We start from the raw sequence: 57,671 nt of genomic DNA, 5'->3' as shown, positions 1-57,671 counted from the left end.
GAAAATAATCACGCCAATTCTTGCAGCCCTTCTCCTCCATCCAAATGGCATAATGCTGGCCTACATGCGCTTCATTTGTATGATTTCGGGCTAACTCCACATGGTCAAAGCCATAGAAAGGCCCCGTAAATTCTCTCCAGATATCCAAATCCTGAAGTAGCGGGTATGCTTCAAGCGAAGGATACTCATCTGTACCGCGCAGGGGTTGAAAGTGAGCCTTACCGATCAAAGCTGTTTGATAACCGTTCTTGTTGAAATCCTCCCCTACGGTATGCCGATCTTCCAGCAGCTTGGTGCCGAGTGTCCATGCCCCGTGTTGACTCGGGTACATGCCTGTAATGATCGACGACCGGGTTGGAGTACAGGTCGGATTCGGACAATATGCTCTCGTAAATGTCGTCCCCTCCCTAACCAATCGGTCCAGATTAGGGGTATGGATTTCCTCGTTAAACGCTCCTATTGTATTCCAATGCTGCTGGTCGCTGGTAATAAGCAAAATGTTGGGCCTATTCACAAAATTCAGCTCCTTTAACTAGTCATTAATTTGACAAATCACCATCTCCTATGCCAGATAGGCCACAGAAGAGGGTGATTTTGCCGTTTATTCCGCCGGATTCGGCGTCACTATGAAATTATCGATTAAGCTTTCACTGTTGAAGCTTCTAACCCCTATTTTACCATGCGTAAAAGCCGTACCGCTTCGATCCGTGTAATCAATTAGGGGTTTTTCCAATTCCCCAACATAAATCTTGATCCTAGTGCCGCTCACCACTACCTTCATATGCTGCCAATTCCCAACCGTGCCTGCTAGCGCCTTTCCGGTCAAGTACTGGAAGTTATAATTGAATTTGCCTAGATGCACGCCGTCTGTGGCCAGGTATGCGATGTACCCCTGAAGGAAATCGTTTCTATTCTGCCCTAATAACGTTCCGTCAGCGGGATTGTTTACACGGAAAATGAGGCCTGTGTTACCTCCCGCTTGCGTATTTCCGCCCAACTTGATATCTGTCTCCACGATATAGTCCGACCAGCTGCTGTCGCCGATAACCGATTTCGGATACCCTTTCGGTTGCGATTTGTATATGCCTTGTTTAGGAACGATCGGGTCATTATGGAAACGGAAGCTGTAAAAGTCGAACTCGCCGGTTACAATTTCCACCTTGATGGTGTGATTGCCTGCAGGAAGGGCAATCCCTTCTTTCTTGACCGTCATCCACTCTTGAAAATTGCCCGTATTGGGAACATCGATGATGCCTGTTAGGTCGGTTGTATCATCAAGCCAAAATCTGACTTGGCTGCCATCCATAGCCGTAGCCACTCGCAAATCCAGCTTGTACTGACCTGATTCGGCGACATCCACATTGTATTTCATCCATTCGCCGGTCTGATTCCAACCCGTCGTGAACCCTTCCGGGAGCAACCGGATATCGACGTCATCGGTACGGTAGAGACCGCGTATGTTGTCCGGCGTGTTGTCGTGGTACGCAACCCCTTCCCCTCCATTCATGTAATCCACGGCAAGAACGGTCCCAGGAAGCGTTTTGGATTCATTTAGCGTATTGAACGAAAGACTTGCGAAATCATACTCGCCTTGCACGATTTCAACCTTGATGGTATGGTCGCCTTCCGGCAGCGTTAAGTTTCCGAGATTGACGTTTCTCCAGTTATTCCAACCTCCGGTATTGGGGATATCCACCACACCGGTCAAATCGGTCGTATCATCAAGCCACAACCGAATTTTCCCGCTGTTAAGCGCCGTTGCGACCCGGACGCTGATGTCATAGGCAGCGGACTTGGCAACGCCCACTTTATATTTCAACCACTCGCCAGTCTGGTTCCAACCGACGTTCCAGCCTCCATTTGGATTGACACGAATGTCAACCGTGTCACTTCGATATTGGCCGCCGATATTCGAAGGCGTATTGTCGTGGTAGCCGACACCTTCGCCACCCGTGTTATAATGAACGGCTTCCACAATGCCCGGAACAGTTTTGGGAACGTCGAACGATACGAATTTCAGCCTCGCGAAATCATACTCGCCTTTAACCGTTTCGAAGGTTATCGCATGCCGGCCCTCCGGCAAATAAACGCCTTCGGACACCGATGTCTGCCAATTGTTCCAGCCCCCTGTACTCGGTATATTGATCGCACCGGTCAGATCCGTATGATCGTCCAGCCATATACGAGCTTGATTATCTTTGAACGTGGTCGCTGCCGTTACTTCGACCCTGTACATTCCGGCGCGCTTCACGTCAATGTTGTATTTGAGCCATTCACCGGCTTGGTTCCAACCGACGTTAAGTCCGTTGAAATTAGCGTTCGTTCGGATATCGACGGAATCGCCTCGATAAGCGCCGCCGATGTTTTCGGGGGTGTTATCATGATAACCTATCCCTTCACCGCCCGTATTGTAGAAAGGTGCTTCTATGATGCCCGGGACCGGCTTGGGAAGGTCAAACGGAGGTGAATCACCAGTATCTACCCGCCATCCCTGTTCGAATTTCTTCCAGTCAAAATCATCGCCGTCGTTGAAATCATCGGATAGGGTAGTCGTTGCAGTGGAGCGACCCAACTTCAGAGAGGCGAAATCGAACGTTCCCTTGTCAATTATCACTTTGAGTTTATGCAGCCCTTGCGGAAGCTTGACATCCCGTATGATCAGATTATCCCATTGATTCGCACCGCCAGTTGAAGGGAGCTGAACAGTCCCCGTCAGTTTCGTCGAATCATCGAGTTCAAGCTTCACTCGCGCATCGGTTCCAGCGGCATATCTGATCACAACATCATAAGTACCCGCTTCAGATACATTTACATTATATTGCAAATTGCCCTTATTGAACGATGCGACATAATAACCCCCATATGTAGCTTCGGAGACACTGATATGTTCGGAATCGGACTTACCATTTCCTTTCGGGTTGAAATGGACGGCTTGGATCTCGCCGGGAATCGGCTTGTAAGCAGCGTTGGCGCTGTTTCCGCCCACCTTGTTGCTAAACGCGACATATCCGAAATCCGCATACGCATCCGTTGTCGCGTAACCGATCTTGCCCTTGCCAAGACGTTCGACAGAACGGGTTTGCTTCAACATACCGTCTACATAGATGCGATAGTCAGAGCCTTCCTTCTCCACATGGATCTGATGCCATTTCGTAAAGTCATAGCCATCCGGAAGGGGGGTAGTTACCCAGTCTGTATCCTTGCCGTCTACGCGGAACATGGTCTCCAAATGATTTTGATTGCGGTTAAGTACGGCAACACCGTAATTTTTATCATTCTTGTAGGAGAATACTGCACCCATCCGCGGATTAGCGCTGGCCCCCTGCTCAACTTGCTTCAGGTTGAACTCCGCCGTGAAATTATCATCTGTCGCTTTCTGGGATAGAAGCTTATGAGATTGTTCCGGTTCACCCATTGCATCTTGATACAACGTGCTGCCGTCCCTGATTCCCCAATTCCCTCCGCCCACAACCTTCCAATCATCGCCCAAGCCATTTCTTTGGAACCGGTCGCTGAACTCAGGCATGGCCGGGTCGGGCTGCTCGGATGTCGTGGGACCCAGCACGAGCATCTTGTCCCCGTTCCATACGATCCGATCCAAGTTCAGATTTCGCCCTGGATTGGCATGGCTGTGGTATACCATATAATCGGAATCCAGATCGGGACCACGTACGATGGAGTTATGCCCAAGCCCGACATGATCTCCTTCCGCATCGAGGAGAATCGGGTTCTGGGAGGCGGCCGGCACAAAGCCCGCAACCGGACTAGAGCTGCTCGCGTAATCCACCCTGTAAGCATCACTCCACACGTGGTTTCCAGTATACGTCATATAGTATTTACCATTGCGTTTGATGACCGTCGGACCCTCGGTCCAACCATTCATCACGGCTCCGGTATTCGATTTCTCTCCGAACGTATAAGGATCGGACATTGGACGAGCGTCGATATTGCCATTGCCCGTGCTGTAGAAGTACCATTGTCCGTCATCGTCAATGAATACGTGTCCGTCAATGCCATTTACCTTGTTGCCCGTTTGGGCCGTGAAGGGACCTGTAGGACTGGAGCTCTTCAACACGCGATGACCGCGCTGCGTGGTACCGTCATCCCGAAGCAGAGCCGTATACATGTAAAAATCGCCGTTCCAGTAAACAACCTCCGGGGCATAAGCCCCTTTCGTCACCGGTTCCGTAGCGCACAGACCGCGATATTCCCAATGCAATAGGTCTTCCGACGACCAAACCTTCACACCTGGCTTATCGTCCACCGTACTGGTGTACAGATAGTAGACTCCGTTAAATTTCAAGATGAACGGATCGCCTTCCCCATAAAAATCCCCATTATCCCAACGCCATGAGTCTGGTACGATTTGTGGATTGCTGTAAGCGAATCCTGATGCCGGAAAAGACATGATCAAGACAAAAGCAAGAAGTCCCGTCAACCATTTTTTCATTTATCATCAGCTCCTATTCCTGTTACCGTTAGCAGTGAGACCTTTACTCCCGTTAGCGAGTGATTTCTAATACATAGACGGATGACGCCCTCAGCTGACAGGTCACTTGAGATTTCATTACTGATAATTCATGAGCTTCGCAGACCACCGCATCCGGATGATTCACGCTGTTGAAACATTCGTAATCATCCGCTGTTACTTCCAACAGACGGGCTGTGCCCGATTCGGCAAATCCATCCAACTGCACATCGGTTAGCGTATCTTCGAGGCTTCGATTCACCATAAAGATCGTCAGTTTATCGCCACTAACACTCGTACAAGCCACGATGTCCAAATTCGGCAGGTTATCAAGCTGGAGCGCAGCAGGCGCAAGGCTGCCCACTTGAAAGTTGCCGCATTCAGTATGGCTCTCCACCACATAGCCCAAGTCTCGGTTAGCATACATTTTCATGACATAATAGCTTGGAGTGCCATATACAGTTAAGGAATTCTCGCTTCTGCCAGCGGACTTACCGCGAAACTGATCCGCATAGAAATCCCCTACTCGGATACATCCGCCAAGCCAGCCGTTGACGAGATCGGAGAAGCTGCCTATTTCAATCAAATCGCTATTTCGAATATATTCATTCAAATTCGCTGCATTTGCAGCCGCAGCTTCTAAGGTGTGTTCATTCGGAAGACCCTTGCGGATGGTATTCGGATAATACATCGTATTGTATTCGGTGATCGCCAATTTCAGGTGAGCATAACGGGCGGATGATCCGAACATCTCCCTTAATTGCCTTACGGACTCCCTCGTCCATTCCGGATAAGAGAGGATGGCCTTATAGCGCTCTTCTTTCGGCGTATGAGCATTCATCCCAAAACGGTTGTATCCGTGATACAAATGCAAAGTTAAGTAATCGATCTGCTCAGCAGCTCGTTCCAGCAAGGTTTTGTTCCAATCCATTTTCTCATTACCGCAAGCGAGCAGCCTAATTCCTGGATCGATTGCTTTCATAGATTGGGCAAATCGCATGTAACGTTCTGCGAATTGCTCGGCACTGCAATGCCCGACCTGCCATCCACCCCATACCTCATTTCCGATCTCCCAGTACTTCACGCCATACGGCTCGGCGTGCCCGTTAGCAGCCCGCAGTTTTCCCATGGGGGTATTCTTATCGCCATTGCAATATTCAACCCACTCGGCGGCTTCCTCCGGAGTACCCGAACCATCGTTTACACAAATCAGAGGCTCCACATTCAGTTCACGGCAAAACCCGATAAACTCATCCGTTCCAAAATACTTATTCGTCCAGCCTCCCCATGCTTCATTGATGACACTAGGGCGCTCATACACAGGGCCAATCGCCTGCTGCCAATGATAGGCACTAATATAATTCCCTGCAAGCCGCATCATGCCGGCGTTTAAGTCCTTGGTCATATCCATAACTTCTTTACGAATATGGCCTACACTGTCAGAAGGGAGTAGCGAAATATGATCTAACCAAAGCATCCCCGTGGATACATGATCCAGCCAGCGTTCATGCTCCGAAGGTACATATAATCGGAACTCCGCATGCTCACAAGACCGACTGACCGTCAGTCGCGATTCATAGTGCATCCAATTATGACTCACCACATCGATTCGCGTGGAACCAAGCACTTCTTCACTCTTCCTATCTACAATCTCTGCTACAACATACTTGATTTCGATAGAAGCTCGTGCATAAAGAGCCAAATAATAGCCGTCCAGATCCTGTTTTACAGCAATTGCTTGGCTTAAACCTGCGTAAGCCTCATCGTCGCTATAGACTCGTACCCGCTGACTTTGTCCGGAATGATGGGCAGCAGCGGGTTCGAGCGTATAAAGAGTACTCTTCCCGTTCGTATAAGGACGCCAGCGTCCGGAAAGCCCCCTGTATGTCACGTCTGCACTTTCAAAATCCATATCCGCAAGCGGATAGGCCAACATCGCATCCATATGATCACGGATATCTTCCACAAAATGTCCGAATATGTAAGGATTAATTCTGTCTTTACGGACTTGATTCGTCTTCACCTGGATCTTAGCTCTTGCTTGCATGAACACAACGCTTCCTTCCATCCATTATCCTTTTAATGAACCAATCATAACGCCCTTAACAAAATGCTTCTGTACAAAAGGATACATCAGCAGTACAGGCAAGCTGGAAATAATAATAACTACATATTTAATACTCTCAGCCAGCAGTATTTTAGATTCCAACCCTGCGTTGCTGTCCACCGCATCCGCCTGACTGACCATCAGCACTTCACGCAGCACAAGTTGTAACGGGTACATATCCTTGCTGCGAATATAGATCAAAGCATTGAAGAATGAATTCCAATGACCAACCGCATAAAACAGGATCATGACAGCCAATATCGGCTTGGATAGCGGCAATATCACATGTGTTAACAGCTTCCAGTTCGAACACCCGTCGATATGGGCTGCTTCCTGAATCTCCCAAGGGATGCTGGATTGAAAATAGGTTCTCATGACAATTAGATTATAGGTGGCAATTGCGCCAGGAATAACTAGCGCCCACATCGTATCCACCATACCTAAATTTTTCACAAGGAGATAAGATGGAATGAGACCCCCGCTGAAAAACATCGTAAGCGTTACAAAAAACATAATAATTCCCCGACCTGGCAGGTCAGGTCTCGACAGCGGATAAGCCGCTAATGTCGTCATTATCAGATTAATGACCGTACCTACTGCCGTATACAGTATGGTATTCCCATACCCATTCCATATTTGATCGTTTTGAAAAACATTCCGATAAGCCTCTAACGTGATCTGTTTAGGCAGCAAAATCACTTCCCCATTCAGCACCAGCGCTGGATCACTGAAGGAGGCACTAACGATAAATATGAGCGGGTACAGCACTACTACGACGATAAGGATAGCCAATGCGTTAACCACGGCATCGAATATTTTTTCATCCGACTTCCTTTTCTTGATCGTTTGCTCCTGCATCGCTTATCCCCTCCTCACCATAAACTTGTCTCCGCCTTTTTACGGGCAAAGCGATTCACGAGTAATAGCAGCGCCAGGTTAATGATGGAGTTAAACAAGCCAATGGCAGCTGTATAGCTGTATTCCCCTTTTAAAATACCTTCCGAGTAGACAAATGTAGAAATGACATCGCTGGATTCCAAATTCAAATTATTTTGCATAAGCAAAATTTTCTCAAAACCGACATTCATGAAATGTCCGACATCGAGAATAAGCAAAATGACGATGACCGGCAGAATGCCTGGAATGGATACGTGCCAAATACGCCGCAACCGGCTCGCGCCGTCCATTTTGGCCGCTTCATACAGCTGCGGATTGACTCCGGCCAGGGCTGCTATATAAATAATCGATTGCCAACCCATATTTTGCCATATGTTGGAACCGATAAAGATCGACTTAAACCAGGCCGCTGATTCGAGAAATCGAACCGGCGCTCCGCCAAATGCCTCAATAATCGAATTCACAGGACCTCCGCGTGGAGATAAAAACAGCATCAGCATCCCTACCATGACGACGATGGAGATAAAATGAGGGGTATACGTAATATTTTGCACAATTTTGCTGAATGTTTTGTTACGGATTTCCGTAATGAGTAAGGCCAGGAGGATAGGAATTGGAAAAGCAAACAATAAAGAGAACAAGTTAATCGAAATGGTGTTCCAAAGCAGCCTCCAGAAATAATAGGATCCTATGAATCGTTGGAAATGGTCTAGCCCCACCCACGCGCTGCCGCTGATTCCCTTGGCCGGACTGAAGTTTTTAAATGCGATTTGCAAACCATACAATGGCCCATAATGGAACACAAGGTACCATACGATAGGAATGAGCAGCATCAGGTAGAGATCGTATCGACTTACGATCGATTTATAAAGACTGGAGCGCCTCGATCGGGATCGAGACGCAACGCCCACAGTATTTACCACACTCTTCATCTGTAGCCCTCCAGCCGGTATGCGGTGCTTAGTTTTGTTTTTTGAGGTTATCATAAGTGGCTTGGTATAGCTGCTGCAGCTCATCAATTTTCATTTTCTTCAAAGTGGCCTGGAACTCGCCCCATTTATCGAAGTTAAGCGCGCCTACAATAAACTTCGTGCTCTGCTCCTCGTAATATTTATCAATATCGTTCCGCAGCATATTGATTTTTTGAGCCGTTTGTTCGTCGAACATAGGTGGTGCGAACTTAACTTTCGGCATGAACGGGTCCAGCTTCTTTTGAGCTTCTTGAACCTGCAGCGGATTGATGTAAGACGCTACCTTCTCGCTGATCAGATGCGGCGCCCCGCCTCCGGCATATGGGGTGATTTTGGATTGATTGCCGGTCGCCAAGAAGGCATCTGTATAATAAGGAATCCCCTCTCGCAATTCATAATTCTCGCCTTTACGACCAAATCGAAGCAAGGTGGATCCTTCGTCGCTGTAGAAATAATCGATCCAACGCATCGTCGCTTCCGGATACTTGTTAACCGGGGTGATGGCAAAAGCTCCAAAATCTCTCGGTACCGGAGCTGCATTACTCTGCATTCTGTCGCCATGCGGTCCCTTGACCGGGGCTATACCCATATATTGATTTGCAACTTTCGTATCCAGCATCGGATTGTTCGTCTGATCAAAGAAGAAACCGGTATTTCCGGACCCTTGCTTGGCCAGATATTGAGCTTCCTTTTGTGTAAACAGCTCTTGATCCAGCAGCTTCTCCGAATACAGCTTGTTTAAATACATCAACAATTCCTTATTCCGATCACTACCCATCCAAATATTAACCTTGTCATTGTCCAAGTTAATGTTATAACCAAACTGAAGATCCAATCCAAAAGATCCGGCCATTTGCGTTACGACAGACAATTTGTCGTTGCGTGCAGTCATCGGAAGCTCGTCTTGTTTGCCGTTGCCGTTAGGATCTTTTTCCCGGAAAGCTTTCAGCACCTCGTACAGTTCATCCGTAGTCTCAGGTTCCTTCAGATTCAGTTTCTTCAGCCATGCTTGATTCATCCATCTTTTATCGGTTCTGGCGGAGTTGACGGTCACAATCCCCGGGATGGCATAAATATGGCCTTCAGGTGTTGTTATGGCGGAACGAATCTCTGGATACGTTTCCATTAACTTCTTAAGGTTTGGAGCGTAAGATTCAATCAGCTTCTCGAGTGGAATTAATTGACCGCCAGCACCGTATTTAATTGCCTCTAATTGTGTAAGACCTGAGCGATACATGGCATCAGGAAGCTCATTCGATGCAAACAACAGATTCTTTTTCTCAGGAAAGCCATCCGTTGGCGCCTCGATAAATTCCACTTGAACATTGCTCATTTTTTCAAAGTCCTTGAACACCGGCATATCCTTAAATGGTCCATTGGTTGGCGCAATTCTTGTGAACATTTTCAGCTTAATCGGCTCTTTCACAATGGGAAATCCCGCTGAAGACACAGTTTTCACATCATCTACTTTAGTTGTGCCCTCTTTCTCTTTACTCGGGGTATCCGAGCTGCAGGCGCTTAGTGTCATACTGGATACTACTAAAGTTGAAAGCAGTACCGTCCCCCAATTTCTTTTCATTCTTTCGTTCCTCCGATCAAGTTGTTTTCACCCTTAAAAGAAAGCGTTTTCTAAGGGTTGATCTAAGTATAGTTAATTAATTCTTTGGGATGATTCAACATTTATGACTTTCCATTCTACTTTTTTGACAGTTTCAGATGATCCATGTACGCCTGAGGTGTCATTCCTGTTATGCTTTTAAACACTTTAAAAAAGTACGTATAACTCAAAAATCCAACCTCACTGCTAATCTGTTTCAACGCATAGGTGCCGGATTCCATGAGCATGCAGCTCGTTTTAATACGAACCCGGTTCAAATACTCTGTGAAGGTCATAGCCGTTTCCTCTTTGAACAATCTGCTTAAATAGGAAGGATTCAGATTAAGGGCACTCGCCGTAATATCCAAGGAAATGTTGGAGGCATAGTTATCGGTGATAAACTGTATGGCTTTCGAGATATGGCGCGAATAGGATCCCCCTGCATGCTCTTTCTTGATGGCCCCAACAATTCGCGCATAGTAGTTAAACAACCATCTCTCTAGCTCAGCAACGCTTCCCATTCGCCCAAGCTCATTCCTTGAGGGGATGAGCCCGTTATCTTCTAAGGATGCATGAGGAAAATGCCGCTTCCATGTCATTTCAACAAGATGAAGCATTTCGCTTACAATGATTTGCACCGTCATTGCGTAGACTGGCTGACTACGCAGTGCAGCAAAAATGGTTGAAATGATTTGATTTATTCTTTCCCCATCCAACTGCTCCAGAAAAAGCAGCAATTGCTTCTGCTCTTCCATAAAAAGAGAATCTTTCAGGATGGATGCGTTCAAGCCTTGATTGAACATGACGTTTATATCCTGGTTTGCTTTGGTATAGCTGGAGCCAACCAACCGCAAATTTCCGCATAGTGGCCCCATGGCATAGACGCATTTTAAGTTAAGGAATTTCTCGAGAGAATGAGCCAGTGAGCTCGTGGCTTGATTGATTTGGGATGTAACCGTATGTTCACTTCGATCTTCCGAAGAAAACAGGACAATAAAGCGTCCCTCCCCCACATAGCCTACCGTCCGCTTCTGAATGTCGCCAATTGCCATTTGCATGACTTCCGTGGCCTGCTGAACAAACCGATTTTTCTGTACATCGGTAAGGGACTCTGTCAACAACAGAAAAGGTACGATTTGTACAGCTGCGGTTCCATAAGTGATGGAACTGGTATACAGATCATTGTCCCGTGCATAAGACTGCAGCACTTCCCCGGCTTCTTGTACATCTCTAGCCAAATTAGCTACATGCTCGCGAAGAATAACCGGACTTAGACGTTCAATCATTTGGGTTTGAGCACTTCGAGCTTCATGCTCCCGTTCTTCACTCTGCAATTCCTGAACCGCTTTATCCAGAAGCGTCAATAGAGCTCCCGCGTTCAAGCGATGCTTGAGCAAATAATCCATTGCCCCGTTCATGAGGCAGGTCCGAACATAATCGTAATCGTCAAAACTGCTCAGCATGATCATTTTAACCTTAGGAAACCGGTCTCTAATCATAAGGCTCAGTTCTACCCCATTCATTAACGGCATGCTCACATCCAAGATCGCGATATGCGGCGTATGCTGTTCCATCATGGAAAGCGCCATAGATCCGTTATGTGCTTCACCGCATATGGTGAATCCATGCTTTTCCCAATCCAACATACTCTTCACATCGTTACGTGCCAACGCCTCATCATCGACCAATAATACCTGAAACATTCCTCATTCCTCCTGCCCTTTTCGCTCCGTACCCGGCACCAATGGAAATCTGATCTGCACAATGGTATAGGTATCTGGCTCACTATAAAGAAACACGCCGTAATGCTCCCCGAACAGTCGAACAATGCGTTCGTGCACATTGCGAACTCCCATACCGCTGAAGCGTGTGTTCGTCTGGACTTTATTCACTTCAAACAACGCATCGATCTGTTCCTTTGACATACCCTTGCCGTTATCTCTCACTTCGATTCTTAGTTCTTTGTTTTCCTCATAGATGCGAATCAACACCAGGCCCTCGTGCTCCGAGGAGGATAGTCCATGAATGATGGCATTTTCCACAAGAGGCTGCAGCATTAACTTCAACACGCTGAACTGTAAAAGCTCTTCATTTTCGACTTCTATCTTCACATGGATGGGCTCCACATATTTGTATTTTTCAATATTGACGTAGCTGCGGACATACTGCAGTTCTTCTTGCAGGGAAAGAAATTCATTCGTATTCCCCAAAACACCGCGCATGAGCTCTATCAAGGATTCCGATACCTCAACAATATTCGGCACCCCGTTAAGTTTGGCCAAATACTTTACCGTATTCAGCGTGTTATACAGAAAATGGGGGCGAATTTGAGCCTGCAAAACAGCCAACTCCGCTTCACGCTTCTCCTTCTCAGTCGTCACGATTCCCTCGAGTAAACGCTTTAATTCCTCTACCATACTTTTGAAAACTTGATAGAGCTGACCTATTTCATCCTTAGAATGAATTTCGACAGCTGGGAGCGTCATATTGCCTTCCATGACATGCATCATCATAGATCTCAGCCTTCGAATATTTCTTGTAATTCTCGAGGAAACCTGTAAAGTACCGATGACGATAATTATAAACACAACAATGGCTACTGTGGCTAATACATTTCGGATCCGCGTCGTTTCAGTTAAGAGAGACTTCATAGGAACGAGTGCCACCGTGGACCATCCCGTATAATCCGATTTCCGTGTGATGACCAGGTAAGATTTCTGTCCGATGACCCTTTCAACCGAACCATCCGAACCGGACATCTTCTGATTGAGCAAAGTGATCACTGCCTTGTCAAAGACGCTTGTTTGGGGTTGATAAATAAATTCGTTGTTCCTATCAACCACATACAACATACTGTCCGATGTAGGTTTAACATCATATATTTTCTTAATGAACTCGTCATTCAGATCGAACATCACCATTCCGATTAAATTACGATTATATCGGAGCTCGCGACCGGTCACAATGGAGTCACTGAAACCGGTTTGATGAAAATAAGCATGCCCTGAGCCATTTTGAAGTAAATAATCCATCATCGGTGTATATAAAATGTTCTTGTCGAGCCATGGGGATCCGACAAAAAACACCTTTTCGTTCAACCCTATGACGGCAACTCGTGAAATATATGGCTTGTAGGCAATCAAAGCGGATAAAAACTCCTCGATCCGCTTTTGCTCCTGGAACCACTCGTAGCTGGGTTCCTCCGTCTTACTAAGCAGTGTATCCAGCACCGTTTTATTGGTAGCTACCACCGTATTTAATCGACTAACTTCCTCCAATCGGAGATTTAAGGATTCGTCCGCCTGACGTATGCTTTCCGTAACGGAAGTAATCGCATTATTCTTCACCGTTTCTCTCATGTACAAATAAACAATACTTGTCACAGCAACGATTCCAATCAGAGTAACCAGACTGAAAGCAACAAAGATTTTCCCCTGGATGCTTACCGTAGGTGAAACCAACTTTTTTACGGAGAAAAACTTCATGGACCGGCAGCTCCTTCCATTTCACGAATAGTAGAAAAAAACATGAATCCAGCCCGATCAGGAGCTTGATTCATGTTTTTATATTACTCACAACTAGGCTCTATGCATAGCCCCTCTCCATCCTCTTCGACCCCCAGCAGAACAATTCCAACACGAGTCTGAAATGGTGCTGTCCGATCATTCCCAAAAAATGTAGACAGGAGTCTGCCGTCATTATCGATAAACATCGTTCCGTGTCCTCCGTGAGGTACCGCCAACCGTCTTGGGGTATAAGGGCCGTACAAATCTTCAGCAACGGCATACATCAAATCATACGTACCGTCCACGCGTTTATCCCCATTCCACTCCGCCGCACCAAGAATGTACTTCCCTTTGTACTTCACGATGAATGCACCCTCATAGCCTACGCGCTGTCCATCCGAGCACAGTAACTTGCAGGGGTCCTCCGCAAAGCCTGTCATATCCTTCTTCATCCTGGCAATTTTACCGTCCTGCCAAACAAAATACACTTGACCATCGTCATCCTGGAACAGGCTGGAGTCAATATCCGTATTCGTCATGCGACCCATATCGATATACGGTCCTTCTGCATGTCCAGATACACTTTTAATCAACCCGGTGCCTCCGCCTTTTAGCGAATAAGTAATCCAGAATGTTCCGTACAAATAGATCATCTCCGGAGCCCAGAGACAAGGATTCTCATAAATGTTGTTCTCCCATGTCCCATTTTCGGATAAATCCCATACTTTGGCCACATGGTTCCATTCCTTCAGGTCATTTGAGCTCCACAAGTGAAGCTGATTGTTTCGGTCCCAAAAATTTCGATGCGGCTTATCTGTTGTCCCCGTCAAATAATACATCCCATCCGGTCCTGTGCTAATATGAGGATCCCGAATCAGGAAGTCCCCTACAGGTTTAAGACTTCCCACTGTTCCCTTCTCCAGCACCTTTCCCTCCATCGGTCTAATGAATCCCGGGCCTGCAATGGACATGGGTACAACAGAAGGGTAATGCTCAACCGGTGAATAACTACCGCAGCCTGTAAAGGAGGCATACAGCTGATTGTCCGGTCCAGCAAATACAGTGACTTGTCCGCCATGAGGAAGCGCCAAATACCGCCGGCTGTAGGGACCATAAATCGATTGGCTTACCGCTACAAAGGTGTCTACAGCATCGCTGCCCATTCTCTCAAACGCATCTGCACAGAACATATAGTAATACCCATCCCGCTTATATAAATAAGCCCCGTATGTTCCTACCTGCAGATTCCGTATGTACGATGGATGATCCTCCCGCCCCGCGACCTTCCAAGGCTGCACTTCTACCATTCGGGGAATTTCCTCAAGACCGGTCATATCCTCATTCATTTTGGCTATTTTGCCATGGCTATAAATCCAATACAGAACTCCGTCTTCATCCTCAAATAAAGAGGCATCCTGCCCGTCATCTGTGATCTTCCCCATATCCTGGTAAGGGCCCACGACAGAGGTGGATAAGCTTTTGAGCAAACCGGTGCCGCCTTGTTTTAACCCGTATGTGATCCAGAACGTTCCTTTTACATAGTGGATTTCCGGTGCACAAATACCAGAGGAGCCCTCGCTCTCCTTTTGCCACGTTCCCTCTTGTTCCCAGCTCCATACGGCGGCTGGCCCCGTCCATGATTTTAGGTCTGCGGATGTCCATACTTGCAAGCTTGAACCATCTGTCGTGCCTGTCAAATAGTATAGATGATCCGGGCCTGTACAAATACTGGCATCTTTTAACGAGACATCCAAAATTCGCCCTATTATTACTGCAGATTCAGAATAGCCTGTACAGGCGGACCATTCCGTTTCAGGATGAGGTGGTTGAGTAATAAAATCACTGTTCATTGTATGTTTCCCTTCATAAAATAATCTGAATTAAGTATATCGAGGTTTGTACAACTTTTTAATAGAATAAGCGGTACGCCGGGTGAGGATTATGGACACCCATTACTGTGCCATAAAACAAAAACATGCCGTGAAGAATCATTCTCAATTCCTGAATAATTCGCGGCATGTTTATTGAATTTTAATAAATTGCTTTCGGAAGGCGCTTGGTCTCACTCCGGTTTTGCTTTGGAACAGGTTCGAAAAATAATGCGGATCGACATATCCAAGCTTATAACCTATATCACTTATGGTCAGATGTGTGTCGAGTAGCATCAGTTTAGCGGATTCTATCTTTTTGGAGATGACATAGTTATAGATGGTAGTTCCGATTTCTCTTTTAAACAAGCGATTTATCTGCTTATTGGAAATGCCCATTTGTGAAGAGAGCTGGGTCGGATCGAAAGGATGAAGGATACTGTTATCCAAAAATTGCTTTATAGCTTGAACCGTTGATGTTAATGCTTCCCCTCTTTTACGTAAGGTTTCGGAGAGGCTGACAATGATTCGTATAAGGATGATCTGCAGCTCACTTTGCATTTCTTCTACTGATTTTTGTTTAGCGCTTTCAATAGCCTCTTTAAACAAGTGTTCCAATCCGCTACTGGACGTCACGACACGGGAAAGCAGTTGGTAGGCTTCAAGCATCTTCAGAATCCAGCTTCCGCTAATGTTTAGCCATATATAGCTCCATTGCTCCATATGGTCTATGTCTGAGGTAACTTCATGGTAATAGCCTGCAGGTAGGATGAACATATCTCCTTGACGAGCCATATAGGCTTGGGGACCGACCTGAACACTGCCTTGCCCTGATAGCACAAAACCGAAAACGGTAATTTGTGCAATTTTTCGAATATTGCGGTAATCTGTATCACAGTAATTAACTCCTAAGAACTGGACGCTCAGAGGAGGAGGCTCTCCTAACGGAGGCAGGTGATATACCGGTCCATGCTTGCCGGGTTTATTTATCATCGTCATTGGACCTCTCTTAACAACTTGGTTCCTAGTTCCCATGACTATATTTTAGCACAATTTCAAGTATGGAGACATGGAGTGAGATGGAAGAAAGAGCATAAGGGTCGGCAAACGGTCTAGTGAAAATTAAACGTCTGATCTTCACCTGTATTGTCGAATTTTTTTGACGATGTGAACACGAAACAACGTAAATTTCTTAAATATTATTATACCAAGATGGGACACTTAGTAGATACTGATGGTACGATCTGAAAAAAGTTAAGTGTGTCTGCCTAATTAGTGGTTATAGAACTCTCGTTCTGCGTTAGTTTCATGAGCCTATAACTTTTTTGTCCTATCCTTTTCTCTCAGAACAAAGATTTCTCTTATGAATGCTCCCAAACCACCTGATACTGCTACAATTGAAATTAAATTAATAATTTTAACAAATACATGAGGTGTGCCAATTATGGTTACACAATTTAAAAATATTATGATCGGGAAGAAAATTAGCCCAACATATAACTGCTTTTTTGTAGAAATAATAATTACCTCCCTTTGATTTATAATGAATACACTTTAATAAACCCCAAAAACTCGTTTGAAATAAAGCTTTCAAACAAAAAGGGAGATGTCAAAGGATTCATTGAGCAAAATGGATATTCCAGTCCTGAAAGTAAATATCTTATTTCAATCGATGATGTTCTAAATCAGTTTGGTTTCAAATTAACCAGTATAATGAACGATGAAAAAACAGTTGTAAATTTCAGCGTCTCAAAACCATAATAAAACTTTGAGAGATAGTATTCGTGAACCTATCTCTAATTTTTATTCTCGATTTTTCTACCTCTGATAAATAAGAAGTAACAACCGCATTGACTGCTCCCGAGTTATGCAATTTTTTGTTCTCCAACTATATCCATGTTATGTTTTTCAAAACTTATGGAGCTCTAGCAATCCTTAAGTGGAATGGAAAATTCAACATAAAAAGGATGATGCTTCTCATTCAAGCAAAGCTCAATTCTTTGCTTAAAATTCCCCCAATTTACCATCTCTAATGCTGTTTCGATTGGAAAAAATCCTACTTCTAAAGACTCAGGGGTAGTTGTTAATTCTCCTCCGACTGGCCTGCCTAAAAATAAAGTGTTACAAATACTAGCACTTACATTTTGAAAAACACCACAAAACTTTGTCACTTCTATATCTATACCGCTCTCTTCCTTTGTTTCCCTTATCGCTGCATCTTTCAATGATTCACCTTCTTCAACCTGCCCTCCTGGCATTTCCCATCCTCGTTTAGGTCCTTTTATCAATAATATTTCGTTACGTTTATTAACTACAATTGTTGCCGCAGAAACTATATGTTTTGGAGCCACTTCATCGTCCTCCCCTTTTTAAATTAACAAAACTAGATTACCACTAATTTCCTATTTATGTATACTGCCCGTCCCTCCATGCCCCTCGTAAGGCACCACAAAAAAATGAAAATTAGATTCTTGCTCGACTATTCAGGGTAGTTTAATCCTGTCACAAGAAATAATATCTACAATTATTAAGTTCTGAAAGCCATATGGATAATGTATAATCTACTTTTTACATATTATTTCTCTTTGCTAAACATCCAATGCCTTGAGTTCTAATCTTACAGGAAAGGTATACCCCATAATTGATCCGAAACGAAAAGTGCCGTTTTTTCGTTATTTCTTTTTTCTTCGGATCATCCATAATGGATGACTTCATCCTTCTCAGTTCCTTTCTTACTTAAGTTGCTTCTTCATGAAATAATTCAACAGGAACGAGTACCTTCCTCGGTATGATCGGAATATCGGATAATGCGAACTGCATCGATACCGACTTGATTTTGCGCCTAAACATCAATCGTTTCGTGATCCCCAACATAAAGAATATCTTTCGGCCCCGCCATATTCAGAGCAAGCTGGAATATCGCCGGATCCGGCTTCTCCAGCCCGACCTCAGTCGAAACGATGATAGGATCGAAATAATGCAAAATCCTTTTCTGCTAAGATCACCTTTAAAGTAGGAGCAAATTACTGACAATACCAAATTCGAAAGCCTTCGGCATGCATTACTACAGGATTTTAATTATCAATGAACGGATTCGGGATAAAATCTTTTACCCGAATATATCCTGTTTGTCCTCCCGCACCAATAATTTGGTATACAGGACCGATCTTTTCTATTTGCGTCTCTTCCTGAATAAAGACCGGATTGATCCACTCTTCTTCTTTAATCTGACCGTGTTCATCATAGATGTGCGAATGCTGCGCAAGCTTACCCTCCTTGGCATTGGCCGGACCGTAAACTTGTAAGGAGGATTTTGGGACCCACATATCTGCACCATATTCTGCATCATACTGTACGATGCCCACAGCCACCCAATCCCCATACGATTTTTCAATATGGACCACCTTGCCAGCCCACAATTCCAAATGCGGTTCTTTTACTTTCTCTCCAGGAGAAGAAGCCACCGGAACTTCCTTCGCAACGATCATTTCATAAGGGGCTCCCGTTTGAATGTTGGCTGCTTCCTTGCTGAAATAGAATACGGGTATCCAACCTCTCAAATCTTGGGATTCGACTTGGACGTACTCGTCTTGTTTCGCTAAGATGCGAAATGCATCACCTCTGTTCACTTCAAACACCGGCCCAGCCCCTGAAATCTCTGACGGATCATACCGAGCGCCAATATCTGCCTGTGCGGTATAGGTTTGGTCGATTTGAAGGCCGTTCTCTTCCTGGATTGAATCCAGAACGGCTTCGAAGGTAGTAACAGCCTTGGAAAGAGTTTTTTCTTGCTGGCAGCCAGAGGCTATGACGATTCCACAAAGGAGCAGCAGAACGGAAAGTGTTCTCATATTTCGATCACCTTTCCCTTTCTTTTACTTTAGTTTAACTGTTCAAAGCAGCACATTTTTGTTGGTTCGGTTGTTTGTTTTGTTGTTTCTTCTTTTTCCACTTTAGAGTTTTTCACACCTCTTACAGCTTCCTTTTATTTATAGACGTTCCAATATGGTAATAGTTTCCTAATTACAGGAAAATGATTAATGACATTTTTAAATATCCCCTAGCAGTGTTATTGCGTTAACTTGCGCGTTACTTGAGTGAACTAAAAAAAGGAGCTTCCGCGAGGCAAGCTCCAATACAAGAATATCTTTTACTAATTCATTGTAAATCCCATCTGCCTTTCCCATCTTGTATCCCCCAATTTTGAATATTTATATTGAGTATGCTTTATAATTTCGAGAGGGATAATGAAGTTTCATTTTCCTTTTTTTGTATTTAATGCTTATGCCAATCGTATATATTCAACAAAAGTTGACCGCGACCATGCATAACTGCCCGTTAGTTTAATACCCTCGCCAGTCTAGTATTTTATAAAAGTCTAATGCTTTATTTTCTTTAGACAAGGATCACAATGCAACACAATTGTTAACGTACGTTTATTGCGTTTTGCTGCCTCTACCCCATTGAGTGAAGGAAACTGATTCTATTATTCCACCAAACATACAACGTGTTAAGTGAACCTCTGTCAAGAAAGTAGACACAATGGGTATGAGAGCTCAACATACAAGAGTTGCTGGCATATTTGGCAGCCACGCTTAAGGAAGCGGGTACGATAGCTCATAGAGAACAGGCTGCCGCAAAATCGGCAGCCTGTTCCGTAATTATAATAGCGAGGTTATGAGCTTCACCTCCGGAAAGCGGCTATCCGGTCCTTTCATTAAGATTCCGCCTTGATTTTTTAGATACATATCGAAGAAATCCAGCATATAAGCATTGATAACGGAGTTCGCTCTTTCGGGCGCAATCTTTCCTGTAATGCCCAGCACTTTGAAAATCGGAGAAATGAACTGTACGTCGGTAAAATTCAAATGCTCCGTATTGTCGATATAGAGGAATTGTCCCCCTGCCGCAACCGTTTCGCGCATCCTTTCAAGCTCTAACTTTTTGTCTTCCGTTACTTGATCCATCCACTCTCTTGTGTTGCCCATACGGTTAAGCTCTGCATCCGTGTAGACCCGGTTATCCATCACCATTTTTAATTTTTCGAATTCGCTTTCCGAGTTCATGAACAAAAACGGCTTTCGCAGAGCCTCTCTGTCACGCAGTCGATAAAGCCCTCCATCTAAGTCTATTCCAACCGCGATTCGCGGATCGTAAGAAGCGTCATAGGCCGTCGCTCCGCCGATGGAATGACCGAACACCCCGACATGGCCGAGATCAATCCTCCCTTTTAGATGACTTGGAATCTGCCCCGATTGGATGAGCTCGAATTGGTCCAGCGCAAACGCCACATCGTCGGTTAACACTTTTCCCAACTTGTCGCGGTTTCCGCTTTCCGTCCTGTAATCATGGTCGGGCGAGAATAAGTCGTTGGTTGTGCTGGTCGCGATTCGACCGTCCGGAAACTCGGTTGCAAATGTATTGTAGGTGTGGTCGATCACTGCCACGATATATCCGTGACTCGCGAGATTTTCGGCTTGCGACGTGTGGAGGAACCTGGAAGATCCGAAGCCGGGATTCGCAAGGATCAGCGGGTATGAAGTCTGTGCCGAAGAGACTTCTGCCCTCGAATAAGCATGACTGGATACGTACTTCAGGTGTTGAAAAGTAAACCCGGGAAGGCCATAGTTCGCCGCCATATAACGTAAAATCCGGGTATCGGGGATAAAGGGAGCGTACTCGCCGGTGCCAGCTTGAGCCGGATACCATACCTGAACCATCAATTCTCTCTTGCCTGTCGCGGTTTTGCCAAATGTCTCCTCCCGGCTCGGATCGACGAAATGAAAGACTTGCGTGCCTACCTTCAACTCGCCGGTTGGCGCCGGAAGGCCGAATACGGGAAACACATAGAGGGAGCACGCTGTTGCGATTAGCCCAATCACGATAAACAGGCGGCCCAGCACCCTACGGATTCGCGAGGCAGTCCGAACGGCTTTCGGCGTTATGAAAACGTCTATAAGCGAAAGCATAAGCATCAGGATCGTAAATCCGTATAAGAATAAAAGCTGAACCCTGTATCCTTCGACAAGCAAATTTATCACTAAAAAAATGGAGCCGGCTCCGCTTGTCAGGAGCAAAGCTGATCTTCGGATACGTTGACTGAAAATGAACAGGATTGCCAACAAACAAGCACTTGAAAAGAATAGCATCAATTCAAAAAGCCTCACGCCAACTCCCCCTAAAAACTAATCCCATCGATGGATAGGATTACTATACAGGAGCAACTAGGTTGATACCATTGATCTAGATAACAATTGCCTTACACTCTTGTAAGGTTGCGCTACGATGGCGCAGAAAACGGCATGTTATGTGCAGGCTCCTGCCTTTCGGCCGGGGTTGTTTGTTTCACAATTGAGAAGACAGCTCAATTCTTTGCGAAATATCATAGACGAACCCTCCTTGCTCGCATAAAAAGTTTCCAGTTAAATGTAAAGCATGATGAGTCGTTCAGGGACGTGGTCAACAGCATCATCGAAGGGAAGATCTTATGCTTTGAAATCGACGGGGCGAAAGCGATTGTCATCGAACGATTCAGCGGGAATTGACCCGAGCCATCTCCACGCCTCAGAGTCACTCTTGCCCCCAAGTAAAAGGCGAGGCAAGCCTGTTTGTGGAAGGATGGAAGCAACGTTCAAGAGCGTTCAACACCAACCTGGACCCGACTGCTGGACTGTGGTTGGCTCCGGAGTACTGTAACTGCTTTCTTCGACTTCTTGTTTGCAAGCTGTTGAACAAGAAACCCCAAAAAGGGCTGCAACAGGTCACTTACTCACCACCTGTCACAGCCCTCCGCCCCGCGTCCGACGTGGCCTTTCAGCTCTTACTCTTCTCCAGTCGCAATCGGATTCCCCTCATACGAAATCCAATCGCTCCAGCTTCCGCAAATAAAGTTTTGAAGTGGTTGTTTGGATCAAAAAGTGTAAATTACAAATAAGTTTTGAAGTGCTCCTGACAATAAATGCAGATGAGCTCATTCAACTAACGTTCTGCGTTAGCTTAACATTCATTCATGCAATATGATAAACTTGGACTGAGGTGATTTAACAAATGCCATCAAACAAATTAATGCTGTCAGGCATTTTTCTCTTTGTACTGATGTATTACGTTCAAAACAATATGCATATAAGATTGCATCTGTTTGAAGTAATAATTCCACTTATTGGAGTTGTCCTATTTATTTTGGGACTAATTACGAGAGACAATAAATAGTCAACTGTTTAACTAATCTGCCCGATAACAGAGTAAAGGGCTGCAACGACGGCAGCCCTTCAGATGTTTAACTATCGTTATCCGTTAGCTGAATAAACCTTGTAAACTCGATTCAATATGGGTTACTAATGTTTTCAATGGATTTCCGATTTTCAAACCCATTTCACACTCTATTTTTTCGGCAGTTTCGACCATAGATAATTGAGCGACAGATACGATCTTGTTTTGATTAGAGATAAGCAAACCCTTAATATAATTGGATAATTCGTTTACATATTGCTCTTTTTTCCCCTGCATTATTAACTCGAATGTATTCTCTATGATTTGTACGTCGATATTAATTGGTTTTGCATGTGTAGTTGCAAATTCATTAAGTCTTTTCATCGTTCCTTCGACTGTTGCTGGATTAGTAAATAGTAGCACTTGTGGCTCTGTTATACTGCAAACATAATGGAAAAACGGTTCGTCAATTTTTATGATAGGAACTGATGTCTTAAGTTTTTCATCGTCGAGAAGAGCAATGTAGTTAGTACATGTAATTAGAATTGCATCAACCTTGGTACTGGCTATCCATTCAATCTGCTCATTTACTTTGTTTTGGGCTTTTGTTAAATCAAAAGTTTCATCTGATGCGATTCTACTCATTAAGCCTGGGTCGACAAAGTGTACTAACTCCAAATCATTTGAAGCAATAGCTTTTTGAATATACTCAATATTAGAGTAGTGGGCATGCAAACAACCAATCTTTCTCTTCATTTAATAACCACCCCACTTAAATTTTCCTTATACTATCAGATTAATCTTTTTTTATCCAGAATTATTTGTTATAGATTTCTGCTCGTTACATCAATGATCATAAGAGGAACCGCGAAGCGATCCCTCCCCTCAACTATCGTTTCCGTTAGCTTAATCATAAATCCCAAAATGAAGTAGGAACTGTTTATTGTTGCAAACAAAAATCAAATCATCCCAATAAATTTCAGCAAAAAAGTTTGGTTCACTATCTACTTTATATATCGTGAAATCACTTTCGAAAAAATTGCTCATTAAATCAATGAAACCATTAATACTAAACTCTTTACAAAATCTAACTGGTTCATCATTTCGATTAAAGGTATAACCAATCTCAAAAAACCATTTATCACAAAGAACTTTTAATTCCTCCTTCCAATCCAAGATGGGAGTTACTTTTGCAATCACTTCTTCGCCTTTGTTTAATTTTAAAGCGTTAATAAAAGAAATAAGAACATCATCGTGATATTCAAGTTCTGTAAATTCAAACGTATAACCAATATTCCTGGTATGTAATAAAGAGAATGCCAATAAATACCCCTCAATTTTTGCTAACTTTATTTTATCCAGTTTCCGCCCCTCCTTTATTAATGCACTGCACTGTATCAAAAAAATGAATTATTATAAAGTTCGATTGAGTCTGAATTTTTCAGGTTAACTCTTCCAAGTTAAACTACCCTTTAGCTTAATGAGGCTGCCGATCGATTTCGTGGCAGCTTCATGAGCGCCAGCTTTATGTTAAGATTGTCTTATCTCAACAGACTGCCAAACATAGGATGGTGAACATATGACTAGAGACAATTTTAGCAAATTGATTGAACGGCGCGAAGAAGGACGAGCCAAGCAAGATTTAGCGATCTTAAGCGAGGTTCGCGAGCACCTATTAGAACTATTGTCCAATTATCCTGATGATGCGGAGATCAACTACCAAACCGGAATCGCGCATGACAATTCTGGCATGGGACGTCAGGCAATTCCATTTTATGTGCGAGCACTTGAATTGGGCCTATCTGGTCCTGATCTAGAAAGATGCCTAATGGGTCTGGGGAGTACATATCGCTACTGGGGGGACTACGAAAAAGCGGTGGAGACTTTGCGCAGAGGCGCTAAGGAATTTCCGGAGAACCGGGCAATTCAAGTGTTTCTCGCCATGGCGCTGTACAATAGCCAAAACTACAAGGAAAGCGTCGAACTGTTGGTCACCAATTTAATGGAAACTACTTCTGACGAAAAGCTTCATTATTTTAAGCGCGGGATATTGGCTTACAACGAAGACCTTGATGAAACTGCCGATTGAACATTACCTTATTACATAGGACGAACGAACATCCATTGACTGACGAATTACTAAAAAGCAGCTTCTTAATAGAGGCTGCTGCTTTTGATTTATTAGGCCCGTTACTTGAACAGGCTGCCGAGTATTCCGGCAGCCTGTATTATTATTGTTCTATCTTGTTCCGTTAGCTGAATCAGGTCAAAGCTTTTTTGACATATCATCCAATCTCGTACGGTCATTTATAAACTTCATAAACGGAACTCACCAACCGCAACTCTATTGTACCGAAATATTTTACGGTCTATTTGGGGAATACCAATTAAAAGGGAACTATGGAAGGTTGCATGTATGGGAGTTATTATGGGCATTATTGTTGGACTAATAGCTATTTTGATTCTGTTTCTCATATTCATGTTGAATTTCGGGATTCTTCATAGAGATATTAAAGATCTATGGGTAGAAATTAAGAGGTCAGGTTTATCCAGAAATAAAAATATAATGATACTTATTGGAATATTGATTGCTTTATTTCTGGTGTGGATACTATACAACTTTTTGTCTGGTAAAATCACCGGCTAACGGTTTTACTGTTGAATCAGAACATAGATGCCCGTCTTCCAGGCACGCGACTTCATCGGGCGTCAGTTTCAAAATTACTCCTCTTCTTAGTACGAAAATACAATCCGAAACGGCATACCAAAATCGTTATATTTACCAGCGATAAAACAACAAGCCATATAATCAGAGATGGCATGGTAGTCCATAGTCCGAACCAAGGTAAAACTCGCCCAGCGCCAATAAATGTAGTTAGTGGTGATAGAAACAAGAGGATCAAGATAGGAAGCAGTCTCCCGACCGATGAAAAAATCAATTTTCCGGTCGTGATTCCTTTTTTGCTCCTATTCATACGAAAGTGTGTATATAAACCCCAAAGAAACGTCGTAATCACCAGTAGAATCATAACCCTCTCCATGTTTCTGCTGTTAACAATAGAAGTTTCGGACTTTTCGCCCTTTATAATCCGTGCGATCCCGTCGACAAAAGCTGAATAATCGATAAATGCGTTTAAACCGGAGTTAAACATCATCGTGATGCCCAGCTGTTGATCCAAATAAATCGTTTCTTCCGCCTTATACGTCCAGAAAATTCCACTATGGGAAATCGTCCGGCCCCCATGTTCATCCTCTTCTGCAAGCCACCCCATTCCATACGGGCTGCTCTGTCCGGCTGTATGGTATTGCTCCATCAGCTCTGGGTCAAGAAGACGGCCATTATATTGGGCAAGCATCCACTTTGTCATGTCTTCTGCAGTTGACATAATACCGGCGGGACCGTCAATAAACCAGAAGGGTTCGGCTTGGTTTACAGGATAGCCAAATAATAGATAGTGTCCCCGCGGAATGGCAGGATTCTCATTGATTTGCTGTGTGGTACTGACGTTGAAGGTATGGCCCATCCCTAAAGGCTTAAATATATTCTTTTCCAGATAAGCAGAGAAGCTCTGTCCGCTTACTTTCTCCACAAGAAGAGCCAAATATTGATAGTTAGGATTGTGGTAGCTAAAGGCTGTTCCAGGATCAATGGCAAGCTTAACCGTGTTCAACGATTGGTTACTCTCTTGCAGCGATTGATATTGTGGGGAATTTGTCATGTCGGGATTCACTTTGTCATTAAGACCGCTTGTCTGATTCAGCAAATTCCGGACCGTAATATCGCGAACACGTTCGTCCTCAGGTGAGAGGTCAGGAAAGTAAGATGTGTATGGCGCATCAAGGTCGATTAGTCCTTTTTCCACCATCTGCAGGACGGCTAGTGCCGTAAAAGATTTACTTAACGAAGCAATGGGAAAGGGGGTACTGCCGGTTATATCGCGACCATCTGAAAATGTACCGTAACCTTGTGCATAGAACAACTCTTCGTTATTTGCTATTGCAAGAGCCGCGCCTTTAATATGATTGACTTTCATGTTTTTTATGACGTAGTCATCAATTTCATGCTGTATTTCAGTTTTGTTTCGGACTTCAATTGCGGAAACAGGTTTAGCCAAGATTGACAACATCAGCAGTAAACAACTCAAGCATAGACATATTTTCTTTTTCGCGATTGTCATAGTAGCACTCCTTAATAATATGATAAGGAAATGCTAATTGATAATTATCAACTATTTATCAACCCCGTAAAGAAACTTGCTGTTACGTTTCCGCCGCCATCGGAGCCGTTTTCTACATGCAGACTCCCCTCATGCTTTTCGCACAGTACTTTGCTAATATAAAGTCCCAGCCCATGATGCGCATTCGCATCCCATACTTCTCCGCGATAAAAAGGAAGCACAGCCTTTTGAAGCGCTACGTCAGAAAAACCGGCGCCGTCATCCGTGACTGTTATGGAAAAAAAGCCCTTGCAGACGCTATAATGAATATTCACATAACTGGAAGCATAACGCGCTCCATTAGCTATCAAATTCTCAAAAACCTGCATCACCAAATGTATATCGACAGCTATTTTTTTCGAATCTGCAGCAATGGACGAGCCGAAAGTTTTGCCGCATTGTCCGGTTATTTGTCGGGCGATGTCATTCAGCAAGGAGGTCAGAAGATCCATTTCAACCGCATGGCTGTGTACCGGCATGTCCTCCAGCTTCTGAATCGAATTCATGGCCTCCGTGTAGCTTTCAAGACGTACAATATGGACTTTCATGGTTTGAATCGTGTCCAGGAGTTTTTCCTCGGATATGTTGTTTTGGGGCAGATAGGTGGTCAGAAACTCGGAATATCCTTTCAGGACAGATAAAGGCGTCCTTAGGTCATGGGCAAAAATAGCATTAAGTTGTTTGCGTTCCTCAACTGATCGCCAAAGAGCTTTATGATTTTTTTCCAATTGACCGCGCATTTTTTCAAATACACGGCATAGCTCGCCCATCTCATCCTTACCATCATAAGAAATATGAAACCCCAAATCGTTCGCCGATATTTTCTCCGATGCCTTCATCAGTATTTCAAGCGGCTTTTTCAGTTTCCATCTATAAAAGAGGCTGGCCATCAGGACAATACCGCCGGCAACAGTAAACATCACCATCGCAACTAGTGAAGGTAACACCCAATCGTTTACGGAAGAATGGTCGGCAAATCGTAGCCGTATGCTTTCCGCCCATCTAAACTCTAATACGATGACGACTAGAACGGTGATGAGCGTAAGACAGCATAAAAAGATGAATGATTGCAGCAAGGTCATATGCTTCAGTCGCAGCCAGCTTATGATTTTCGCCATTTGTATCCAACTCCCCAGACTGTTTCTATCCTGTTTTCGCAGCCATGCTCTTTCAATTTGAAACGAATTCGCCTGATATGTTCCGCTATCACGGTGCTGTCGCCTTCATCGTCCAAACCCCATACTTTTTCATAAATGTGCTCTTTATCAAACACCATTCCGGGATGTGTCGACAACAGCTCTATAATATCGAACTCCTTTTTAGCCAGGGAAATTTGTACGTCATGGAAGTAAAGCGCACGAGCCGAATAATCAATGACCAAATCTTCACTAAACTTTATCGACGTTTTATTTTGACTTCGCATTTCCCTGCGTAAATGCGCCTCTACTCTTGCGCCAAGTTCATGGATACTGAACGGCTTTAGAATATAATCATCCCCTCCGGCCTGAAACCCTGATATTTTATCCGCATCCTCAACGCGGGCTGTTAGAAATAAAATAGGGCAGGACACAAAGTGCCGGATTTTCCTGCATAATTCAAGACCATTAAGTTCAGGCATATTGATATCCAGCAAAACAAGGTCCGGTTGATTTTCAATTTGCCGCAATGCCTCATTGCCGTTCTTGGCCGTCATAACGAAATACCCATTAATTTCAAAGTAGTCCGTCAGCAGTTTTCGAAGATCGGCTTCATCATCTATGATCAGTATCTTTTTCATATGCATTCCCTGCTTCCCCATTTCAAATCATCTATATCCAGCATAACAAAAATCGTTTGGCATCCCAAGCGGTAATAACGGCGCCTACTCCGGTTACTTTGCGGGGCCCTGATGAGGCTCTTTCTTTACGGAGCTTAGAGGGATCGAACCCCTAACCTCATCGCTGCCAGCGATGCGCTCTCCCAACTGAGTTACACCTCTTCTTTTCCACTATACTGCCGTGAGTTCAGAAAACGGCAGCCATGAATCGGCTGCCGTTTCTTTGTGTTTATTCAGCTATCGTTTCCGTTAGATGAGCAACTACACTTTAATTGCTTTTATTGATAGCCATTGAGGAATAGCTGCTAAGGGATTTTTATGCCAGTTGCAATAGTTTTCAAGGTCTTGTTCAGACAAACGTTCTCCCTCATCGGTTGAATCGTCCACCCAAAACGAACCATCCTCTGCATACATTTCTTCAATACGCCTAACGTTAAAATTTGAAGATATTATAGCGTTCATAATATCTTGCATACGCCACTTAAAGGTTGGTACTTCTCCAAAAGGACCTATTAAATCGTATGGTTTTTCCACTTTTATGGTTTCTCTCGATGCTATTCCAAAGGGACGCATGAACGGATGTATATCGAACATTATGTATGTCCCATCTTGCTTAAGTACCCTCTGAATATTGTTGTACATGGATTTTAAATCGTTAATCCAAACATGAACTCCATTTGATGTGTATACAAAGTCATATTCTTTGCTATTTATTTTAGTTAATTTCATTGTATCGTCGCATATGAATTCAATATCCCAATCATGTTTCTTTGCAATAGCGTAACCGTTTTCCAATTGCTTCTCCGAAATATCGCAAGAAGTCACTTTTGCACCCATTAAATGAAAAGCAAATACGGCATGATTATCGCCACTTGAAGGAACCAAAACTCGTTTGCCATTCAAATCTGGTATAGCCTCTTGAATTATGGAATACGTCATATGGTGAAATGCTGACTTAGGAGAAGTAATAATTTTTGTTATGACTTCATCTGTTCTGTACTTTTGATACCAGGTTTCAGACCACTGATTCCAATTATCTTTGATGACATTCGTGCTGTTATTCACGTAACTCCCCCTCTTTCATTGGAAAATTTTATATCTGCAAAGAGTTAGTTTAATTATGCAGTTAAACCCAATAAAAGGAAAGTGGTAAGATGGTTTAAGTTAATTCGTTCTATATTTGGAGTATCCTTCATAAAGGAGAGGTGGAACACGTCTGGATTAGACAGGTTTCCCCACTCCTCATACCCAATCCGATCATCAAAATATTTCAAGAGCAGAGATATGAGATTTCCATGTGAAGCTATTATAATATTTTCAAACCGACTATTTAATAGTTCTTTAACCACAGCAATTACACGGTGCGTAGCTACATTTGTCGAAGCATTTCACGCCAATCAGAGCACATGTTAGTATAGTTTTACATCATTTCAATATATTTTAAGTAAAAAATAATTCCTGCTCTGTCTACATTGGAAAATTGGAGGGGATCCTCATTCATTAGTTGTCTTAATTCTTCTACGGTAATCCATCTGGGGTTCTTAGTTTCATCACCAAATTTTAATAACTCACCTTGTACTTTACAACGGAAGTACACACCAACCGAATCAAAGGGTCCATTAATGGTCTGATAAGCCCCGAAGGGTTTTATACATTCAACTTCAAAACTTGGATCGATACCCACTGTATCAATCCTTGTATCCTCACCTTCAATTTCTACTACATCAAGCCCAGTCTCTTCCTTTACTTCTCTAATAAGTGCTGTTACTAATGATTCGTATTGTTCTATTCTCCCACCAGGAAGTTCAATCTGTTGAGATTCGCCAGGTTTATTTCGTGTTTGAACTACAATTTCGATTGTTCCATCCAAAGTTCTTTCAATTATTGCACGAGAATTAACTAAAAACATACGTCATCACAGCACCCTTCTTTTTCCTCCATATAAATTTCTAGATTCTCCCAATAATCAATGGGATACTTTTTTCTATAAGGCTATGTTTTAGAATAGTGTTGAAAATATATGATTATCTTTATAGTTTTTTCTTACATTTTACAATTATAAATTTTACTGGAGGTTTATTTTTCATGTTCTTACTTGGATCGTCAATTTCTGAAAACTCTATCAGTCCATATTTGTCAAATTCTTGTTCTATGGAGTCAGAATCATAAAAAAACATTTTTACGCCTTCCATTATCTCGAAATAGTCTTTATCCAATTGTTTGCCCTTTCCAAACATTGGGGCTTTTTTTGAAACAGTTGTAAAAATCATATATCCATTTGGCTTTAACTGATTATAGCAATCTTTAATAAACTTATCTCTCTCATGATTATTCAATAAGTGAATAAGTGCATAGCAAAATATACCGTCATAGAGTTTGTTATCAAAAGGCATGTCAGTTACTGAACCATGAAAAATACTAATATCAAGCCCGTTTTGACTCGCCAAATCAATCGCTGTTTTTGAAATTTCAATACCCGTTACTTTTATTCCATTGTCAATAAAAACCTTTGCATTTCTGCCATATCCAATACCTGGTACCAGTATGTCCTTAACATTCCTTTCAAGGAAAAAGTCCTTTGTCACGATGGCGGAGTCTGTAGGTTCAAATCCCCACATCGTTTGTTTTTCTATAAAACTTGATTCCCAGAATTCCGTCATATCTCTATCTCCTTTATGTCTATAAACTCCAATAAATTACGATTCCCCTTACCCGTCGGCTTATACCGTTCCAACAGATGTTCATACATCTTTTGGATTGTTTTCAATGGTACCGCCTCCTACATTTTCAATCATTTGTTTTGTATAAATTCTATAAAAAGTAATTAACTAGAAAATGTGTTTTTCAAAACGTACCAGAAGTCTGTTCCTGCTGGTGAACGGAGTGCTGCAGATCTCCTTGAACGGAAAATCTTTGGTTATCTCTTCGGGCAGCGTTAAGCCGAAGTCGGATGGGGGCAAATCGAAATGCATCCGGCGGCAATTCCTAGTCAACGACGGCAACAAGGCCAACGAGCTTAGCGAATCATTGGCTCTGGCCTTTCGCAAGCTGAGAAGAGAGTTGATCGTATTCGAAAAGAAAAAATCGGCTGCGCTAAGACTGCCTTGCTTTCTTAGAATCCCTTTATGCCGCCTTGCAGAAACCCAATTCATCGTTGCCTGCAGGCTCAGGGGCAGGCCCGCGCTGGACTGCTTGCGGGAAGGCGAAGCCATCTACAACAACTGCAAGGGCAACTGTTGATTCACAGCTCCCCTACTAGGCTTGAAGCTTATACGATATGGTAAAGTAGAGAATTGAAGTTCCTCCATCATTCTCCCACTCTAATCACTTTTCATGGCAATAATATAATACGGTATTAGCTCATATACTCCTATTGAAATCATAAGGATATAGGGATGTGATGCCTTTGTATATATATGTCACTGAGCATGGGGATACTTTAAGAAAAATTGCCGATAGATATTATTGTGAACTAGAAAACCTCTTGTTGTTAAATCCACTCATTTCCAACTCCGACTTAAATTTGGCTGCGGATGTTCAAATAGAACTGCCCGCTCCGCTGTTACATATGCGGAGGATCAATGATGCCGTTGCCCAATCAGGCACCACTTTGGATCAATGGATTCCCCTGACTTCAGTCGAGCAAATGGCAAAGACCGATTATGATGTACTTATCGTCGGCAGCGGGGCAGGGGGTGGAGCCGCTCTTTGGAGACTATGCGAACAATGGGGGCAAAGCGGCAAGAAGATCGGAATGATCGAGGCCGGAGACTTGTTATTACCGACTCATTCGTTTAATGTGCCCACTTTAAATGAACAGCGCGTAATCGAATACTGGGAGCGGATTGCAGATTATGCCGGAGATAGATGGCCGGATTTTCAGAAAGCGAAAATCGTCAGAGGCTTAGGCGGAAGAACCCTGATATGGTATGGATTGTCCCCCCGTTTTGATCCTACAGCGTTCAGAACGTGGCCGATCACCTATAAGGATCTTGTTCCTTATTATACGATCGCAGAAAAAATAATGAATGTGACCAACCTCTACACCAAAGGTTCCGCTCTGCAGGAAATGCTTATTGAACGCCTTCTAATGGGTGGTTTTCCAGAGACAACAGATGTTCCTTTAGCCACAGATCTTGCAGGCACGAAATACGGGCAGGTCCACTCAAATGTTTATTTCAGTTCCATTGATTTTCTTGCATACGCCTTAAATATCCGAAAATTTGATCTGTCCGTAAATACGCGCGCCGTGCAAATTTTGACGGAACAAGGAAAAGCCACAGGCGTCAAGGTTATGACAGCAGATAAACAAACGTATACGCTGACTGCCAAGACGATCATCGTCTCCGCCAGCACCTGGGAAACCCCGCGCCTTCTGCTTAATTCAAATATCCCTGGCGAAGCGATCGGGAAATATTTGGCGCTCCATCCTATGTTTATTGCGACTGGAACTGTTAACCGGGATTTATTCCCAGAAGTATTTGGCGTCGCCCTCCTTTTTCTTCCGGGTTCTGTTGAGCGGAACTATCAGCTCCAGATTTTCAACGATTATTATTACGACTATACAGAAAAACCTCTTCTAAAAAAAGAGCCTATGGAAATGCACGGTTATGGAATCGTGGAACCGCGGGCCGACAATTACGTCAGTCTTGACCCGAATCAACGGGATGCTTACGGCGTCCCCCTGCTTAACGTACACTTTTCTTACAGCGATAAGGATCAGGCACTTCACCGAGAAATGCATGATTCCATAATAGAATACGCCTCCGCAGCGGGATTATCGCTCGATAGTCCGCCCCAGCTGACACCGCCCGGAAATGACAACCACGAGGCCGGAACGTGCCGAATGGGGGACAATCCCGCTACTTCGGTCACCAACCGCTTTGGTCAAGTGCATGGCATAGCCGGTCTATACATAGCTGACAACAGCATTCTAAATCTGACTTCGCCGGCAAATCCGACGCTAACTACGGTCGCATTGGCCATTCGTACAGCAGATCATATCGTCGCTCAAATGAAATAGCACATCCATTTTGTCTGAAGGGAGGGAGTTAAAATTGACCGAAAACAGCGATGCCACTACCTATCAGTCACAACCTGCAAAGATGCCGTGGATTCCCTTGACTCCGATCGAGAAAATGGCTGAAACCGATTATGACGTGCTTATTGTCGGCAGCGGCGCAGGAGGCGGGGCAGCTCTCTGGAGATTAATCGAACAATCGAAAAATAAGGGCATGCGGATCGGGATGATCGAGGCCGGGGATCTTTTGCTGCCGACCCATGCTCATAATTTGCCTACTTTCGATCAAACGCGGTTTACTCAATTTATTGATAGTCCTCACTATGCGGAACAAATCGGGAACTTATGGCCGGATTATCCGGGGGCGAGAATATTTAGAGCTTTAGGCGGAAGAACCCTTCACTGGTATTTAATGTGTCCCCGCTTGCTGCCCGAAGAAATCAAATCTTGGCCGATTTCCTATCAAGAACTGGTTCCCTATTACCTTACGGCTGAACAAATCATGAATGTAACCGATGCATACGCAAAGGGATCCGCACTTCAGGAAAAACTTCTCCATCGCCTTCGCTTCGGCGGATTTCCGGATGCCACTGACCTTCCTATGGCTGTTGACCTTGATGTTACCCGATACGGTCAGCTCCATTCGAATGTCTTTTTTAGTTCCATAATATTTATGGCTTACGCTCTCAATATGAAGCCCTTTGATCTGGCTGTAAATACGCGGGCTGTACAGGTTCTGACCGAGAAAGGAAGAGCCGCAGGCGTGAAGGTGGTTACTTCCGACGGTAAAACCTCTACCATCAGAGCTAAGACGGTAATCCTTTCCGCCAGTACCTTTGAAACACCTCGTATTCTACTGAACTCCCATATTCCCGGGGAAGCCATTGGCAGATATTTGGTGAACCAACCCACAGTCATTGCGGCAGCAAAAATAAACCGCAATCAATTTCCCGAAGTGTTGGGAAATGCGGCTATCATGGTTCCAAGTGCGGCAGATCGGAAATATATGTTTTTCACTTTAGGGACGGATCCTTTGGATTATTGGTGGTACCATTATAAAGAAAGAAAACTTCTTGATGAACTACGACTTGGATTTTTCGGCTTGGCAACTCTCGAACCGCGATTCGAAAACCATGTCAGCCTCGACCCGATCAGACGCGATTCATTCGGAGTGCCTTTATTAAAGGTGCAATTTTCGTATAGTTCTCAGGATAAAACCGTTATCCGCGAGCTGACGGCTTCAATTCGAAGGGCAGCTGCAGCAATGGGTTTGGATTTTTACGAAAACCCTAGTCTCTTACCTCCCGGTCTTGACAATCATGAGGCGGGAACGTGCCGAATGGGGAATGATCCCGCCACCTCAGCAACAAACCAGTATGGGCAAATCCACGGCGTACCTGGTCTCTATGCGGCTGATAACAGCGTATTGCTGCTTACCGGAGCAGCTAACCCGACATTGACAACCGTTGCATTGGCAATTCGCACAGCGGATTATATCCTTTCACAGTATCATGAATGAGCAGCCTCTTGGTACAACGATGTCCTAACTTGACTCTTGCTTTCGCCGACTCTTAAACGCTGTTACAATCGTCAGCAAAAGAATGGGAACAACGCCAGTCACCGTTATTAATAAAGGCCAAACGGTCCCAACATGTTCCATGAATTCGAAATCGTTCCTGAACATTGTTAGCGAGAGCAGCAGCGCCACAAACGTTATCGGAAAAATCAGGATCCGTTCATCCTGTAACCGGAATAATTGGGATAACCCCAAATTGATCGCGAACAGCACAATGCTTGCTTTCATATAAGAGCCGACGATCAAAGCCAAGCCAATCACAGATTCGACCCGTTCAATAACTTCCGCGAGTTCAATCATACGCGCAAGAGTAAATAAGGAAAACTTAATATTCGCGGCCAGCGGCCCTAGCGCCATGATCGTGCATACAATGACTAAGGTTAGCGAAATCCCGCTGATGAGAAGCACGACGAACATAAATTTACCCAAAGGCTCTTGGTCCGGTCTAGCAAACGGAAGAACCATCGAAAACAGGATCATTTCTGCGTAAGGAAATCCCCAAGCGATATATGCACCGTGCAGAACCGGTTTGAAACCATCCGGTAATAAGGGCATAAGCAGCTCTACGTTGTAATTAGGAATCATTAAAAGCATAACTACCGCGCTGAACATAAAAATCGTGATAACCAGCAAAGTGAACATCCTCGCCATGACCTCAATACCCGATCGCACGGTCATAGCCGCAGTGAAAAGTACCAATATGTGAAAAACATAGGTGGGCGTTTCCCTCATCATCGTGCTCTTGAAAAATCCGCCGATGTCTCCCACAATATCAGCCAGCATGTCGAAGAATATCAATAAGAAAGGAACAGCGATTATAACGGTCATCACCCTTCCGAGGGCCTGTCGACTGTACTGGATGAGCGTTAGATCAGGATATTTCCGATGCAGATAAAGGATACAGAACAACAAAAGCATCCCGAGTCCATTAGCCATCCACAGCGACATCCATGCGGCGTTTTTCGCAGCCCCCGTCAAAGGTGCCGGTATATTGACAATCGCCGAACCGGTTAGAAAGGAGAGAAATAGCGTCGCCATTTGCCGCGAACTGACCGAAATCCGCTTATTCATCATTACCGTACACCTCACATTAACCGTTAAGATGGAAGTTTGACCGACTCCACAATGCGTTTTGCCGGTTCTTTCAAAAAGAAATGAAACCATTCGTCCAGATTCGGCCAGCGCAGTTCTAGCGCATAGATAAGACTGGGATACAGAGCGGCGATCATCAACATACCATACACGAGCCGCTCCCTGCTGCTTGTATTCTTCAGTTTCAGGAAGTCATAAGCAAAAATGGCGATGTATATCACAATCAACATCATTATTTTCTGGACCAAGCTTATCTCCCCATTCGTCCGCATTGCAAGGCAGTACTATTTGGCTACCGGTATACCAAGGTTCGCACCCGTATTAATTACGCTCACCTCAACCTCAAAGGTAAATGGAATACTGGCAAACCGCTCTTCCCAATTCGGCTTCCAACGTTTCCATTGTGCAGGATCTTGGCGGTATACGCGATTTCCAATTCCAATCACATCCAATTTTTGTTCTTGGAAATAAGCTACGGTACTTTTTAAATCCCGCTCGATTAACTTTTTGACTCTTTCATTATACTTCGCTACATCTTCCGGGGTTATCAGGGTCGTACAGACGAGTTCACCGGAATAGCCTTTTATTTTGGTCGATACATGGACGGCAGCCGAATCTCCCTTGATCTTCACGTCCAGTTTCGTCTTGGCCGACTCCACTTCAATGGCTTCCACTTTCTTCATTTTCTTTTTGCTCTCCCCCGGACAAGCCAATTGGATAATGCCGAATCTATATTTGTCCATCAGTATCAGCAGGCTTTCGATTTTTTTGGATGAAATCGTAGAAATCAATTTCCCCTTCTTCATTAGTGCCAGTCCGGTAACAGGAGAGGTGGCCGGCTTATTCTTTGGGTCAAAGTAGAGGTAAGGTATTGCGGCGACGCCCGTTTCACCTTTCAGTTCCATCATCAGATCCAAAAAGGAGGTTTTTAAGGATTTGCCTGTATATTCGTAAGCCATTCTTTCCGACTCCCGCAACTGCTGACCCATGGTCGATTCAATAAACGGCTTGCCTTTTTTCAAATAAAGGTCGGCCCTATCTTTACCAATCATGACGCTGACTGTCGACCGCGGTTCGTGATCCCGTGCAAAAAAATCAACGATTTCTCCGATATTCCGTTTTTTGGCAATCTCTTCCCCAATGATCAGGACCCGCATATGGCTCCACTGTGCTTTTCGGCCGAAATGGATGGTCATATCGCGGATTGCTTCAAACACGGTAATGTCTTTTGTTTTTATATTGATCAAGCTTTGACCGGATGGTCCTCCGGCTTGCCCTTTGCCTACTGAGGTCGGCTTATAGAATTGGATTGTCAGATCTATGTTTTTACCGTCCTCCGCAAGATCAATCGCAATTCCCTGAACAAAGGCGTATGTGTCCAACTCCATTCTATTCCAGCATCCTGTTAAGAGGGTAAGGAGCACAAAAGTTAAAGCTGCGAAGCCGAACGTTCTCACCGTTCAACCTTCTTTCTTGGTTTCTGCATACCTATTATGCTGATGTCGGTTTCGCGGCGAGCGAAACAGGGATTTCAAGGGCGCTCGGACAAACACATCTCGCAATTGCCGTGGGCGAAGAGGTCCCAAAGGAGCCAGATAGGGCTGACCCAACGAGCGCAAGCTCGTCATATGCAGCAGAATCCACAGGAACCCGATCATGAGCCCGAACCCGCCCAATGAAGCGCAAAGGAACATCAACGGAAGACGTAGGATCCGGACGGCAACGGTGAGATTAAATTGCGGGAGCGAGAATTTGGCGATCCCGGTAAGGGCTACTACGACGACCATGATCGGGGAAGCGATGCCTGCGTTGATGGCCGCTTCGCCGATAACCAGCGCCCCCACGATACTCACGGCAGAGCCGACGGGACGCGGCAGACGAATCCCCGCTTCGACCAGGATTTCGAAGAAGAAGGTCATGAGCAGCGCCTCCATAAAGGCTGGAAAGGGAATTCCTTCGCGCGTGTTGAGAATCGCAAGCAACAGCACGGTTGGAATCAACTCGGGACTAAAGGTGGTCAACGCGATATAGATGCTAGGAAGCGCTATGGTCAAGATAAAAGCGACCAACCTTAGCATCCGGATGACGGACGAAAAAACCGTTCTATGGTAATAATCTTCGGGAGACTGCAGAAACTCCAGAAAAAGACCGGGACAAATAAGGATCGACGGGCTGCCTGAGACCATCACAATAATCTTCCCGTCCAAGAGAGCGGCAGCAGCAACATCTGGACGTTCCGTAACCCGGAATTGTGGAAACGGCGAATACACCGATTCTTCAAGCAGTTCTTCGATATAGGAGGTTTCCAGTATGTCTTGTTCTTTGGCAGGCGCAATCCGCTCTTGAAACACCGCCAGCGTTTCCGGGTTCACGTTCCCTTCGATATAACCGTAAGCGACTTCGGAATTCGATTTCCCTCCGGCATTGAAGAGTTCTAATTTAAAATCGGCGGTTTTCAACCGTATCCGGATCAGCCCGATATTTTTTTTCAGATTTTCTACCGTGCTCTCGTGCGGACCTCGCACCACAGACTCCGTTAAGCTTTCCGTCACTTGTCTCTCTTGAAGCGTTACCGCTCTGAAGCTCAGCGCCTTGTCCCACTGATCGAAAAAGACAATGACGTTTCCTTCTAAAATATCATGAACCGCTTTGTCCATATCTCCGATCGTATGCGCTGTTTCAGATGAAGCCCCATGCTTCTCGAAAAAGTTGCTCACATCCTCGGGTGTGATATCTGTGGCTGGTCCTATTTGATAGCTAACCAGATCCTGCATGGCGGTTTTAAAAAAATTTTCCTTTTTGTCCTGAACCAATGTTATACAATAAATGGCCATCGCCTCATATTGGAGATTGGGCCCATAATGCCACGGTATGAAAATCATGTCCTTACAGTCTGCGAAAATTTGTTCCAAATGCTTTCTGCTTTCAATCAGACTCGATGGAATCGGTTCATGCGCTTTCAGTGATTCCTGCTTAGCTGCATCCTGTGATATTTCCTTAGTGAATGAACGGGTTGAGTGATGTCTCCTGAATAATTTGATCAAATTCATTCAGACTCCCCTCCCTTATTTCAATTGTATTCGGCTTATATTTTCCCATAATATGTATTGTTATACACGAACAAGGATTATGTATCGATCTATACATCCTCGTTGTCCACTTTTGCTAACTTGCTGTTTGTTTCGTCTTTCGGATTATCCCTAACTAGCGGCAAGCTGCTTCCAATATTGGTCCCTGAACATTCTAGCGGATATTCTATGATCGGACAACGAGGAGAGAGAGAGTCTGATGAAAACTTTACATGAATGGTTATCGTTGCAGACGGATGCGAATGCTTCCATGACAGCTAAGAGATTATTGACTGTAATTAAAGAAAGACGAATATCGGTGGAGGAGCAGTTTGTTCTCATCGAATCTTCCTTCCACTTTGTGATGAAACTGGATCAGGATGATAAACGTTTCAAATCAGCCAGGAACCAGATAATCGAAGCCTGGACCCTCTTTTGCAATCAAGCTGATGATCAATTGATGTGGTATTACGATAGCATGCTGAGTATGTTTGAGTTTGCTCTTATAAATAATACGTATGCTGCGGGCAATGTCTTGCATCTTTCCAACGCATTTGTTGAAACGGAAATCGCTGATAATCGCAAAGCCTTAAGAAGCAATCATACACGGGTATTAAAGTTGATTGATGCCTATATCGAACAAGCTGTGCGTAAGGAAGGTACAGATAACGAACATTGGGGGGGGGGAATTGCCGCTGATCTGACCCACCTCTATTTTTATCATACCCATTACGAAGGCGATGATGATTTACGGCAAGCTGTCTCGATGTTCATTCCTAAGCTAATTACGACTTGTTATGTTAGCTGCAATAATATTACAGGAGCACTTCTTAAACATCACCCTCATTTTGGGAGTGAAGCAGCGAATCTAATTCATTATTTCGTCACGCTAACTGCACCTAGTAACGAGGATGATTACGGATCATTCTTCTATGATATTGCCTACGATTTTCTAGGGGACAGCGACTTCTCTTTGCTAAAGCAAAAAAGAACGATAACAATCTTGCCCTATCTCGAGTCTTATTTGATCCAATGGACGGATGTACAATTTGATTTTTTTACGCAAAATTTTGTTTTTTATTCTTTGCAGGAAAATGGAATAAAGTTAGTGGCCAAATCGAAAGATCGACAGAAGGTACTGCAATTGCTTATAGTTACAAATCGTTCAACACCAATGTATGATAAAATTGTGCAGCTATTCGATGACGCGTTAGCACTAAAGTCCAAAACGACAAAGAAACAGTCCTCTTCTACCAAGTCATCCACAGAGGGGATTTCATTCAAAGATTTTAATTTTAAATTAGTCGTTATCGAAGAGTTGATGTACAGACAAAATATCCTTGAGCCTGCTTTTGATCTATACGCATTTGTTGCCGATTATTTTGAAAGAGATATCAATATCGAGGATGAAGGATATGAGATCATTCCTGAAGCCCAAACGTATTTCGAAGAGCTTGTCCTGACTTCGGACCATCTGGCGCATGTAAAAGAGCTGATTTTTGACGGAGGATTACAGATCTATACACAAATCGTCCCCTTTTGGGCTGGCGAAGACGAACTATTTGATGTTCACTCGTTGGAAGATGCCTCTCATTTGCCAAATCTAACGACTCTCTCTGTTATGAGCATGCTTATGGCAGATACTTCAGAACTGGAACAGAGAGGTATAGTCATTGAATAATTTTGATTCCATCTCGTGATCCATCCCAGGCATCACTGATATATCGGTTTCTTCACTATTCATCTGTTGGAGGCGCCTTCAGTTTGCTAGATTATTTCTGCCTGCGTTTCCTTTACAGTAGTAATAACCTTCATTGATTACCTCCATAAAGTACTTTCAGTTCCTCTTCCTTCATCGTAAAAGAATGTTTTTCTTCCTTATCGGTACGGGCTATGTTTTATTTTACTCAATTGCAGACGTTCGGATTTTTTTTGTTAATGGAACATTCACTTTTTGGTAAAAAACTTGACCCTTACGTTACGTAACGGTGTATAGTCAATATACCGGTAAACAGCTAGCGCCCGAGAAAGGGGATGATCATGCAAAGAGAGTGGAAAGTCGGAGAACTTGCGAAATTAGCGGGACTAACGATCCGCACTTTACGATTTTACGATCAAATCGGTTTGTTTTCGCCATCCGGTCATTCTAATTCCGGATACAGGCTCTATACGGAAACGGACATTTCGCGTCTGCAGCAAATTCTGTCCTTGAAGGAGTTAGGGCTGTCTCTGGAGCAAATTAAAGCCGTTATGGCTGGTGATCAGCTCAGCCTGTTAGACACTGTATCCCTTCAAATAGCCCGGCTGAAAGAAAACATTCGTATGCAACAGAAGCTTTTGCACGAGCTCGAGAATGTATCAAGCCGGATGCACAGAAACGAACCGTTGACAGTTGAAAATTTCACTAAGATCATGCGGACAATGAGGATGAATCATGAGAAGTACTTTGACGAGAGGAAGTCGAGCTGGAATCTCCACCTCGACCAACTCGGCGCATATTTAGACGAACATCCGGGAGAACCCGGCCAAGGAGGATTCGACCATGAATGAACCATCTGCCAAACATTCCACTTTCGTCATCGAAAAGAACTATAAGCATTCGACTGCCCGAGTATTCGCCGCTTGGGCGGGCCAGGCCGCCAAAGCCGCCTGGTTCCCGAAAGCCAACGAGTTCGATTTCCGCGTAGGAGGACGAGAGTACAACCGTGGAGGTCCGCCGGGAGGCCCGGTCTTCACTTTCGACGCCTGCTATCAGGAGATCGTTCCGGACAGACGCATTGTCTACTCGTACACGCTGGACATGGAAGAAACGCGATTATCCGTCTCCGTGACGACGGTGGAGTTCAAACCAGAGGGCAGCGGCACACGGTTGGTCTACACAGAGCAGGGTGTTTTTCTGGACGGCCATGATACGCCCGAACAGCGGGAACACGGAACGAAACTATTCTTGGACAAGCTCGGCGACGTTCTGGACGGCCAATGAAAGTTGCGGAGGATGGAGATGGACATGAACCAAAACAACGAAACAAACAAAATCGCAACGCAAGTAGGTGAACGCGAGATTGTGATCACCCGCATATTTGATACTCCATGCGATTCTGTGTTTGATGCTTGGACGAAAGAGGAGCACCTGTCGAAGTGGTGGGGACCTCGAGGTTTTACGACGACTTTTCAGAAGTTTGATATGAAACCGGGCGGTACATGGCAGTTTATCATGCACGGTCCTGATGGCGTTGATTATCCCAACACCAACGTCTTTGTCGAGGTCGTTAAACCCGAGCGAATCGTCATCAAACATGCTGTGTTTCCCCATTTTCTGGCGACAGCAATCTTTGAGGATCTGGATGGTAAGACCAAACTCACTTATAGCACAGTATTTGAAGAAAATGCCGCTGTATTCGATAAGGTGAAAACATATGCCGTCCCAGGTGCCGAACAGACCATGGATCGTCTTGAGGAGCATCTGGCAAGTATGTCTTAAAAGTAAGAGGCCAGCCTCGTATTGATGTTCCCGGTAGCAGCTCGCTATTTATTTCGCGAGGATGAAATCGTATCGTGTTGAGGGTTCCGTAAAACCTGGCAAAATGCCAGGTTTTACAACCCAAGGACGGCGTCCATGTTAACTAAAAGCCCCACAAAAAAAAGAATTTGTGCCCCTTTATCGTTTCCCGTATCGCCCATACTAAGAAAGCTTCCGGACTCGCGGTTGCTTTCAACTATTATTCGCCGTTAGTTCAATAATGAGTTATTAAATCAATTAATCTTCATTTCCAATTCTTTACCCATTTCTCCGGAACGTTCAGCCGCCTTAACAATGGCTTTAGTAATGGTCTCCTTTAAGCTGAACTGCTCCAAAAGATCGATGGCCACTTGGGTAGTCCCATTGGGAGAGATAGTGTTACTTCTTAATTCAGCAGGATGCTCAGAGGTAATCCGCACCATCTCGGCAGCGCCAAGAATAGTTTGGACGACAAGTCTAAGTGAAGCATCAGAATCAAAACCAAGCTTGCCAGCTCCAGCAATCATCGCTTCCATTAAGTAATAGGCATAAGCCGGTCCGCTGCCGAAGACACCCGTAGCTGCGTTTTGGAGCTCTTCGTTTATAACTTCCGTAATTCCAACAGCTCCAAATAGTTTTTCGGCTACAAGACGCTGTTCATCGGATACAGCGTTTGAATAGCTAATGGCGGTTACACCCAATCCAATTGTTGCAGATGTATTAGGCATTGTTCGAACGATTGGCATAGACATTCCGATTAAACGACTCATCGTCTCGATAGATAAGCCCGCAATGACAGAAATGATAAGCTGCCTAGGATTAAAGAGATGTTTCATACTCTCGATAGTATCTACAGAATCCGTTGGTTTTACTGCTAATAAAACCACGTCCGCATTTTTCAACAACTCATCATGATCCAACCCCTGCTCAATCGTTTGAATTCCGTAGCGTCCGTGCAACTCGCGTAAACGAACCATATTTTTGCGGTTTAGCATGGAAATCTGTTGAGGTTTCGTCAAATTTTTAGTAATAAGTCCTCGGACTAATGCCTCCGCCATTGAACCTGCTCCACAGAAACAAATGTTCAATTTTGAAATCGTTGTTACTTGTCCCGATTCTGATTTGAAAGTCATCATAGTTCCTCCATTTACATCTACAATAAAAATTGAATCATAAACATATAGACTAGAGTACCGCTTGCAATTGACAAAAACATATTTCTCTTCCATATGTGGAGCAAAGCAACTAACACTATAGAAAGCAGTTCAGGTAATCCGTGGCTACCAGTTACAAATTTGATGTCTTTGATACTATAGACAACCAGCAGCCCTATAGCTGCTGAAGGCAGTACTTTACCGAGATATTGTACATAACTTGGTGTGGGTCGGCCTGAAGGGAAAATAATAAATGGAAGAAATCTTGTCATCATGGTTCCCAAAACAACCATACCAATCGTAATAAGTCGCTCTATTAGAGTCATTGACATGTCCGTTCCCCTACTTTCATTAACTGCATCCTCAACAAGGTAAGTACTAAGAGAATGATGATCATGGAAGGAACAATAAAGTTGCTACTGTTAAAAAGGAATAGGCATAAAAGCGATACACCTACACCCAATAACGCGCTGAAATGTGTTGACTCCTTCTTCCACTGTTCAATAAAGATGACAACAAATAAAGCTGTCATTACAAACTCAAGCCCTTCCATATTTAGCTGCACAAATGATCCAAAAAAACCGCCAATTGTAGCTCCAAGCACCCAATAGCTATGATTAAGAACAGTGACGAAGAACATATACCATCCTTTGTTCACCTCTCGCGGTATATTCGCTGTGTAATTAATAGAGAATGATTCATCACATAGACCAAAAATCAGATAAAGCTTTTTTATTCCGGTCCCCCTGTATTTTTCAAGCATCGATATCCCATAAAAAAGATGACGCGCGTTTACCATTAATGTGAGAATTAGTGCACCTAATGGATTAAAAGTACCAAGCAACAGATTGACAGCAACAAATTCCATTGAACCGGCAAAAATAAGCAAGCTCATTAGGAAGGAATACCCTACACTGAAACCTGATACGTTCATGAAGATGCCATAAGCAATCCCCAGGAATAAAAATCCAGTCAATATGGGGATAGTAGATGGAAAGGCAGCGCGAAATGCCGATTGAAGTTCTTTTTTGTTAATCATAGTTAGCTTGCATCTCCTCGGAACGATTTACTTATCCATGTCATTTTAGCAATGCAAATCCGTACAATCAACGGTATAATTGTATGGATTACAATTTTGTGAGGTATAGCATGCCGATAAACTCCTTCACTGATTACCCTATGTCGTGGAAACCCGACAGAGACGCATTGAAACGTCCACTCTATCTTTCGCTCGCCTTATTACTGGAATATGACATTACTAACGGATTTTTAGCTCCCGGAACAAAACTTCCACCACAAAGGGAGTTGGCCGATTTTTTAGATGTTAATTTTACGACCATTACACGTGCTTACAAAGTATGCGAACTTAAAGGCTTAATTTATGCTGTTACCGGGAGCGGTACATTTGTTTCACCCAACGCGGCACGCTCCATCACAATTTCAAAAGATAAAATATCAAGTGAATGTATTGATCTTGGATTTGTTGCATCATTTGAACAAACAAACCCAATTGTAGCCGTGGCTGCAAAAAGAGTCATGGAGAAAAGTTATTTAGAACAGCTTTTTGATTATAATGACCCTACAGGAAAACCACATCACAAAATAGCAGGACTAAATTGGATGAGTGCTTTTGGCATCCAAGCGGACATAGAAAATATGGCCATTGTTTCTGGAGCACAGAATGCTTTGGCAATTACGTTGTTAGCTCTGTTTGAACCAGGAAACCGGATCGCAGTCGATATTTATACATACGCAAATTTTATTGAGATTTCGAAAATGTTTCGTATTAAGTTAGTTCCGATTCCCGGTGACGAGTACGGAATGCTGCCTAATGAGCTTGAAAATCAGTGCCTTCAATTGGATGTACATGGCGTTTTTTTGATGCCTTCTTGTTCAAATCCCACTTCTGTAATGATTCCAGAAAACCGCAAAAAAGAATTAGCAGCTATTATACGAAAGCATAATTTGATTTTAATTGAAGATGATATTCATGCTTTTCTGACAGCTGGTATTATAGAGAATTATGGTCAGCCTATGTTTCAGCTTCTCCCAGAACAAACTGTCTATATCTGCAGTACCTCCAAGTCAATCTGTTCAGGGCTCCGAGTGGCTTATATTGTGTTTTGCGATGCTTTTAAAGAAAAGATTATCAAGGCAATTTTTAATATTAATGTTAAGACATCTTCATTGGATGCTGAAATAATAACCGAACTTATTTTATCAGGAAAAGCAAATGCAATTGTTGAGGAAAAAAGACAGCTAGCTCAATCTGCAAACCATTTATTTACAGAGTTTTTCCCACGGCCTCTCCACACTGGCCATCCACTAAGCTTCTATAGATGGATTCCGATATCGGACAATGTAAATGCATCACGAATGGAGAGTTACTTTCTGAACAAAGGAATTCGTGTTTTTCACTCTGATCGCTTTTTAAGTGGGGCCAGTACAAAGGACAATTTTTTGAGAATAGCACTTGCGTCTACAAATTCTATGGAGGAATTACAAAGAGGATTAAAGATTTTGAAAGAAAATCTAGGTAAAAATACTGACGTTTAAACACGGCCAGAGAACTCGATCATTTCGATACAACCGCGCTAAACGTTTCAAGCTGTAATCGGGTCGCTTTGTTCTCAATAGCTAAGTCAAATGCATACTGCATCAGCTTCCGACCTACACCCTTATTTCTATGTAATGGCGATGCATATAACGCATCTATTCGAAGTACGGGATACCCTTTGGATATTGAAAAGCTCCATGAAAGTACAATAAATCCCACGTACATAGGTACAAGGGACTCATTCAAAGATAGAATATCTATATTCATACACAACGCCCTCCGTACAAAAATTTCATTCCTCAATTATATTCACTAATTTCAATATTCTGCCCATTAAGGGAGTAAAGGCTGCCATTCACGTGGCAGCCTTTACGAATGTCTATTGAGCTCTCGTTCTTCGTTAGTGCAACAATTTGCACAATGGCTTGTTACATAAATAGTTGCCAGCGATGTGCTCTCCCGCAGTAGTTAGTTGCACTGCACAATCCCTAGTTCAAATAAATGATACAGCTTTCTTAATATACTCGTAGAGCTCGCCATCAATTCCATGTTGTACTGCGTCTTCTGGATTCTCACTGTAATACTGTTCTGCCGATTGTATAAACTCAGCATCTGCAGGAGCAAAGGAGTCTACTTCTTGCTTCCAACGTTCCGCTAAAGAAGCGACTTCAGAATCATCCGGAAGTTTGCCCATATTTTTATATTTACGGAATTCAGCAATGAGTCGCTGCCCTTCTGCATAACTTTTCTCCAGCTCATTCTCGCCTAATGATTTGAACAGATTTTTTATTTCTTCTGCTTGCCCCGGCTTAAAATGCGGGCTCTGAATGATCCTCATCATTTGCATTGCCATCATAAACCGCTCGCTTGATACCGATTGCCCTGAATCTAACAGTTCAAATATATCATGCAAACGAACACGTAACTCTACCAGTATGCTTATTTGCTCGTTTAATCGGGAAAGCTGCATCTTCAGCATATCTGTCAGATTATAATCAGGGTTATTAATCATTACTTTGACTTCCTCTAGAGCAAATCCCAGCTGCTTAAGCGATATAATTTGATGCAACCTAGTAACATCAGCATCTGTATATAGGCGGTGCCCGGATTCGGTAACCCGGGATGGTGAGAACAATCCGATCTGATCATAATGATGCAGGCTTCGTACGGTTAGACCTGTTCGTTTTGCGATTTCTCCTATCTTCCAACTCCGCTTCTCCATACAGATTCCTCCAATAACTTTAACTGCGTTGTATCCCATGTACGCATTATTCTTAATAAAAAAAACGCCTTGAACCTGACGTAACGTCAGGATTTATACTATAAAGTACCCTAGTAAAAACATTAACATAAGAAATCATGGAGAGGATTTTGATTCAATTGGATAATTACTTAATTAAAACATTAGCCTATAATAAACAAGCCCGCATCCTATTTGTGGAAAATACTGATTTGATCAGAGCTGTTTGCAATCATGATCATATGAATAAACTCCTTAAAACCGCACTTGGCAAAACCGTATCCATTGCAAGTATGCTCACAGGAATTCTAAAGGGCACTCAACGGATAAGTCTAAAAGTAAAAACTAGCAATCATAATTATAAAATCTTTGCAGATGTCGATTCTAAGGGAAACGTACGCGGTTATATTAGTGATGAATTATTAAACGCGCCTTCAGACTATTTGAACAATTTATCGATCGAACAGTTGATAGGTGCTAGAGGATGTATTCAGGTCACGACCGATATAGGAATGAACAACGTATTTACAGGGATCACAGATATGCCATACGGAAATATTGTTGATGATATGTCACATTATTTTAAACAAAGCGAACAGACTCCTTCATGGTTTTCAGTACACATAGTTTTCAATGAAAAAAATGAGATTGTGTTAAGCAGGGGAGTCATGGCCCAACTGCTTCCGGGCGCTCCGGTTCGTCTTATTCATAGAATAAGAAACGTAATATCAGATCATCAATCGTACTTGGTAGATCCAGAGAACAGCAAGACATTTAAAGGACTTCCTTACTCGATATTTGATGACATCGACATTGTAGGCATTGAGCCCGTACGTTTGTTTTGTGGATGCTCTAAAGAGATCCTTTATCCCATGTTATATGCCTTGGACAAGGAAGAACTGGCGAATGCCTATGAAAATAACAGTCTATTGGAGATTGTGTGCAATGTATGTGGAAAAAAACATACCTTTGATTCAAGTGAGATTGAGAGCCTTATTTAAACAAAGGTCAGCATTTAAGTGAACGCAGCCTGCGCTCCCCAACAGATTTATCTCCTCTTAATGACAGAGATTTCTAGGATAATCTGTGATTTTTTCTCAACGGATGCATTATTCCACTAAACTGCCCTTTAGCAGAATAGGCTGCCGGATTTATTGGCGGCAGCCCATCTGTGTTGTTTGTTAATTATCGATCTGTTAGTTTAATGTTTAGAGTCGCTTGTTTTATAAACGTACCATACTGCTTTCACCTGAAAATAGTGCTAATTCTTTTGTAACTGTTTCTTTCATCTTAGTCGCACAGTTCTCACTACAAAGTGCAAAGATCCCATCCTGTCCATTTCTTTTTGCTTCTGAATCATCGGCCACAACTATTAAAGGAACACTTGTTTTTCTAGTTTCTAAATATAATGAAATTATTCTTCCATCTTTCTCGTCAAAATCAACTCCTGAAGCAAACTTGACATTTAGACCGTAACAGGGCTTATCTTCTTTGATTTTCTTCATACACCATGAGCATCTTAGCATCACTAATGCCTCCTAATTCTTTAAAGACTTTTCATCCTTTTATTACTATCGTTCTCCGTTAGTTCAACAATTTTGTGTTGAGCATAGTATTGTATCCCGTTACCGAACAACAATGACCTGAGACGATTTGCCATGTCCCGATACGATTCTGCCAAACACGAGTGTACCAAAACTCGCCTTCAAATGGAGTCCCGAAAATACCGCTTAGATTGACTCTAGTAATGGTTACGGCTACCCTATCCACAAGTCTAATTCTTTGATCCAAAATATCAATTCCAGTCATTTTCAAGTTTCCTGAACGATGGGATTCAATATCCATTTCTTTTGATAAAACTTGTCCTAAATGATTTACAAAGATAAGATCGTCAGAAATCAGTTCATCTAAAAGTTCCACATCACTGGATAGCATTGCTGTCCGAAGTCGTTCTTCACAAGCAATGATAAAGGTTTCATCCACAAAAATACCTCCTTTTGGGTCTTCTCTCCAACTTATGTATTGCTCTAAATTTGTTACGTTTGTTCGTACCTATATAGATCAACATACCATAAATTTGGTTATTTTTGGAACGTAATACAAAAAATCCATAGCTTCTACCATAACCCAGATTCTGATACTGTTTATCAATCATAAAGCGCATTATGCAATAATTGTTATTAGCGAATTTCGGAAGCTCTTAACCAGTAATGCCATAAACAACATAACAAAACCTACCGGCTGCTCATCCGCGTAAATGGCAAACGGTAATGGGTGTCCCCCATTTGTTGCAAGGACATAACAAGAAGCGACGCTAGACAGATTAGACGCTACGAAGCGGCGTTGTTCTTCTGAAACTTCCAAGTTAAATATGGAGACTTTGATACGGAAGTTACGCAAATCTCCCGTTACTTCAAGGAACGAAAAAAGGAGCCGCGGCTAAGCGAGCTCCTTAATGGAATTTCAATGCATCGAATTCATCGTCGCATGCTTAACGATGACGCGGCGGATGAAGAACGCCACGGCTAGCCCAATGAGTGTAACAATCATCGCGAACATGAACACGTTCTGGGAACCGAACATCATGGCTTTAGCCATCTCGACCGGTTCACTCGGCAACGGAGAGCTGATCAAATATTTCTCCATGCCACTCGTAAGGATGCTGATTGCGATTGCCGTGCCGATCGCACCTGCGACCTGTTGCAGCGTATTCATGACTGCCGTTCCATGTGGATAAAGTTCCGGCGGCAGTTGGTTAAGCCCGTTCGTCTGCGCCGGCATCCATACCATGGAGATACCAATCATAAGACCAATATGCAAGGTCACGATAAAGGCTACAGAAGATGCAACTGATATACTGGAAAAAAACCATAACATCACCGCTACGATGACAAGGCCGGGGATTACGAGCCACTTAGGCCCATACTTATCGAACAAGCGTCCCATACGTGGCGACAAGATACCATTCAAAGCACTGCCCGGCAGCAGCATGAGCCCAGTAGCGAACGCGGATAGTTTCATCCCGTTCTGCAGATACATCGGCAAAATAATCATACTTGATAAGATGATCATCATACACGACAGCACAAGAAGCAGCCCCACGATAAACATAGGGTACTTGAAGACGCGCAAGTTCATCATCGGCTCACGCATTAACATCTGGCGCAGCGTGAACAATACAAGCGCGATAAGGCCGATTACGATCGATGAGAGCACGATCACGCTAGTCCAGCCTCCCTCCCCTTCGCCCGCCTTACTGAAACCAAAGACTACGCCGCCGAAGCCTATTGATGACAAAATAATGGATAATGGATCAATGCGCGGTCTCGTGACCTCGGTGACGTTTTCCAGGTATTTTAATCCTATCAACAGCCCTATGACCAAAAATGGAAGAGACAACCAGAAAATGTAGTGCCATGATAAATATTCGATTAAAAGACCCGCCACAGTAGGGCCAGTCGCCGGTGCAAACATGATGACTAGACCAACGAAGCCCATCGCTGCCCCGCGCTTCTCCGGAGGGTAAACTACGAGAATCGTATTAAACATGAGCGGAATCAATAAACCCATGCCGGCTGCCTGCAGAACGCGAGCGACCATCAGCATTTCGAAATTGAGCGCAAGCGCAGCAATCAATGTCCCAACGATCGAGCTTACAAGCGAAACAATGAAAAGCTGCCTAGTTGTCATCCATTGTAGCAGTAAACCTGTCATCGGCATCAGAATACCGAGAGTCAGCAAAAAACCTGTCGTTAACCACTGTGCAGTCGCAGCCGAAATCTGGAACACGTCCATTAAATTACTAATTGCTATGTTGAGCGCCGTCTCGCTGAACATGCCAACGAAGCCGCAAATGAGCAGAGACGCCATTATAGCCCGTGTATTATATTGCTTCATATGATTTTCACTTCCCTCTCCTGAAAACTATTTTGAATAGTTCTCTATCTATTCGGTTCCGCTATAAAATACAACAGAGTGTGCACTTATACAAGTCCAAAAACAAATTAAACAATTTTCTACCTTTCAGTCTCTCAAATACTATGACATTTGCAAACTCAAATTCTATGACAATATATCCTCTTCAAACCTGTGACAAATTATTGTGATGTTTCATAAATAAAGGAAGTCATCCAACGTGAGATCGTACCAAATACTACTATAATTCGGAATTCCCCTCATTCTGAAAAGAAGAAAGAGCCTCTCCCGATTCACATGGAGAAGCCCTTTCTGCATACCTTTTATATAGTATTCCTAAGTTGCATTAACGGGTCTCGGAGTTACAATGAATTCCGGTTCTTCTTCTGCCTGACTTACACGTTTAATGAAGAAGGAAAGCAGCAAGCCAACAACTCCGATGCCAATAATAACAAGATAAGAATCATTAATTCCCTGAATAGACGCCTCTTTTATAAGTTCTTTGGAAGCATTCGCCGTTCCATTTGCCGTCATCAGGTCTACGAGATGAGATTTGGTTCTGGTCGTCATAACCGTGACTAGCAATGCTGTACCTACGCCGCCTGCCACTTGCTTGATGGTATTGGAAATAGCGGTACCATGCGCATTCAGTCTTGAAGGTAATTGATTGAGGCCCGCCGTGGTGATTGGCATTAAGAAAAGCGCCATACCGAAGCGTCGTCCTGTGGACATGAGGACTAAATAAGTATAACTTGTTGAATCCGTCAAATTGATGAATCCAAGTGTGGTTACAATGGTAATTGCCATACCGATAATGGACAACCATTTCGCTCCGAACTTATCGAACAGTTTTCCAGCCACTGGCATCATGAACCCCATTAGGAGTGCACCTGGGAGCATAAGTATTCCGGACTCCAACGGAGTATATCCACGAGCATTCTGCAAATACAAGGGAAGCAACATCATATCGGCATACATGACCATCGTAACCGCAATGTTGATTAACGTTGTCAGGGTAAACATGTTGTGTTTGAAAGCCCTAAGATCTAGAAGTGGGCTTTCGATAACCAGTTGTCGCCATGTAAACAATATTAAGGCCACTACACCTACAATAATAGACAGGACAACCTCCGTACTTGACCATCCCTTGCCACCAGCACTACTGAAGCCGTAAAGAAGGAAACCGAATCCGATTGTTGAGAGAACCGCACCCCACGTATCAATTTTGGGATAGGAACGTTCGGAGACATTTTTCAGATATACAAAAGCAATCGCAATAACGATGACAGCAAATGGAATGATGCCATAGAAAAGAGTACGCCAAGAATAATGCTCCAAAATATAGCCAGCTATAGCAGGACCGACAGCAGGGGCAAAAATGATAGACAACCCAACCATTCCCATAGCAGCTCCGCGCTTGTCAGGCGGATAAATTGTCAGGATGACATTCATAAGAAGCGGCATTAAAATCCCAGCCCCGGCTGCTTGAATCAGACGGCCAGCCAACAAAACTTCAAAGCCAGGCGCCACAGCTGAAACAATGGTACCAATGAGGAAAATAATCATGGATGCTTGAAACAGCTCACGCGTCGTAAATCGTTGCATGAGGAACGCTGTTATCGGAATTAAAACGCCGTTAACCAACATATAGCCAGTGGTCAGCCATTGGCCTGTCGAAGCGGCAATATCAAATTCGACCATAAGCTCCGGTAAAGCAACACTCATAATCGTCTGATTCAGAACGGCAATGAATGCCCCCAGAATCATAACAAATAAAAGTGGACCTTTCTTAATAGAACTACTATCAAATGCTGCAATTTTACTCATTTCATTTATTCCTTTCAAATTCAATTTCAAACTAATTTACAAAGTGTTGCATAATAAACTCAATGTAAATAGTATTATAGTCATCTATCCTTATGTTCACAAGCAACAGATTTTTTGTAAATGTTTATTAGATGACAATTTCAAAAGATTTGTCGTCTATCTATAACATAATCCACAAATCTTGCAGAATTTGTCGTATCGAGATATTAACGGTACCTGACAAACTAAATTAAACAAGGAGCAGCTGTCTTAGACAAACTGCTCCTTGTTTCGTATAGAATATCGACATTACTTTTTATTTGGGTATTGAGACAGCAGTAAAAAAAATTGTTTGGTCAGAAAATGCGGCGTATACGGCATGTCGTTTCGAAGCCAGGAAATAATCGTTCCGATTAAGGCTGAAGAAGCGTACCATATCGCAATGTCCTTCTGAATACCTGCTACAGTAAAGAAGGGGTCGCTCCCAAATTTCTCTACCCTTTCGGTAATCAATCCCGTCAGTAGTTTTAATAGACGGTCCGTAAAGATCGGAGTTCGTTTCGTCGCGAGAACGACTTTATAAAATTTTGCATGTTCGGCAATATACTCGAGCAAATTGAGCATAATCGGCCAACCCTTTTCTTCTGGGCAGATCTGTGTCGCCGGCGAATTATTGAAAATCTGCTTGATGTCCTCGACCATATCATCCGCCATCTTTTCAAGCAAATCCGGAATGTCTCGATAGTGCAGATAGAAAGTAACGCGATTGATGGTGGCACGCTCGGCGATGCGATTTACTGATATTTTTTCGATATCTATCTCCTGAATTAATTCAACAAAGGCATCTCGAATCAATTGGCGCGTGCGAAGTATGCGGGGATCTGTGCGAGGTTTTGTATTCCCCATCATATCCTCTTCCTTTCCTTATTATATAGTAAGCTACAATTTCCGGGTTTACGTAGAACATCTTCAAGTTAAACTACAAAAAAACGAATTACTTGTATAGTACTCTTCCTTCAATAAGCGTCGCTTGTAAACCCAATAATTTTGAATATAATCTAAATTATACATCGTTAATTATACAACAAATTGTAAATTAAAGCTCAGCACCACGGAGTATGAGATTTCCGGCTTTGACCTGTTGGAGAAGGCAAACGAAGCGAAGCTTCATCTCACCGGGCTGCTGTATGAGGACTTGTACAAGGATGAAAAGGCGATTGTTGAAACCGGGGACGAATCACCTCTTAATCCAATTCAAGGCCGGGGAACGTATCCTGTTACAGCGAGATTGGCAAGTCACCGCGCCGGGAAATTAAGCCCCTCCATACAAAAAAGGCTGCTCGTTGATGAAACGAACCAGCCTTTTTTCGGTTTCGACCACATGTAGTTACCAGATAACCCTAGTGAAGAACCAGCATGCTTCATAATAAAGAGGTGTTATCGGGGCTAATAAGCATCACAGTACCGATCTCGGGTTTGAGCAATGCAACCCGTCTCAGAGTACTCCGGACCGTTTCCATTTGAAGAATTAACTCGTTCATGGACATTTTCTTACTATCTCTTAGCCTTGTGATAAAATCTTTGTCTACCAATACTGATTTGGTTATTTTGTCGTATTCTTGCATAAGTTGATCCAAGGAATTCTCAATTTGGGAGGTGTATAGAGTCGCAAACTCTTGGGAAGAATCCTCGAGCCCCGCAACGGATTGGGTGTAGATATATGTACTCACAACAAGAACTGGAATCACGCAACCTAATAAATACCCCCCATCAGCTTACTCTGGAGCTTCATATTTCTTATCGATGAGATTATTCTTCTTATCCAGTTGTTCTGCTTCATATGCGGCACTTCCTCGGCTATATGGTCATGATGAGGTGGTTACCACGGCACATCCCTACCTCCTTTGAGATAATCTTCCGGCACGTCGAACAGTTCGAATTTGTGTCGACTAAAGAAAAATGACTCCGGTTTTCCGAAGTCAATTAGGCGTCATGATATCCATGGATATCATGGATCATCGCTGTTGTAAGTATCATAATACGTATTTTAGTAATGTAAGAAGTCTTATAAACTCTCCAGTAATAGGATATGTCTCTTTAGTTTACTTGCTCTGCATAGCAAGCCAATCCATCAGAGATACTTCCTTCCCCTCCACCACGACCGGCTTCCCGTCATAATCCAGGTGACAGTCATCGTTCAGGGCATATATCCAGGAGAAATGCCCTATATAGTTAAACGGCTCTCCCTTTTCATCCGCAAACAAGCCATGGATGTCCACAACCTTATCAAAGAACGAGAAATGCACATTCTTCGCACCGGCCTTAATTAAGCGCTTATAAGTCGGTATTACAGTTTCCTCCGGTTTTACAATCAAATCATCCTTGGAATGGGTAAACCAAATCGCCGCATGCTTAATCGCCTCGATATCAGCATCACTGATGACGTCATTGAAAAGCGCTTCGCAAACAGGATATGCAGCAGCGAAGAAATCCGGATAATCCAGCACCATACGCATGGTCATAAATCCCCCATTGGAGCAGCCGCCGATATAGATCCGGTTAGTGTCGATTGCCGCATCATTCCTGGTAATGAACTCATCAATCAGAGCCTTCAAGGCCTCCCCATACTTGGACTTACCTGTCCTGCCGTACTGTCCGCTGCCGTCGTTCATCCAGAAGGTCGGTGTCTGCGGTACCAACATGTAAGCTCCGCCAAACTTGGCTTGGATTGCATCGCTGGCCAGATTCACCACCTTGTTGCCCGTATAAGCGATGGTCGGATCCTGTCCGCCCTCTCCAGCTCCGTGCAACCAGATGATGAGTGGCCGCCTGCCGTTTCCAGTCTGCGGCACGAAGTAGCCATATTTTAGCGGCTCCTCTTCATAGGAGGAAATGCCGTGCAGGAACTTCTCCGCCTGTTTCATGGTATTGCCTGCACACAGGTCGAATACCAATCCCGTCAGCCTCTCTTCCTCCGCCGGAATTTCCGCAATCTGAGTAATCCGATAATCGCTGAAGATAAACTCGTTGAAGTCGTTCGGACAGGCAATTGCAGCGGATAAGGAATCGAGCGGTCCATACTTCATTTCCAGTGTCACGAATTCCCCTTCCTCTCTCCGTACACCATGGTGGCAGGAAGGATAAGCAGCTTCCACCACGCAGTAGCCCTTGCTTAACTCCTTTTCCGTCTTCTCTAACCAGTTCCTCGAAAGCTTCAGGATCTCACCCTTCTTGTCCTTCCGCTCGACATATACACTAAAGCATTCCGGCTTCACCTCTTTCGCCTTCACGTTCACCGATATGGGCGGCACCAGTTTAGTAACGTAAGGACCATGATCCGTTATCTCGATAATTGCGTAGTAACTTCTTCCCATAGCAAAATCCTCCTTTTTCTCAGATGAAATGTTTGACTCCCGCCAGAAATTGTCTTGTGCGGAAACATAGCGGGTCCGGGATTCCAATCCGTACCCTTTCAAAGATGAGAGCGTGTGCATCAGACTAAGAGCGCCCGCTCTACAAGACCGGAGATCCAAAATCGTTCTATTCGACGACCTGGATTAGATAAGCCTCCTGCCGCTTCACCCCCTTGTTTTCATTCTACCGGAAACATATGGAGGCTCACATTCAATATGACGACCTTTTTTTTTCGTTTTTGCGACCATTTGATGTAACTATCAATGCAGTATCGCCCCCATGCCGAACATCGGGCCGACCGCTGCGCTATCAAAAAGACTGACATTTTCACGAATTTGAACCGTACATTTTGATCTGCCATGGATTCATTTTTCCATAAATTTGGTTTCTTAAAAAAAGAGGCAATCATCCCAGTAACCTTGCTGATTCATAAAAAATGACTAGGATCCTAGGGACCTTAGTCATTTATTGTTCCATTTTTTCATACCGAGTGAAGGATTACAATTTTAAAAACCACTCCCTCATTTAGTACCGGTATTGTGACTTTCAATCAAAACTTCAGAAAACTAATGAAAAGCAAAAAAAAGCCCGTAGCATCAAGGCACGAGCCTGCGACATTTATGTTCAAATTCAACGTACATTTTATCTTCAAATCAGCGACATTTTTAATTACA

General features: G+C 43.6%; 49 protein-coding genes, 1 tRNA gene and 1 pseudogene (1 of these 51 running past the window's edge). 10 read left to right on the top strand and 41 right to left on the bottom strand.

Annotated features, from left to right (window positions below):
• The 17 genes from GC102_RS33805 to GC102_RS33725 form a co-directional block, all read right to left on the bottom strand.
• Positions 1–514 carry the beginning of a sulfatase family protein gene (locus GC102_RS33805; RefSeq protein WP_171693385.1) on the bottom strand. It extends 998 nt beyond the left edge of the window, so the window shows 514 of its 1,512 coding nt (coding positions 1–514); its start codon is at positions 512–514; its stop codon lies beyond the left edge, outside the window.
• A gap of 87 nt (positions 515–601) precedes the next feature.
• Positions 602–4,450: a carbohydrate-binding protein gene (locus tag GC102_RS33800; protein ID WP_171693384.1), complete on the bottom strand. Its 3,849-nt coding sequence runs from the start codon at positions 4,448–4,450 to the stop codon at positions 602–604.
• Positions 4,451–4,502: 52 nt separating this feature from the next.
• Positions 4,503–6,515: an alpha-L-arabinofuranosidase family protein gene (locus GC102_RS33795; protein ID WP_171693383.1), complete on the bottom strand. Its 2,013-nt coding sequence runs from the start codon at positions 6,513–6,515 to the stop codon at positions 4,503–4,505.
• Positions 6,516–6,539: 24 nt separating this feature from the next.
• Complete coding sequence (locus tag GC102_RS33790; RefSeq protein ID WP_171693382.1) at positions 6,540–7,433, bottom strand: carbohydrate ABC transporter permease; 894 nt, start codon at positions 7,431–7,433, stop codon at positions 6,540–6,542.
• A 14-nt stretch (positions 7,434–7,447) separates the two neighbouring features.
• Entirely contained in the window at positions 7,448–8,404 is a 957-nt protein-coding gene (locus tag GC102_RS33785) for an ABC transporter permease (protein WP_171643779.1), read from the bottom strand.
• 28 nt (positions 8,405–8,432) lie between these two features.
• The gene (locus tag GC102_RS33780) at positions 8,433–10,022 is read right to left on the bottom strand and encodes an extracellular solute-binding protein (protein ID WP_171693381.1); all 1,590 of its coding nucleotides are present in this window, start codon (positions 10,020–10,022) and stop codon (positions 8,433–8,435) included.
• Between the two features lie 116 nt (positions 10,023–10,138).
• Positions 10,139–11,743: a response regulator transcription factor gene (locus GC102_RS33775; protein WP_171693380.1), complete on the bottom strand. Its 1,605-nt coding sequence runs from the start codon at positions 11,741–11,743 to the stop codon at positions 10,139–10,141.
• A 3-nt stretch (positions 11,744–11,746) separates the two neighbouring features.
• Complete coding sequence (locus tag GC102_RS33770) at positions 11,747–13,525, bottom strand: cache domain-containing sensor histidine kinase (RefSeq protein ID WP_171693379.1); 1,779 nt, start codon at positions 13,523–13,525, stop codon at positions 11,747–11,749.
• A gap of 83 nt (positions 13,526–13,608) precedes the next feature.
• A complete protein-coding gene (locus GC102_RS33765; RefSeq protein WP_171693378.1) occupies positions 13,609–15,396 on the bottom strand; it encodes a family 43 glycosylhydrolase in 1,788 nt (595 codons plus the stop codon).
• A 171-nt stretch (positions 15,397–15,567) separates the two neighbouring features.
• On the bottom strand, positions 15,568–16,413 hold the full coding sequence (locus GC102_RS33760; RefSeq protein WP_171693377.1) for an AraC family transcriptional regulator: 846 nt from the start codon (positions 16,411–16,413) through the stop codon (positions 15,568–15,570).
• A 926-nt stretch (positions 16,414–17,339) separates the two neighbouring features.
• Positions 17,340–17,765 carry an NUDIX hydrolase gene (locus tag GC102_RS33755; RefSeq protein WP_171693376.1) on the bottom strand — a complete coding sequence of 142 codons (426 nt, stop codon included), beginning with the start codon at positions 17,763–17,765 and terminating at the stop codon, positions 17,340–17,342.
• A 491-nt stretch (positions 17,766–18,256) separates the two neighbouring features.
• Entirely contained in the window at positions 18,257–18,397 is a 141-nt protein-coding gene (locus GC102_RS40800) for an HAD-IA family hydrolase (protein WP_216628251.1), read from the bottom strand.
• A 91-nt stretch (positions 18,398–18,488) separates the two neighbouring features.
• Positions 18,489–19,265: an SH3 domain-containing protein gene (locus tag GC102_RS33745; protein WP_171693375.1), complete on the bottom strand. Its 777-nt coding sequence runs from the start codon at positions 19,263–19,265 to the stop codon at positions 18,489–18,491.
• A gap of 198 nt (positions 19,266–19,463) precedes the next feature.
• The gene (locus GC102_RS33740) at positions 19,464–19,601 is read right to left on the bottom strand and encodes a hypothetical protein (RefSeq protein WP_171693374.1); all 138 of its coding nucleotides are present in this window, start codon (positions 19,599–19,601) and stop codon (positions 19,464–19,466) included.
• 474 nt (positions 19,602–20,075) lie between these two features.
• Positions 20,076–21,581 carry an alpha/beta hydrolase family protein gene (locus tag GC102_RS33735; protein WP_171693373.1) on the bottom strand — a complete coding sequence of 502 codons (1,506 nt, stop codon included), beginning with the start codon at positions 21,579–21,581 and terminating at the stop codon, positions 20,076–20,078.
• Between the two features lie 1,126 nt (positions 21,582–22,707).
• Positions 22,708–23,379: a hypothetical protein gene (locus tag GC102_RS33730; protein ID WP_171693372.1), complete on the bottom strand. Its 672-nt coding sequence runs from the start codon at positions 23,377–23,379 to the stop codon at positions 22,708–22,710.
• Between the two features lie 150 nt (positions 23,380–23,529).
• Entirely contained in the window at positions 23,530–23,946 is a 417-nt protein-coding gene (locus GC102_RS33725; protein ID WP_171693371.1) for a hypothetical protein, read from the bottom strand.
• Positions 23,947–24,202: 256 nt separating this feature from the next.
• Here GC102_RS33725 and GC102_RS33720 point away from each other — a divergent pair, with 256 nt between their 5' ends.
• Positions 24,203–24,712 (top strand): tetratricopeptide repeat protein, encoded by a 510-nt coding sequence (locus GC102_RS33720; protein ID WP_171693370.1) that lies wholly within the window; start codon positions 24,203–24,205, stop codon positions 24,710–24,712.
• A gap of 610 nt (positions 24,713–25,322) precedes the next feature.
• On the opposite strand, the gene GC102_RS33715 is transcribed toward GC102_RS33720, so the two are convergent.
• The 9 genes and pseudogenes from GC102_RS33715 to GC102_RS33675 form a co-directional block, all read right to left on the bottom strand.
• Entirely contained in the window at positions 25,323–26,801 is a 1,479-nt protein-coding gene (locus tag GC102_RS33715) for a serine hydrolase domain-containing protein (protein WP_171693369.1), read from the bottom strand.
• A 47-nt stretch (positions 26,802–26,848) separates the two neighbouring features.
• Complete coding sequence (locus tag GC102_RS33710; protein ID WP_171693368.1) at positions 26,849–27,958, bottom strand: HAMP domain-containing sensor histidine kinase; 1,110 nt, start codon at positions 27,956–27,958, stop codon at positions 26,849–26,851.
• On the bottom strand, positions 27,943–28,617 hold the full coding sequence (locus GC102_RS33705) for a response regulator transcription factor (RefSeq protein ID WP_171693367.1): 675 nt from the start codon (positions 28,615–28,617) through the stop codon (positions 27,943–27,945). The genes GC102_RS33710 and GC102_RS33705 overlap by 16 nt, the downstream gene beginning before the upstream one ends.
• Positions 28,618–28,748: 131 nt before the next feature.
• A tRNA-Ala gene (locus GC102_RS33700) sits at positions 28,749–28,810 on the bottom strand.
• Positions 28,811–28,917: 107 nt separating this feature from the next.
• Complete coding sequence (locus GC102_RS33695; RefSeq protein WP_171693366.1) at positions 28,918–29,721, bottom strand: class I SAM-dependent methyltransferase; 804 nt, start codon at positions 29,719–29,721, stop codon at positions 28,918–28,920.
• Positions 29,722–29,774: 53 nt separating this feature from the next.
• Positions 29,775–30,014 (bottom strand): annotated as a pseudogene (locus GC102_RS40795) (hypothetical protein); the annotation flags it as partial.
• 62 nt (positions 30,015–30,076) lie between these two features.
• Positions 30,077–30,565 carry an NUDIX hydrolase gene (locus GC102_RS33685; protein ID WP_171693365.1) on the bottom strand — a complete coding sequence of 163 codons (489 nt, stop codon included), beginning with the start codon at positions 30,563–30,565 and terminating at the stop codon, positions 30,077–30,079.
• 121 nt (positions 30,566–30,686) lie between these two features.
• A complete protein-coding gene (locus GC102_RS33680) occupies positions 30,687–31,316 on the bottom strand; it encodes a class I SAM-dependent methyltransferase (RefSeq protein ID WP_171693364.1) in 630 nt (209 codons plus the stop codon).
• Between the two features lie 168 nt (positions 31,317–31,484).
• A complete protein-coding gene (locus GC102_RS33675; protein ID WP_171693363.1) occupies positions 31,485–31,808 on the bottom strand; it encodes a hypothetical protein in 324 nt (107 codons plus the stop codon).
• Between the two features lie 248 nt (positions 31,809–32,056).
• Between GC102_RS33675 and GC102_RS33670 the strand changes: the two genes are divergently transcribed.
• Both GC102_RS33670 and GC102_RS33665 read left to right on the top strand, forming a co-directional pair.
• On the top strand, positions 32,057–33,679 hold the full coding sequence (locus tag GC102_RS33670; RefSeq protein WP_246321272.1) for a GMC oxidoreductase: 1,623 nt from the start codon (positions 32,057–32,059) through the stop codon (positions 33,677–33,679).
• Positions 33,680–33,713: 34 nt separating this feature from the next.
• On the top strand, positions 33,714–35,195 hold the full coding sequence (locus GC102_RS33665; RefSeq protein WP_246321271.1) for a GMC oxidoreductase: 1,482 nt from the start codon (positions 33,714–33,716) through the stop codon (positions 35,193–35,195).
• Positions 35,196–35,219: 24 nt separating this feature from the next.
• Here the strand turns inward: GC102_RS33665 and GC102_RS33660 are convergent, their stop codons facing one another.
• From GC102_RS33660 to GC102_RS33645, 4 genes are read right to left on the bottom strand one after another with little or no spacing between them, the layout of a single operon-like run.
• Positions 35,220–36,326, bottom strand: a complete 1,107-nt coding sequence (locus tag GC102_RS33660) for a GerAB/ArcD/ProY family transporter (RefSeq protein ID WP_246321270.1) — start codon at positions 36,324–36,326, stop codon at positions 35,220–35,222.
• 23 nt (positions 36,327–36,349) lie between these two features.
• Positions 36,350–36,592, bottom strand: coding sequence for a hypothetical protein (locus tag GC102_RS33655; protein ID WP_171693362.1), 243 nt, complete (start codon positions 36,590–36,592; stop codon positions 36,350–36,352).
• A gap of 36 nt (positions 36,593–36,628) precedes the next feature.
• On the bottom strand, positions 36,629–37,768 hold the full coding sequence (locus tag GC102_RS33650; RefSeq protein ID WP_312883459.1) for a Ger(x)C family spore germination protein: 1,140 nt from the start codon (positions 37,766–37,768) through the stop codon (positions 36,629–36,631).
• 36 nt (positions 37,769–37,804) lie between these two features.
• Positions 37,805–39,394, bottom strand: coding sequence for a spore germination protein (locus GC102_RS33645; RefSeq protein WP_171693360.1), 1,590 nt, complete (start codon positions 39,392–39,394; stop codon positions 37,805–37,807).
• Between the two features lie 238 nt (positions 39,395–39,632).
• Here GC102_RS33645 and GC102_RS33640 point away from each other — a divergent pair, with 238 nt between their 5' ends.
• The 4 genes from GC102_RS33640 (at position 39,633) to GC102_RS33625 (ending at position 42,893) form a co-directional block, all read left to right on the top strand.
• Complete coding sequence (locus tag GC102_RS33640) at positions 39,633–41,093, top strand: DUF6892 domain-containing protein (RefSeq protein WP_171693359.1); 1,461 nt, start codon at positions 39,633–39,635, stop codon at positions 41,091–41,093.
• A gap of 359 nt (positions 41,094–41,452) precedes the next feature.
• Entirely contained in the window at positions 41,453–41,962 is a 510-nt protein-coding gene (locus GC102_RS33635) for a MerR family transcriptional regulator (RefSeq protein ID WP_171643786.1), read from the top strand.
• A complete protein-coding gene (locus GC102_RS33630) occupies positions 41,955–42,395 on the top strand; it encodes an SRPBCC family protein (protein ID WP_171693358.1) in 441 nt (146 codons plus the stop codon). The genes GC102_RS33635 and GC102_RS33630 overlap by 8 nt, the downstream gene beginning before the upstream one ends.
• Before the next feature lie 24 nt (positions 42,396–42,419).
• Positions 42,420–42,893: an SRPBCC family protein gene (locus tag GC102_RS33625; protein ID WP_171693405.1), complete on the top strand. Its 474-nt coding sequence runs from the start codon at positions 42,420–42,422 to the stop codon at positions 42,891–42,893.
• 272 nt (positions 42,894–43,165) lie between these two features.
• On the opposite strand, the gene proC is transcribed toward GC102_RS33625, so the two are convergent.
• Genes proC through GC102_RS33610 form a run of 3 tightly spaced genes read right to left on the bottom strand, consistent with a single transcriptional unit; the run spans position 43,166 to position 45,104 of the window.
• Positions 43,166–44,047, bottom strand: a complete 882-nt coding sequence (gene proC / locus GC102_RS33620; protein ID WP_246321268.1) for a pyrroline-5-carboxylate reductase — start codon at positions 44,045–44,047, stop codon at positions 43,166–43,168.
• Between the two features lie 17 nt (positions 44,048–44,064).
• Entirely contained in the window at positions 44,065–44,397 is a 333-nt protein-coding gene (locus tag GC102_RS33615; RefSeq protein WP_171693357.1) for a branched-chain amino acid transport AzlD family protein, read from the bottom strand.
• The gene (locus tag GC102_RS33610) at positions 44,388–45,104 is read right to left on the bottom strand and encodes an AzlC family ABC transporter permease (protein ID WP_171693356.1); all 717 of its coding nucleotides are present in this window, start codon (positions 45,102–45,104) and stop codon (positions 44,388–44,390) included. The genes GC102_RS33615 and GC102_RS33610 overlap by 10 nt, the downstream gene beginning before the upstream one ends.
• 110 nt (positions 45,105–45,214) lie before the next feature.
• On the opposite strand from GC102_RS33610, the gene GC102_RS33605 reads away from it, so the two are divergent.
• The gene (locus GC102_RS33605) at positions 45,215–46,621 is read left to right on the top strand and encodes an aminotransferase-like domain-containing protein (RefSeq protein WP_171693355.1); all 1,407 of its coding nucleotides are present in this window, start codon (positions 45,215–45,217) and stop codon (positions 46,619–46,621) included.
• Between the two features lie 19 nt (positions 46,622–46,640).
• Here GC102_RS33605 and GC102_RS33600 read toward each other — a convergent pair whose 3' ends face one another.
• Positions 46,641–46,889: a GNAT family N-acetyltransferase gene (locus GC102_RS33600; protein WP_171693354.1), complete on the bottom strand. Its 249-nt coding sequence runs from the start codon at positions 46,887–46,889 to the stop codon at positions 46,641–46,643.
• 226 nt (positions 46,890–47,115) lie between these two features.
• Complete coding sequence (locus GC102_RS33595; protein WP_171693353.1) at positions 47,116–47,844, bottom strand: MerR family transcriptional regulator; 729 nt, start codon at positions 47,842–47,844, stop codon at positions 47,116–47,118.
• A gap of 149 nt (positions 47,845–47,993) precedes the next feature.
• On the opposite strand from GC102_RS33595, the gene GC102_RS33590 reads away from it, so the two are divergent.
• Entirely contained in the window at positions 47,994–48,863 is an 870-nt protein-coding gene (locus GC102_RS33590) for an Hsp33 family molecular chaperone HslO (protein ID WP_171693352.1), read from the top strand.
• A gap of 222 nt (positions 48,864–49,085) precedes the next feature.
• Here GC102_RS33590 and GC102_RS33585 read toward each other — a convergent pair whose 3' ends face one another.
• From GC102_RS33585 to GC102_RS33565, 5 genes are all read right to left on the bottom strand, one after another.
• A complete protein-coding gene (locus GC102_RS33585) occupies positions 49,086–49,367 on the bottom strand; it encodes a hypothetical protein (RefSeq protein ID WP_246321267.1) in 282 nt (93 codons plus the stop codon).
• 79 nt (positions 49,368–49,446) lie between these two features.
• Positions 49,447–49,845 carry a nuclear transport factor 2 family protein gene (locus GC102_RS33580; protein WP_171693350.1) on the bottom strand — a complete coding sequence of 133 codons (399 nt, stop codon included), beginning with the start codon at positions 49,843–49,845 and terminating at the stop codon, positions 49,447–49,449.
• Positions 49,846–50,325: 480 nt separating this feature from the next.
• Positions 50,326–51,759, bottom strand: coding sequence for a DHA2 family efflux MFS transporter permease subunit (locus GC102_RS33575; RefSeq protein ID WP_171693349.1), 1,434 nt, complete (start codon positions 51,757–51,759; stop codon positions 50,326–50,328).
• Positions 51,760–52,113: 354 nt separating this feature from the next.
• On the bottom strand, positions 52,114–53,604 hold the full coding sequence (locus tag GC102_RS33570; RefSeq protein WP_171693348.1) for a DHA2 family efflux MFS transporter permease subunit: 1,491 nt from the start codon (positions 53,602–53,604) through the stop codon (positions 52,114–52,116).
• 288 nt (positions 53,605–53,892) lie between these two features.
• The gene (locus GC102_RS33565; protein ID WP_376769429.1) at positions 53,893–54,492 is read right to left on the bottom strand and encodes a TetR/AcrR family transcriptional regulator; all 600 of its coding nucleotides are present in this window, start codon (positions 54,490–54,492) and stop codon (positions 53,893–53,895) included.
• 232 nt (positions 54,493–54,724) lie between these two features.
• Between GC102_RS33565 and GC102_RS33560 the strand changes: the two genes are divergently transcribed.
• Entirely contained in the window at positions 54,725–54,970 is a 246-nt protein-coding gene (locus GC102_RS33560; RefSeq protein WP_171693347.1) for a hypothetical protein, read from the top strand.
• 715 nt (positions 54,971–55,685) lie between these two features.
• Here the strand turns inward: GC102_RS33560 and GC102_RS33555 are convergent.
• Positions 55,686–56,957: a prolyl oligopeptidase family serine peptidase gene (locus GC102_RS33555; RefSeq protein WP_171693346.1), complete on the bottom strand. Its 1,272-nt coding sequence runs from the start codon at positions 56,955–56,957 to the stop codon at positions 55,686–55,688.
• Positions 56,958–57,671 lie beyond the last annotated feature (714 nt).

The organism is Paenibacillus germinis (assembly GCF_013141785.1).
Taxonomy (GTDB): domain Bacteria; phylum Bacillota; class Bacilli; order Paenibacillales; family NBRC-103111; genus Paenibacillus_E; species Paenibacillus_E phytorum.
This window is presented reverse-complemented; position numbering and strand designations above follow the sequence as displayed.

What these genes read in the sequence shown, in the direction of transcription:
- GC102_RS33800 (WP_171693384.1), bottom strand. Translation starts at nt 4,450, where the DNA reads ATGAAAAAATGGTTGACGGGACTTCTTGCTTTTGTCTTGATCATGTCT.
- GC102_RS33795 (WP_171693383.1), bottom strand. Translation starts at nt 6,515, where the DNA reads ATGCAAGCAAGAGCTAAGATCCAGGTGAAGACGAATCAAGTCCGTAAA.
- GC102_RS33790 (WP_171693382.1), bottom strand. Translation starts at nt 7,433, where the DNA reads ATGCAGGAGCAAACGATCAAGAAAAGGAAGTCGGATGAAAAAATATTC.
- GC102_RS33785 (WP_171643779.1), bottom strand. Translation starts at nt 8,404, where the DNA reads ATGAAGAGTGTGGTAAATACTGTGGGCGTTGCGTCTCGATCCCGATCG.
- GC102_RS33780 (WP_171693381.1), bottom strand. Translation starts at nt 10,022, where the DNA reads ATGAAAAGAAATTGGGGGACGGTACTGCTTTCAACTTTAGTAGTATCC.
- GC102_RS33775 (WP_171693380.1), bottom strand. Translation starts at nt 11,743, where the DNA reads ATGTTTCAGGTATTATTGGTCGATGATGAGGCGTTGGCACGTAACGAT.
- GC102_RS33770 (WP_171693379.1), bottom strand. Translation starts at nt 13,525, where the DNA reads ATGAAGTTTTTCTCCGTAAAAAAGTTGGTTTCACCTACGGTAAGCATC.
- GC102_RS33765 (WP_171693378.1), bottom strand. Translation starts at nt 15,396, where the DNA reads ATGAACAGTGATTTTATTACTCAACCACCTCATCCTGAAACGGAATGG.
- GC102_RS33760 (WP_171693377.1), bottom strand. Translation starts at nt 16,413, where the DNA reads ATGACGATGATAAATAAACCCGGCAAGCATGGACCGGTATATCACCTG.
- GC102_RS33745 (WP_171693375.1), bottom strand. Translation starts at nt 19,265, where the DNA reads ATGAGAACACTTTCCGTTCTGCTGCTCCTTTGTGGAATCGTCATAGCC.
- GC102_RS33740 (WP_171693374.1), bottom strand. Translation starts at nt 19,601, where the DNA reads ATGGGAAAGGCAGATGGGATTTACAATGAATTAGTAAAAGATATTCTT.
- GC102_RS33730 (WP_171693372.1), bottom strand. Translation starts at nt 23,379, where the DNA reads ATGAAGAGAAAGATTGGTTGTTTGCATGCCCACTACTCTAATATTGAG.
- GC102_RS33720 (WP_171693370.1), top strand. Translation starts at nt 24,203, where the DNA reads ATGACTAGAGACAATTTTAGCAAATTGATTGAACGGCGCGAAGAAGGA.
- GC102_RS33715 (WP_171693369.1), bottom strand. Translation starts at nt 26,801, where the DNA reads ATGACAATCGCGAAAAAGAAAATATGTCTATGCTTGAGTTGTTTACTG.
- GC102_RS33710 (WP_171693368.1), bottom strand. Translation starts at nt 27,958, where the DNA reads ATGGCGAAAATCATAAGCTGGCTGCGACTGAAGCATATGACCTTGCTG.
- GC102_RS33705 (WP_171693367.1), bottom strand. Translation starts at nt 28,617, where the DNA reads ATGAAAAAGATACTGATCATAGATGATGAAGCCGATCTTCGAAAACTG.
- GC102_RS33685 (WP_171693365.1), bottom strand. Translation starts at nt 30,565, where the DNA reads ATGTTTTTAGTTAATTCTCGTGCAATAATTGAAAGAACTTTGGATGGA.
- GC102_RS33680 (WP_171693364.1), bottom strand. Translation starts at nt 31,316, where the DNA reads ATGACGGAATTCTGGGAATCAAGTTTTATAGAAAAACAAACGATGTGG.
- GC102_RS33675 (WP_171693363.1), bottom strand. Translation starts at nt 31,808, where the DNA reads ATGAATTGGGTTTCTGCAAGGCGGCATAAAGGGATTCTAAGAAAGCAA.
- GC102_RS33670 (WP_246321272.1), top strand. Translation starts at nt 32,057, where the DNA reads ATGCCTTTGTATATATATGTCACTGAGCATGGGGATACTTTAAGAAAA.
- GC102_RS33660 (WP_246321270.1), bottom strand. Translation starts at nt 36,326, where the DNA reads ATGATGAATAAGCGGATTTCGGTCAGTTCGCGGCAAATGGCGACGCTA.
- GC102_RS33645 (WP_171693360.1), bottom strand. Translation starts at nt 39,394, where the DNA reads ATGAATTTGATCAAATTATTCAGGAGACATCACTCAACCCGTTCATTC.
- GC102_RS33640 (WP_171693359.1), top strand. Translation starts at nt 39,633, where the DNA reads ATGAAAACTTTACATGAATGGTTATCGTTGCAGACGGATGCGAATGCT.
- GC102_RS33635 (WP_171643786.1), top strand. Translation starts at nt 41,453, where the DNA reads ATGCAAAGAGAGTGGAAAGTCGGAGAACTTGCGAAATTAGCGGGACTA.
- GC102_RS33630 (WP_171693358.1), top strand. Translation starts at nt 41,955, where the DNA reads ATGAATGAACCATCTGCCAAACATTCCACTTTCGTCATCGAAAAGAAC.
- GC102_RS33625 (WP_171693405.1), top strand. Translation starts at nt 42,420, where the DNA reads ATGAACCAAAACAACGAAACAAACAAAATCGCAACGCAAGTAGGTGAA.
- proC (WP_246321268.1), bottom strand. Translation starts at nt 44,047, where the DNA reads ATGATGACTTTCAAATCAGAATCGGGACAAGTAACAACGATTTCAAAA.
- GC102_RS33615 (WP_171693357.1), bottom strand. Translation starts at nt 44,397, where the DNA reads ATGTCAATGACTCTAATAGAGCGACTTATTACGATTGGTATGGTTGTT.
- GC102_RS33610 (WP_171693356.1), bottom strand. Translation starts at nt 45,104, where the DNA reads ATGATTAACAAAAAAGAACTTCAATCGGCATTTCGCGCTGCCTTTCCA.
- GC102_RS33605 (WP_171693355.1), top strand. Translation starts at nt 45,215, where the DNA reads ATGCCGATAAACTCCTTCACTGATTACCCTATGTCGTGGAAACCCGAC.
- GC102_RS33600 (WP_171693354.1), bottom strand. Translation starts at nt 46,889, where the DNA reads ATGAATATAGATATTCTATCTTTGAATGAGTCCCTTGTACCTATGTAC.
- GC102_RS33595 (WP_171693353.1), bottom strand. Translation starts at nt 47,844, where the DNA reads ATGGAGAAGCGGAGTTGGAAGATAGGAGAAATCGCAAAACGAACAGGT.
- GC102_RS33585 (WP_246321267.1), bottom strand. Translation starts at nt 49,367, where the DNA reads ATGAAGAAAATCAAAGAAGATAAGCCCTGTTACGGTCTAAATGTCAAG.
- GC102_RS33575 (WP_171693349.1), bottom strand. Translation starts at nt 51,759, where the DNA reads ATGAAGCAATATAATACACGGGCTATAATGGCGTCTCTGCTCATTTGC.
- GC102_RS33570 (WP_171693348.1), bottom strand. Translation starts at nt 53,604, where the DNA reads ATGAGTAAAATTGCAGCATTTGATAGTAGTTCTATTAAGAAAGGTCCA.
- GC102_RS33565 (WP_376769429.1), bottom strand. Translation starts at nt 54,492, where the DNA reads ATGATGGGGAATACAAAACCTCGCACAGATCCCCGCATACTTCGCACG.
- GC102_RS33555 (WP_171693346.1), bottom strand. Translation starts at nt 56,957, where the DNA reads ATGGGAAGAAGTTACTACGCAATTATCGAGATAACGGATCATGGTCCT.